Origin of the sequence: Mesosutterella multiformis (assembly GCF_003402575.1) — a bacterium.
In the GTDB taxonomy this organism is placed as follows: domain Bacteria; phylum Pseudomonadota; class Gammaproteobacteria; order Burkholderiales; family Burkholderiaceae_F; genus Mesosutterella; species Mesosutterella multiformis.
Genome location: NZ_BGZJ01000001.1, coordinates 1,167,144 through 1,224,687, shown reverse-complemented (window position 1 = coordinate 1,224,687; position 57,544 = coordinate 1,167,144). Strand labels below are relative to the sequence as shown.

The 57,544-nt window shown below is 56.4% G+C and carries 47 protein-coding genes, 1 tRNA gene and 1 pseudogene (2 of these 49 only partly in view); 25 read left to right on the top strand and 24 right to left on the bottom strand.

The features are described from left to right. From M4NBBH2_RS05695 to M4NBBH2_RS05680, 4 genes are all read left to right on the top strand, one after another. Nucleotides 1-59, top strand: partial view of a nucleoside recognition domain-containing protein gene (locus M4NBBH2_RS05695; protein WP_116270057.1) — the 3' portion only. The gene continues 643 nt to the left of window position 1, outside the view; only the last 59 of its 702 coding nucleotides appear in the window; its start codon lies off the left edge, out of view; the stop codon is at nt 57-59. A gap of 17 nt (nt 60-76) precedes the next feature. Continuing rightward, nucleotides 77-574 carry a YjiG family protein gene (locus tag M4NBBH2_RS05690; RefSeq protein WP_235005553.1) on the top strand — a complete coding sequence of 166 codons (498 nt, stop codon included), beginning with the start codon at nt 77-79 and terminating at the stop codon, nt 572-574. 96 nt (nt 575-670) lie between these two features. Next, complete coding sequence (locus tag M4NBBH2_RS05685; RefSeq protein ID WP_116270056.1) at nt 671-1,786, top strand: M20 family metallopeptidase; 1,116 nt, start codon at nt 671-673, stop codon at nt 1,784-1,786. Nucleotides 1,787-1,889: 103 nt separating this feature from the next. After that, nucleotides 1,890-1,983 (top strand) — tRNA-Ser (locus M4NBBH2_RS05680). A 196-nt stretch (nt 1,984-2,179) separates the two neighbouring features. Here M4NBBH2_RS05680 and M4NBBH2_RS05675 read toward each other — a convergent pair. The 3 genes from M4NBBH2_RS05675 to M4NBBH2_RS05665 all read right to left on the bottom strand — a co-directional run bounded on the left by M4NBBH2_RS05675 (nt 2,180) and on the right by M4NBBH2_RS05665 (nt 5,070). Continuing rightward, complete coding sequence (locus tag M4NBBH2_RS05675) at nt 2,180-2,437, bottom strand: hypothetical protein (RefSeq protein ID WP_116270055.1); 258 nt, start codon at nt 2,435-2,437, stop codon at nt 2,180-2,182. A 186-nt stretch (nt 2,438-2,623) separates the two neighbouring features. Next, nucleotides 2,624-3,244 carry a response regulator transcription factor gene (locus M4NBBH2_RS05670; RefSeq protein WP_116270054.1) on the bottom strand — a complete coding sequence of 207 codons (621 nt, stop codon included), beginning with the start codon at nt 3,242-3,244 and terminating at the stop codon, nt 2,624-2,626. Beyond that, nucleotides 3,241-5,070: a sensor histidine kinase gene (locus M4NBBH2_RS05665; RefSeq protein WP_116270053.1), complete on the bottom strand. Its 1,830-nt coding sequence runs from the start codon at nt 5,068-5,070 to the stop codon at nt 3,241-3,243. Before M4NBBH2_RS05665 ends, M4NBBH2_RS05670 begins: the two co-directional genes overlap by 4 nt. A 224-nt stretch (nt 5,071-5,294) precedes the next feature. Between M4NBBH2_RS05665 and M4NBBH2_RS05660 the strand changes: the two genes are divergently transcribed. Further along, entirely contained in the window at nt 5,295-5,639 is a 345-nt protein-coding gene (locus M4NBBH2_RS05660) for a cytochrome c3 family protein (protein ID WP_116270052.1), read from the top strand. A gap of 206 nt (nt 5,640-5,845) precedes the next feature. Here M4NBBH2_RS05660 and M4NBBH2_RS05655 read toward each other — a convergent pair whose 3' ends face one another. Further along, entirely contained in the window at nt 5,846-7,381 is a 1,536-nt protein-coding gene (locus M4NBBH2_RS05655) for a flavocytochrome c (protein WP_116270051.1), read from the bottom strand. A gap of 303 nt (nt 7,382-7,684) precedes the next feature. Between M4NBBH2_RS05655 and M4NBBH2_RS11880 the strand changes: the two genes are divergently transcribed. Further along, nucleotides 7,685-8,551, top strand: a complete 867-nt coding sequence (locus M4NBBH2_RS11880) for a Crp/Fnr family transcriptional regulator (protein WP_174703615.1) — start codon at nt 7,685-7,687, stop codon at nt 8,549-8,551. Nucleotides 8,552-8,665: 114 nt separating this feature from the next. Then, entirely contained in the window at nt 8,666-9,193 is a 528-nt protein-coding gene (locus tag M4NBBH2_RS05645; RefSeq protein ID WP_116270050.1) for a hypothetical protein, read from the top strand. A 198-nt stretch (nt 9,194-9,391) separates the two neighbouring features. Here M4NBBH2_RS05645 and M4NBBH2_RS05640 read toward each other — a convergent pair whose 3' ends face one another. The 3 genes from M4NBBH2_RS05640 to M4NBBH2_RS05630 all read right to left on the bottom strand — a co-directional run bounded on the left by M4NBBH2_RS05640 (nt 9,392) and on the right by M4NBBH2_RS05630 (nt 12,395). Then, a complete protein-coding gene (locus M4NBBH2_RS05640; RefSeq protein WP_116270049.1) occupies nt 9,392-10,357 on the bottom strand; it encodes a metallophosphoesterase in 966 nt (321 codons plus the stop codon). A gap of 202 nt (nt 10,358-10,559) precedes the next feature. Next, the gene (gene mmuM, locus M4NBBH2_RS05635; protein WP_022443346.1) at nt 10,560-11,516 is read right to left on the bottom strand and encodes a homocysteine S-methyltransferase; all 957 of its coding nucleotides are present in this window, start codon (nt 11,514-11,516) and stop codon (nt 10,560-10,562) included. 96 nt (nt 11,517-11,612) lie between these two features. Next, nucleotides 11,613-12,395, bottom strand: coding sequence for a basic amino acid ABC transporter substrate-binding protein (locus M4NBBH2_RS05630; protein ID WP_049686409.1), 783 nt, complete (start codon nt 12,393-12,395; stop codon nt 11,613-11,615). Nucleotides 12,396-12,661: 266 nt separating this feature from the next. On the opposite strand from M4NBBH2_RS05630, the gene M4NBBH2_RS05625 reads away from it, so the two are divergent. Continuing rightward, a complete protein-coding gene (locus tag M4NBBH2_RS05625; protein ID WP_116270048.1) occupies nt 12,662-14,245 on the top strand; it encodes an FAD-dependent oxidoreductase in 1,584 nt (527 codons plus the stop codon). A gap of 68 nt (nt 14,246-14,313) precedes the next feature. On the opposite strand, the gene M4NBBH2_RS05620 is transcribed toward M4NBBH2_RS05625, so the two are convergent. After that, complete coding sequence (locus tag M4NBBH2_RS05620; RefSeq protein WP_370685643.1) at nt 14,314-15,021, bottom strand: alpha/beta fold hydrolase; 708 nt, start codon at nt 15,019-15,021, stop codon at nt 14,314-14,316. A gap of 68 nt (nt 15,022-15,089) precedes the next feature. Here M4NBBH2_RS05620 and M4NBBH2_RS05615 point away from each other — a divergent pair, with 68 nt between their 5' ends. After that, on the top strand, nt 15,090-16,337 hold the full coding sequence (locus tag M4NBBH2_RS05615) for an IS256 family transposase (protein ID WP_116269216.1): 1,248 nt from the start codon (nt 15,090-15,092) through the stop codon (nt 16,335-16,337). Between the two features lie 38 nt (nt 16,338-16,375). On the opposite strand, the pseudogene M4NBBH2_RS12025 reads toward M4NBBH2_RS05615, so the two are convergent. Further along, nucleotides 16,376-16,531 (bottom strand): annotated as a pseudogene (locus M4NBBH2_RS12025) (alpha/beta fold hydrolase); the annotation flags it as partial. A 137-nt stretch (nt 16,532-16,668) separates the two neighbouring features. On the opposite strand from M4NBBH2_RS12025, the gene M4NBBH2_RS05605 reads away from it, so the two are divergent. The 5 genes from M4NBBH2_RS05605 (at nt 16,669) to M4NBBH2_RS05585 (ending at nt 20,942) form a co-directional block, all read left to right on the top strand. Next, the gene (locus M4NBBH2_RS05605) at nt 16,669-17,358 is read left to right on the top strand and encodes a Crp/Fnr family transcriptional regulator (RefSeq protein WP_116270046.1); all 690 of its coding nucleotides are present in this window, start codon (nt 16,669-16,671) and stop codon (nt 17,356-17,358) included. A gap of 459 nt (nt 17,359-17,817) precedes the next feature. After that, a complete protein-coding gene (locus M4NBBH2_RS05600; RefSeq protein ID WP_116270045.1) occupies nt 17,818-18,483 on the top strand; it encodes a hypothetical protein in 666 nt (221 codons plus the stop codon). Between the two features lie 364 nt (nt 18,484-18,847). Beyond that, nucleotides 18,848-19,186, top strand: coding sequence for an integration host factor subunit beta (locus M4NBBH2_RS05595; RefSeq protein WP_049686486.1), 339 nt, complete (start codon nt 18,848-18,850; stop codon nt 19,184-19,186). Nucleotides 19,187-19,354: 168 nt separating this feature from the next. After that, nucleotides 19,355-20,527, top strand: coding sequence for an MFS transporter (locus tag M4NBBH2_RS05590; protein ID WP_116270044.1), 1,173 nt, complete (start codon nt 19,355-19,357; stop codon nt 20,525-20,527). A gap of 112 nt (nt 20,528-20,639) precedes the next feature. Beyond that, nucleotides 20,640-20,942 carry an integration host factor subunit beta gene (locus M4NBBH2_RS05585; protein ID WP_116270602.1) on the top strand — a complete coding sequence of 101 codons (303 nt, stop codon included), beginning with the start codon at nt 20,640-20,642 and terminating at the stop codon, nt 20,940-20,942. A 464-nt stretch (nt 20,943-21,406) separates the two neighbouring features. On the opposite strand, the gene M4NBBH2_RS05580 is transcribed toward M4NBBH2_RS05585, so the two are convergent. The 5 genes from M4NBBH2_RS05580 to M4NBBH2_RS05560 all read right to left on the bottom strand — a co-directional run bounded on the left by M4NBBH2_RS05580 (nt 21,407) and on the right by M4NBBH2_RS05560 (nt 27,002). Then, nucleotides 21,407-22,261 carry an adenine nucleotide alpha-hydrolase family protein gene (locus tag M4NBBH2_RS05580; RefSeq protein ID WP_116270043.1) on the bottom strand — a complete coding sequence of 285 codons (855 nt, stop codon included), beginning with the start codon at nt 22,259-22,261 and terminating at the stop codon, nt 21,407-21,409. A 232-nt stretch (nt 22,262-22,493) separates the two neighbouring features. Beyond that, nucleotides 22,494-23,468, bottom strand: coding sequence for a LysR family transcriptional regulator (locus tag M4NBBH2_RS05575; protein WP_116270042.1), 975 nt, complete (start codon nt 23,466-23,468; stop codon nt 22,494-22,496). 613 nt (nt 23,469-24,081) lie between these two features. Next, nucleotides 24,082-24,873, bottom strand: a complete 792-nt coding sequence (locus M4NBBH2_RS05570) for a MetQ/NlpA family ABC transporter substrate-binding protein (protein ID WP_116270041.1) — start codon at nt 24,871-24,873, stop codon at nt 24,082-24,084. Nucleotides 24,874-25,176: 303 nt separating this feature from the next. Continuing rightward, on the bottom strand, nt 25,177-25,971 hold the full coding sequence (locus tag M4NBBH2_RS05565) for a MetQ/NlpA family ABC transporter substrate-binding protein (protein WP_116270040.1): 795 nt from the start codon (nt 25,969-25,971) through the stop codon (nt 25,177-25,179). Nucleotides 25,972-26,204: 233 nt separating this feature from the next. Further along, entirely contained in the window at nt 26,205-27,002 is a 798-nt protein-coding gene (locus M4NBBH2_RS05560; protein WP_116270039.1) for a MetQ/NlpA family ABC transporter substrate-binding protein, read from the bottom strand. Nucleotides 27,003-27,448: 446 nt separating this feature from the next. Between M4NBBH2_RS05560 and M4NBBH2_RS05555 the strand changes: the two genes are divergently transcribed. Continuing rightward, nucleotides 27,449-27,697, top strand: coding sequence for a hypothetical protein (locus tag M4NBBH2_RS05555; RefSeq protein WP_116270601.1), 249 nt, complete (start codon nt 27,449-27,451; stop codon nt 27,695-27,697). A gap of 60 nt (nt 27,698-27,757) precedes the next feature. Here the strand turns inward: M4NBBH2_RS05555 and M4NBBH2_RS05550 are convergent, their stop codons facing one another. Then, nucleotides 27,758-28,708, bottom strand: coding sequence for a LysR family transcriptional regulator (locus M4NBBH2_RS05550; protein ID WP_124944096.1), 951 nt, complete (start codon nt 28,706-28,708; stop codon nt 27,758-27,760). 113 nt (nt 28,709-28,821) lie between these two features. Between M4NBBH2_RS05550 and M4NBBH2_RS05545 the strand changes: the two genes are divergently transcribed. Continuing rightward, a complete protein-coding gene (locus M4NBBH2_RS05545; protein ID WP_116270037.1) occupies nt 28,822-29,460 on the top strand; it encodes a LysE family translocator in 639 nt (212 codons plus the stop codon). Nucleotides 29,461-29,469: 9 nt separating this feature from the next. Here the strand turns inward: M4NBBH2_RS05545 and M4NBBH2_RS05540 are convergent, their stop codons facing one another. Continuing rightward, nucleotides 29,470-31,077, bottom strand: a complete 1,608-nt coding sequence (locus M4NBBH2_RS05540; RefSeq protein ID WP_116270036.1) for an amidohydrolase — start codon at nt 31,075-31,077, stop codon at nt 29,470-29,472. Nucleotides 31,078-31,436: 359 nt separating this feature from the next. Here M4NBBH2_RS05540 and M4NBBH2_RS05535 point away from each other — a divergent pair, with 359 nt between their 5' ends. Beyond that, on the top strand, nt 31,437-33,422 hold the full coding sequence (locus M4NBBH2_RS05535; protein WP_124944097.1) for a sensor histidine kinase: 1,986 nt from the start codon (nt 31,437-31,439) through the stop codon (nt 33,420-33,422). After that, on the top strand, nt 33,419-34,078 hold the full coding sequence (locus M4NBBH2_RS05530) for a response regulator transcription factor (protein WP_116270034.1): 660 nt from the start codon (nt 33,419-33,421) through the stop codon (nt 34,076-34,078). The genes M4NBBH2_RS05535 and M4NBBH2_RS05530 overlap by 4 nt, the downstream gene beginning before the upstream one ends. 60 nt (nt 34,079-34,138) lie before the next feature. Here M4NBBH2_RS05530 and M4NBBH2_RS05525 read toward each other — a convergent pair whose 3' ends face one another. From M4NBBH2_RS05525 to M4NBBH2_RS05515, 3 genes are all read right to left on the bottom strand, one after another. After that, nucleotides 34,139-34,690, bottom strand: a complete 552-nt coding sequence (locus M4NBBH2_RS05525; RefSeq protein WP_200832678.1) for a prolyl-tRNA synthetase associated domain-containing protein — start codon at nt 34,688-34,690, stop codon at nt 34,139-34,141. Continuing rightward, nucleotides 34,687-37,020, bottom strand: a complete 2,334-nt coding sequence (locus M4NBBH2_RS05520) for an inorganic phosphate transporter (protein ID WP_116270033.1) — start codon at nt 37,018-37,020, stop codon at nt 34,687-34,689. The genes M4NBBH2_RS05525 and M4NBBH2_RS05520 overlap by 4 nt, the downstream gene beginning before the upstream one ends. A gap of 167 nt (nt 37,021-37,187) precedes the next feature. Beyond that, a complete protein-coding gene (locus M4NBBH2_RS05515; protein WP_116270032.1) occupies nt 37,188-39,584 on the bottom strand; it encodes an ATP-dependent helicase in 2,397 nt (798 codons plus the stop codon). Between the two features lie 284 nt (nt 39,585-39,868). On the opposite strand from M4NBBH2_RS05515, the gene leuS reads away from it, so the two are divergent. The 5 genes from leuS (at nt 39,869) to M4NBBH2_RS05490 (ending at nt 46,896) form a co-directional block, all read left to right on the top strand. Further along, nucleotides 39,869-42,520 carry a leucine--tRNA ligase gene (gene leuS / locus M4NBBH2_RS05510; protein WP_116270031.1) on the top strand — a complete coding sequence of 884 codons (2,652 nt, stop codon included), beginning with the start codon at nt 39,869-39,871 and terminating at the stop codon, nt 42,518-42,520. Nucleotides 42,521-42,688: 168 nt separating this feature from the next. Next, a complete protein-coding gene (locus M4NBBH2_RS05505; protein ID WP_116270030.1) occupies nt 42,689-43,213 on the top strand; it encodes an LPS-assembly lipoprotein LptE in 525 nt (174 codons plus the stop codon). Continuing rightward, complete coding sequence (gene holA, locus M4NBBH2_RS05500; RefSeq protein ID WP_116270029.1) at nt 43,197-44,252, top strand: DNA polymerase III subunit delta; 1,056 nt, start codon at nt 43,197-43,199, stop codon at nt 44,250-44,252. The genes M4NBBH2_RS05505 and holA overlap by 17 nt, the downstream gene beginning before the upstream one ends. 80 nt (nt 44,253-44,332) lie before the next feature. Further along, nucleotides 44,333-45,631 carry a glutamate-5-semialdehyde dehydrogenase gene (locus tag M4NBBH2_RS05495; protein WP_116270028.1) on the top strand — a complete coding sequence of 433 codons (1,299 nt, stop codon included), beginning with the start codon at nt 44,333-44,335 and terminating at the stop codon, nt 45,629-45,631. Nucleotides 45,632-45,669: 38 nt separating this feature from the next. After that, nucleotides 45,670-46,896: a THUMP domain-containing class I SAM-dependent RNA methyltransferase gene (locus M4NBBH2_RS05490; protein ID WP_116270027.1), complete on the top strand. Its 1,227-nt coding sequence runs from the start codon at nt 45,670-45,672 to the stop codon at nt 46,894-46,896. Between the two features lie 106 nt (nt 46,897-47,002). On the opposite strand, the gene M4NBBH2_RS05485 is transcribed toward M4NBBH2_RS05490, so the two are convergent. The 4 genes from M4NBBH2_RS05485 to M4NBBH2_RS05470 form a co-directional block, all read right to left on the bottom strand. Continuing rightward, entirely contained in the window at nt 47,003-48,340 is a 1,338-nt protein-coding gene (locus M4NBBH2_RS05485) for an anaerobic C4-dicarboxylate transporter (RefSeq protein WP_116270026.1), read from the bottom strand. 206 nt (nt 48,341-48,546) lie between these two features. After that, nucleotides 48,547-49,947, bottom strand: a complete 1,401-nt coding sequence (locus M4NBBH2_RS05480; protein ID WP_116270025.1) for an aspartate ammonia-lyase — start codon at nt 49,945-49,947, stop codon at nt 48,547-48,549. Nucleotides 49,948-50,243: 296 nt separating this feature from the next. Further along, a complete protein-coding gene (locus tag M4NBBH2_RS05475) occupies nt 50,244-51,047 on the bottom strand; it encodes a fumarate reductase iron-sulfur subunit (RefSeq protein ID WP_022444640.1) in 804 nt (267 codons plus the stop codon). Between the two features lie 19 nt (nt 51,048-51,066). Beyond that, the gene (locus tag M4NBBH2_RS05470) at nt 51,067-53,055 is read right to left on the bottom strand and encodes a fumarate reductase flavoprotein subunit (RefSeq protein ID WP_116270024.1); all 1,989 of its coding nucleotides are present in this window, start codon (nt 53,053-53,055) and stop codon (nt 51,067-51,069) included. A 673-nt stretch (nt 53,056-53,728) separates the two neighbouring features. Here M4NBBH2_RS05470 and recG point away from each other — a divergent pair. Continuing rightward, nucleotides 53,729-55,789 carry an ATP-dependent DNA helicase RecG gene (gene recG / locus M4NBBH2_RS05465; RefSeq protein WP_116270023.1) on the top strand — a complete coding sequence of 687 codons (2,061 nt, stop codon included), beginning with the start codon at nt 53,729-53,731 and terminating at the stop codon, nt 55,787-55,789. Between the two features lie 9 nt (nt 55,790-55,798). Here recG and M4NBBH2_RS05460 read toward each other — a convergent pair whose 3' ends face one another. Beyond that, complete coding sequence (locus tag M4NBBH2_RS05460; protein WP_116270022.1) at nt 55,799-56,521, bottom strand: YggS family pyridoxal phosphate-dependent enzyme; 723 nt, start codon at nt 56,519-56,521, stop codon at nt 55,799-55,801. A gap of 342 nt (nt 56,522-56,863) precedes the next feature. Between M4NBBH2_RS05460 and M4NBBH2_RS05455 the strand changes: the two genes are divergently transcribed. Then, nucleotides 56,864-57,544: the beginning of an OmpP1/FadL family transporter gene (locus M4NBBH2_RS05455; RefSeq protein ID WP_116270021.1), read on the top strand. 681 nt of this gene lie beyond the right edge of the window; the window shows 681 of its 1,362 coding nt (coding positions 1-681); it begins with the start codon at nt 56,864-56,866; the stop codon falls past the right edge of the window.

The window sequence follows — 57,544 nt, the reverse complement described above, 5'->3', positions numbered from 1 at the left end:
TTGCCGCCTGGATTATGAGGCTCTACCTCTTCCTCTCCGGCAAAAAATCCGCCTCTTGATCAGACAGGAAAAAAAAATGACAGAAGAAAAAATGGCGGCCGCGGTGCAGCCTGAAAGAAAGGAAATTGTGACGGACGTGTTTGTCCGCGGCGCTAAAAAGGGCTGGGGTATCGCTATCGGCTCGATGCTTCCGAATGTTGTGATGGCTTTTGTCATCATCAAGGCACTCGATATCACCGGAATCCTCACGCTCGTCGGTAATACCTGCGGCCCCGTGATGGAGATCTTCGGTCTGCCCGGAAAAGCCATCGTAGTGCTCCTCGGCGCCTGGCTTTCCGCGGGCGGCGGTGTCGGTACTGCGATTGCACTTCATTCATCCGGAGCGCTGAATGGCACGGATCTCGCCATCCTGACTCCTGCGATCTTCCTGATGGGATCTCAGGTCCAGTATCTCGGTCGCGTTCTCGGCGTGATCGGTGTGTCCGGCAAAATGGTCCCGATCATCATGACGGTCCCGGTCATCGTCGCAATTCTTTCCCTTTGGGTCATGCGGCTTATCGTGCTCGCATCCTGAGGTTCAGGTATCTCTACAATAAGCCGAACGGCGGAGTTCTCTCCCCGTTCGGTTTTTTCTTATTGACAGCAAGAAGGCATAGCTGAAGGAGCAGAAATGACAATCCTACAGGATTTCCTGAAAGACCTCGCTGAACTCGTCAACATCGACGCGGGAACGAGAAACGCGGCTGGCGTTACAAAAGCCGCTGAAATCATGAAACGGCACTATGAATCAATCGGATTCCATGCAGAGCTTGTTGATCTGTCGCCGGACTGCGGGAAGGCTCTCCTCGCGACCAACCGCCCCGGAGCCGATCACTATGACATCATGCTGAACGCTCATCTCGACACGGTCTTCCCGGACGGAACGGCTGCCGCGAGACCTTTCCGGTTTGATGATGTCAAGGCCTACGGTCCAGGATGTCTCGACTGCAAGGCTGGGGTTCTCTCTATCTTCTACGGCATCAAAACCGCCCGTAAGGAAGATATTGACCGACTTTCGATCCTCGTCTGCTGCAACCCGGATGAGGAGCTGATTTCACCCTGGTCTTCTGAATGGCTTCTCGCTCAGGGCAAAAAAGCGGATCGCGTTCTGATCTGTGAACCGGCCCGCGCAAACGGCGCCCTGGTCCGTTCCAGAAAAGGCTCTGCCTTCTACACCGTCACTTTCCACGGGCTTTCAGCTCACGCAGGCAACAATCCTCAGGAAGGCCATAACGCCAACATCGCTCTGGTGAGATTTATCAGTGAGATCTATCAGTACAACGATTTCGAGCGCGGGACGACCGTGAACCCTGGCATCATCGAAGGCGGAAAAATCGTGAACGCGATCCCGGATCTCGCCCGCGTTGAAATTGATACCCGATTCTGGAAGGACGAAGACGGCAGGTGGCTCGATCAGAAGATCCAGGAAGCCGCGAAGAAGGTTTGGGTTGAAGGGGTGACCTGCGAGCTGAAGCGCAACTCATTCCTTCCCGCCATGCCTCTTTCCGACGCCACAAAGGAACTAGTCGGCATTGTGAATCAGGCGGCCGAAAAGGCCGGCTTCACTGCTGAGTGGGTCGATGCGGGCGGCGGCTCGGACGGAAACCACATCGCGGAAAGCGGAGTTCCCGTGGTGGATGGCTGCGGTCCTGCCGGATCGGGACTCCACACTGAGCGTGAATATCTGCAGCTTGATACGGTGGAAGAACGTATCCGAATGCAGGCGAATGTTTACTCGCTGATCTGACAGAAATGACTTATGCGTCACAGGATTTAATTTTTTATTTGAAATAATGCGCAACTTCTTGTAGAATGCATAGTCTCTAGCGACGATTAATTTCCTCGCTTTCGGAGAAGTGGCCGAGTGGCTGAAGGCACACCCCTGCTAAGGGTGCAGATCAAATATAACTGGTCTCGAGGGTTCGAATCCCTCCTTCTCCGCCAGGAATCGCAAACCCCGAAGGTTAATCCTTCGGGGTTTTTCTTTGTCTGAATATCTGATTTCAAACGCGATTTCTGTTTATTCCGTCTCGCATAGATGGAAGCACATCACGCTCTCTCTGAGAAAAAAAGGCAAAACATTGCCCCCGTTTCTGGAAAGGAATACGGGGGCTGCGGGACTTTCAGAAGAAACAGCGGTTCAGCTCTTATCCGTCCTGAATATTGTGCCGTCCGGTCTGACACCTTCAGCCTGCATCAGTTTGAAGAGACGGGTCTCGACACGGATCAGGCGGCTGATGATGTACTCCTGATTCTTCAATACCCGCTCCAGCATGGCTCTTGTTTCCTGATCACCATAGCTGCTGTCCCGGGACAGATAGCCGCCGAAATTGGAAAGCGTCTCTCGGTAGGAAGCGCCGTCTTCCGCTTCGGCGTCAACAATCTTGCTGTTTTCCATATTCCATCCTTTCTGACTCAGGTCTCAGGGCAGGCGCTGCAAACGCACTCAAAGTTGTCAAAATTGATTATATCATCTGCTCATGATATGACATCATTTTTGATTCTATATTTAGTTACTGAAAATATCGATTAAATTCTGTTCTGACGCCGATATTATCGGATTTAATATGAATTTATGAGAAACTTATTTTTTTAATATTTGACTGAGTGATGAAGCTGTAATCTGCATCCGGAGTTTCTGGTGAAGAGACGAGCGATGCACTTCCACCGTCCGCTCACTGATTCCAAGACGCTCAGCGATCTGACGGCTTGTCAGTCCTGCCGCCACCAGTTCCGCGATTTCGAGCTCTCTCCTTGTGAGAAGAGAGAGTCTCTGACGGAGCACCGCGGGGGATGAAGTCCCTTCCGCATTCTTCAGCGACTGCGAGACACAGGTCTCAATTGCGGCGAGCAGCTTCCCGCTTTCCGGCGGCTTCTGAATAAAGTTCGCGGCACCATCAATCATGGCGGTGACCGCCATATCGATATCACCGTGACCGGTCAGAAAAATAATGGGGAGAGTGTTCCCGCGGCGGTTCATTTCATGCTGAAGCTCAATCCCAGTCATACCGGCCATCTGTACATCAAGGATGAGACAGCCGGGAATGGAGGGAGAATCCTGTGTCAGGAAGTCACGGGCGGAGGGATAGGCCGCGCTCTTCCATCCCGCGCATTCCAGCATGAAGGTAAGCCCCTTCCGGAGATCCGCGTCATCATCCACGATGCGGATGAGAGCCTCATTCTGCATTTCCTCAAGATTCTTCATTTCCGTTCTCCTTCACCCGGATTTTCCTTCACACACTCCAGCTCAAACGAGGCCCTGAGACCTCCCCCTGGGATTCTTTCATAGAGCAAATGGCTTCCGTATGAACTGAGAAGCTCCCGGACGATTGAAATACCAAGACCGAGACCGCCTTCCTTCGTGCTGTTAAGCGGTGAAGAGAGACGCGCGAACGCCTCATCGTCAAGAGTGGGGCCGTTATCGATCACTTCCACACGGATTTTTCCGTTTCCGGGTATGGCGTTCAGCATCACGGCGGGAGAGTCTGCTCCTTCCGCCGCCTCCCCCGCGTTTTTGAGGAGATTAAATACCACACACTCAAGTTCCAGAGGATCTATCCTCACCCAGACGTCCGCGTCCGCGTGTGACACGTCCAGCCGAAGAGGCGTCTTTCTCGATACCCGATAGTTTTCCGCCGCTTCTTTCAGCGCGTCACCAAGCCGGATCCAGACACGGCGCCCTTCAAGTCTCGAGGAACGGGCGTAAGAACGGGCGTGATCGACAATGTCAGACGCCTTTTTTGCCTGACGCTCAATCTGAGAGAGGGGTTCCGAGAGTTTCTCCGCGGGGCCGATTACCCCTCGCTTCAGCAGCATCCGAAGTCCATCCAGATAGAAACTCATGGTGGAAAGCGGCTGCCTCATCTCGTGCGCCAGCATTCCGGACACCTGTCCGAGGGCACCCATTTTCTGCAGCGCGTCCAGATGCTTTGTGGCGTCAAGCGCTTTTTTCTGCAGCTTCTGCTGCTCATCCATCAGGGCCTTCAGCTGCTCTGTGCGGCGGCGCACAAGCACATCAGACCGCCAGGCGTGAAGGATCAGACCGATCGCGGCAAGCACCGCGATGATAAAAAGCGGCCAGTACTCGCGAAGCAGCATCTGCACCGTGGTTTCGCGGAGGTAACGGTATTTCCCGATCCGAAGCGTCCGGTAAAGATGATCGACCGGAAGAAAATCTGTCGCGATGCCCCAGTAGTTGCCGTGTGAATCCGGAGGCATATTGAGGATCGCGAGTTCCGCCGACCGGGCTTCCCCCGGCGTCAGACGGTTAGTTCCCGTAATGATCCAGCTGGGGTACAGAGGCGTGCTCCGCCGGCAGGGTTCCCCGGGCTCGGTTTTCTCTCCTACTACAGCGAGCTTTGAGGCGAGATCCGGATGATCCTTGGCCCAGGACTCAAAGAAGCAGAGTCTGGCAAACGCAACCCCGGCCTTCCCTTCCGCGACATCCGTAAGCGCTTCAGCGAGATGGCTCCCTCCCCCGACAAACTTCACAGAAGAGAAGAAGGTCTCCCAGTTGGGGTCAACCTTCGCCACTTCCCCCATCGGAACATAAAACCCGGTAAAAGCGATTGATGTGTTGGCGAGCAGCGTCCTTCCCCGCAGCGCACTGATATCCGTTATTCCGTCAGATTTCCGCACCAGTATGGCGGCTCCGTCCCCATGATTGGGATCCGGGTAGCCAGGCTGCACCAGCGTCCCGAATACACGAACGCCGTGATCCTGCTGCAGCCGATAGGACTGCCCGGCGCTCGTGATAAAGAAATCCAGTTTTCCCGCCGTCAGTTCTTTCCCAAACTCTGAAGCAGGGACTGGTGCCACCTCGACTGATCGCCCTGGGAAATGCTTGCGAAGGCTTTCCGCCGTCTTCTCAATCACGGTCCCCTTGTCGCTCGGCTTCACATAATCCATCGAGGCGATAACAAGCGGCCGGGATGATTCATCAGACGCTTTCCCGCTTCCGGACGCAGGAAGCGCGGCCAGCGCACAGAAGATCAAAGCAGCTATTTGGGACGGGATCAGTTTCTGCATCATCTGAATCAGGGAAATGAGATCAGCCCGGGTCGATCTCCGGATCTGCCATTATCCTCTAAATACTTCAGCAATCACAAGGATTTCCCGATAAATCAAACGCTTTTGCATCTCATAACCTTACCAGGAGTACTATAGACCTAAGTGCAAACCATTAAACCGTTAGTAGAACCGACGGATTTAAGGAATAATTAAGAAAACACCTAAAAAAACGGAGACTCAGCACCATGAAACTACTCAAGTTATGCGCTCTGGGACTGATGCTTGGCGTGTTCTCGCTTTCGAGCGCCTACGCCGCCGACTTCACCGCTGACAAGCATATTGCTGCTGGCATGAAGTGCGAATCCTGCCATGGCCCCGATAAGAAGATCGAGACCCCTGACATGAATCAGTGCGTCAAGTGCCACGACCCCAAGAAGCTTGCCGAGAAGACGAAGAACGTCAAGCCGACGAACCCGCACGACTCCCCGCACTATCATCAGAACCTTGAATGCACGCTTTGCCACGTGGGTCACGAGAAGTCTGAGATCTACTGCAACCAGTGCCACAAGTTCAACTTCAAGATGCCCTGATCGCTGAATGGTGCAGAAAAAACGGTTCCTTCGGGAACCGTTTTTTTATGCCTGAAAGATAAATATTGCGAGCGCCTGTCGGCGCGGCAGCCAGCACTTCCCGCCCTTCTCCCACAAAAAAGAGATCCGGCAATGGGGAATCACCGGATCTCTCGCGCCTCTCTCCAGGAGAGTAGGGATAGAGGCGCGTGTACTACGGGAGAAAGTTACATCGGCTGCTTATAGGCCTTGGCAGAACGGGCTGCCGTACGGCCGAAGATCATGCAGTCAGCAACAGCGACCGTGCCGAGGCGGACCATGCCGTGGACACCGCCCGTCACTTCGCCAGCGGCGAAGAGACCGGGGATCACGTTGTGGCGGGCATCCAGCACCTGAGCCTTGTTGTTGATCTCGAGACCGCCCATGCAGTGATGGACACGCGGCCAGAGTCTCCAGGCATAGAACGGGCCGTTCGCTTCCGTGTTCGGCACGCCGTCCTTGAAGAACTTGGTGTGGAACTGCGGGTCATTCATGGCCTTCATGTAGCCGTTGAACTTATCGTTCTCAGCAACCAGGGCGTCATACGGGATCTTGTAGAAAGCCGCGAGATCCTTCAGCGTCTTGAACTCATGGACAACGCCGGACTTCAGGAGGGAGTCGAACATTTCCTTGGACATGTTCTTGCCCACAGCCTGACCAAACACGTTCTTCGCGCAGGCATACATCACAACCGGGTGACCGATAGCGACGATAGCGTCAGCACGAACCTTGCGGTTGCCGGTTTCCTGAACGAAGCGCTTCGCGTTCGCCGGATCCACCATCGGACCGTAGCCGACGAGCGGTTCAGTCAGAAGCGGAGTCTTGCCGAAGCCCTGTTCATCCGGGCTGGTCCACGGTCCGAGCTGAATCCAGTCCATATGGACCGTGTTGGCGCCGAGGAACTGAGCGTCCTGGAGCGCTTCACCGGTCGCACCCGGCTGGTTCGTGGAACCGAAGGCCGCGGTCAGACGCGGGTCGTGGCTCATACGCATCGTAACATTCTGGGCGAAACCGCCGGCAGCGAGCAGCACGCCATTGCGGGCGCGGATGTACTTCACCTTGCCGGAATTGGCGCGCGGGAAGCGATAGCCGGTACGGACCTTGGCGCCCAGCACCACGCCCTTATCGTCCTCGATGATGTCTTCGAGGTAGGTGCGGAGCTGAATCGGAATGTTGTATTCCTTGCACTTCGCGAGCATCGGGTTGATGAAGCCGGAACCCATATGGGCCGTAACGGAGTGGCTGCGCTTCACGGAGTGGCCGCCATGATACGTAACGGCTTCAAACTGAACGCCGATCTTGTCACGGAGCCAGTAGAAGTTCTCAACGGATTCATCAGCAATGTGACGGGCGAGTTCCGGATGAGCGAGACCGCCGCCAGCGCGCAGAATGTCGCTGTAGAGCAGATCAGGATTATCGGAAATGCCAGCCTTCTTCTGCATATCCGTGCCGGCAGCAGCCACAGCACCGCCGTTGATGATGGAGTTGCCGCCCGGGGTCGGCATCTTGTCGATCACGAGGACGTTCTTGATGCCGATCTGATGCGCTTCAAGAGCGGCTGCAAGACCAGCAAAACCGGTACCGACGATCAGGAAATCGACGGTTTCATCCCACTTAGCGGGGACCTTCGCGGTCTGGGCAGAAGCCTGACCGGCGGCGGACATAAGACCAGCCGCGGCAAGAGCGCTTCCGGCACCAAGGAAATGACGACGCGAAAATTCCATATTTTTCTCCTCTCTCTTTGAATGGCTTTGTGCAGGCCGTTTTCACTCGCGGCCTTAAGCCAACAATTCAGTTGTACTACTTTCGACTGATATATAAGCCCTAACAATATAGGCTATCGATATAGGGGTTAGTTCCTATATAACAACAATTGTTATAGGGGTTAGCACGGAATATTGGAGGCAGTAGGTAGGTCTTTAGTCATGCGGATAAAGGAAAAAAGCTACTATTAGCTGAAAAAAAGAACACAGAAAAAAAAACGGAACAGAGAAAGCGGCGGACAAACTGTTTTATGGAGAGAGAAAATGGCACGTCGTCCCTTCGCCTGGTACGCCGCGGTTGAATTGCCGCGGCCGACCGCATGGTTTGAATCAGGGATTCCCAGAACACCAGTCATACCTTTTATTACTCACGCGCTGCATCCTTCGCTTCTCCGGCTGATTGAGAGAATCGGCACGGTACGGAAACTGAGCGCCGGAGAAGAAATCTTCAGACCCTGCGATCCGGTGGACCAGGTCACTGTTGTTAGAAAGGGCATCACAGGCCGCGCGCTGGGGCACGACGGAAACGCGATCGGTCTCTCGATTCCAGGGCGGTTCGCAAGCGGCAACCTGAATTTTTTCACCGGTTTCCCGTGTTTCGGGCGTTACTTCGCGCTGATTCCAAGTGAAATCATCACAGCCCCCAAGGATCTCCTCATCCCGGTGCTGCGGGGGAGCCCCGAGGCGGCGCTTCTTTTCGCGCGTCAGTTTGAAATGGCAAAGCTCTCTGACCGTCTCGGTTTCGCGATTCTTTCCAGCTGCAGTGTGGAGCTGAGGCTTGCGGCTTTCTACTATGCCTGGGCCGCGAGCTACGGTCATACCGTTCAGGATGAGGCGGGGGACACCTGGATCCGCATGCCGCCCCCGATTCAGCGTCACTACATCGCGAATGTCGTGAACACTTCGCGGCTTTCCATCGACCGTTTTCTGAAGCAGTGGAAGGATAAGAATCTTTCGAAAATGGTCAGTGAGGAGCTCTGGGTCCAGCCGTCTCTCCTCGAACCGATTCACGCCTGGATCTGTGATAAAGAAGAGATTTCAACCCGGGTTCGTCCGGCATCCCTCCTCGACTCTATCTGGGGAGACAAGATGCGGGACCCGGATTCGGAATCGCAGGCTGTTTCCTATTGACGAAATATCCAATTACGGTTTCGATGGAAATTTTGCGGTTTGCTCACGCTTCTTCGACAGTGATCGAAGTATCCTTTAAGTAACGAAACGTACCCACGAGGAAAGGAGGGGCTCATGAAGCTTAAGAATGCCGCTGTTGCCTTTGCAGCTGCCGCTCTCATGACTGCGACCGCAGCAAACGCCGCGACGAATATCAATATTTCAATCGGCGACCCCGGCTACTGGGGCGTTATCCCTGCGCTCACCGGCCACGCGCCGAGAGTCTGGAACAGCGCGCCTGTGGTTGCGATCGGCGCTGCCGCTGCCGGTGTTGCCGCAATCTACCTCAACGTGCCGGATCGCGAGCGTCTCGACTGGCCCCGCTACTGCGGCAAGTACAACGCCTGCCGCCGTCCGGTGCATTTTGTCCGCAACGACTGGTACCGCAATAACTATGCCCCGGCCTACCGCAAGGCCCATCCCCACGGAATGCCGCCGGGACAGGCTAAAAAGATGAACGGTCCCGGTCACCCCATGCCGCCCGGACAGGCAAAGAAAATGGGAGGCCCCGGTCCCGGTCCGCAGGATCATGGACCTCAGGGTCCCGGACCTCAGGGTCCCGGACCTCAGGGCCCCGGCCCCCATGGCCCCGGCCCCCGCTGATCTGCGGTTCTAGATAACTGAAAGAGGATGACGCAGCCGCGTCATCCTCTTTTTTATTGCTCTTCAGAATAAAAAAAGCGGTTCCCGACACGTTGCCCCAGGGGAGAGAATCCCGGGGACGGAACGGAAACCGAAGCCTCAAGCAAAGTAAAAAGGAGAACCCGCACGGCCCTGGCCCGTGCGGGGGTACTGCGGAAATCAGGCCTTGGCGGGCTTGCAGACGTGGGAGCGTTCGTTATAGAAGCCCTCCACATAAACCGTGTGATCACGGCCGACGTGCACAATGCCGAAGACATTGCGCGGCAGAGCGCGTTCGACCAGACCCTGATTCACAACATAGTGAATGCCGTTGCGGACAGAGTACCAGCCGCGGTGATAGTGACCGGAAAGAGCGGCGAGCACACGGCCGCTCTGCTCCATGGCGCTCACAACATCAGCCGCGTTCTTGATGAACCAGTTGTTCATCGGTCCCTTGTCCCAGTAGTTGAGATTCTGGTGGGTGAAGACAATGATCGGTTCGGAGCCGGTCGCAAGTTCCTTCTTGAACCAGGCGAGTTCCTCATCCGGCACATAGGTCTGAACCCAATTGAAGTTGCCTTCAGAGTAATGGTTGCCCTTCGTGTCCTTGTAGCAGGCGTCGAGCACAATGTACTTCACACCGCCTCGCACGAAGCTGTAGTAGCTCTTGCCATTCGCGTCACCCGGGTTCGTCACGTTCGTCACGAAGTCTTCGTAGGTGATCTTGTCAAAGTCATGATTGCCGGCCACGTGGTAGCGGGGACCGTTGTAGCGGCTGAACTCACGCTCAACCGTACGCAGGAATTCAAGCGTTCCCTCACGGTCGCCGTCATCCTTGCAGTCCTTGAAGTCACCCAGTTCAATCACGAAATCGAGCTTACGGGTATTGAAGAGATCCGTTGCCTGGCGGAGCTTCGCGAGGGAATGCGCGTAAACACGGGTCGAATCCTCGTTATCAATGCGGCGGACAGGCTGCACGCTGTAGTGAACATCCGTCACCCAGCCGAAAGAGGAAATCAGATCCTTTTCAGGCGGAATTGTGATGTCGGTGGCGGGGCAGACCGAAACAGCCTTGGCGGCACCGGCGGCAGGAAGAACAATGAGGGTCGCAGCAGTCTTGAGAAGCGTACGGCGATTGCAGTTCATTTGGTATCTCTATCCTTGAATAAATAATGATGCTCGCGGGAGATGCTGATCGATCTCCCCTGAACGCTATGCAGAATAGGGACGTTTTTTGACGGCTCCGTTTCGTTTTAATGACATTCCCGTGACACCGGCATAAAAAAACGGGAGCCACCGACTTTAAAACCGGGGCTCCCGTCATGATTTCAATAATTCACGTAGATCATTAAAGCGCCGGAGGCACTCCTTCGCGGATCAGCTCAGCACGGAATTCCGCGATATCGTGAGTGTCTGCTGGAGTCGCGCGGCAACAGCCGCCGATCACGCGGGCACCCGCCTCGTACCAGGTCCGCACATACGCGCGGAACGGGAGTGGGGAACCAAACCAGGTCTTCGTTGCCGGGTTATAGGATTCACCGGTATTCGGGTAGCAGATAATCGGTTTCGAGGTACCGCGCCGGACTTCCTGAATGAGGCTCGCTACATACTGGGGCGCGGTGCAGTTGATGCCGATCGCGGCGAGCTGCGGGTTCGAGTCGAGTGCCTTGGCGGCTTCATAGACACTGTCACCGCCGCAGGTTTCCTTTCCGTTTTTACAGGAGAAAGCCACCCAGGCGCTTGCTTCAGGCGTGTCTTTCAGCACATCGAGAACCGCCTGGGCTTCGCGAAGCAGCGGGATCGTTTCAATTGCCACAATCTCCGGCCGCTCCTCAAGGAGCAGCGCAAGGCGTTCAGCATGGAAGTCCGCCAGCTCCTTACGCGTAAGCGAGTAGTCGCCCGTGTACTCACTGCCGTTTGCCAGATAGGCGCCATAGGGGCCGACAGAAGCCGCTACGATCGGCTTCGGACGGTTCTCTCCGGAGTGACGGCTCCATGAAGCGTCGCGCGCTTCGCGGGCAATCACTACCGACTTGCGGATCAGGTCCGCGGATTCATCATGCGAGAACCCCTTCGCCTCAAAACCAGGAATCGTCGCCTGATAGCTTGCCGTCGCGACAAGATCGGCACCCTGATCGTAATACTCTTCAAAAATTTCCCTGATCAGTTCCGGCCGCTCATAAAGCGCCTTCGCGCTCCAAAGCGAATCGTTTGTATCAAAACCACGCTTGGCGATTTCAGTGCCGAGCGCGCAGTCAAGAACCATCAGGGGATAGCGGCTGAGAATGGATTCAATCGGATTCATGGTGACCTGCTCTTGTTTTAATAAAAGCAGGGAAAGTGACATTTTCTGCACTTTCCCGCTCGGGGGTTAGGGTTAGGGTACCGGGGGCGATCAGGCTCAGTCGTGAAGCAGAGCCTTCGGGGGCTGCTTGCCAAACCACTTGTGATAGATCTTGGCGAATTCGCCATCCTTCTTGATCTTCGCAAGACCGTCATTGATCTGGGTGAGAAGCTTGGTGTTGCCCTTCTTCACGGCTATGCCAAGGTCTTCCTGAGTCAGCGCGACAGGCAGAGCCTTCACGGCGCCTCGTCCTGCGGTGGCCACATAGTAGTCATTCGTCGGGATGTCATTCACGACGGCATCCACACCGCCATTCCGAAGCTCAAGATAGGCTTCATTCAGCTGGTTATAGACGTGAACGTCAGCGTTTTTGATCTTACGGGCAGCCTCTTCACCGGTTGAGCCGATTGAAACACCGAGACGCTTCCCTTCAAGATCCTTGGCCGTACGGATCGTGCGGTTATTTTTCTGAACCACAACACCGAGACCGGCAATGTAATAACGATGAGAGAAATCCACGTTCTTCGCGCGATCCGGAGTAATCGTGATGTCGTTGATCGCGATATCAATGTTACCGGTGCGGAGAGCCGGGATCAGACCGTCAAACTGCAGATTGCGGATCTTGACCGCGAAGCCTTCCTTGGCGGCAATCGCCTTGATGATATCGACGTCGTAGCCGACATATTCCTTCGACTTCAGATCCTGAGATCCAAACGGAGGGTACGCCGCATCCATCGCTACCGTGTAAACGGGCTTGGCTTCAGCTTTGGTGCTGACACCAAATCCGGATACTACGGCAAGGGCACAGGCGAATGAGGCCAGGAGAAACTGCTTCAGCATAATTTCCTCTCTTTTGAATTTTTTCAACTGAATTGCGGGTGTTTAGCTGGTGAGATTCATTATCCGCCGGGAATCCTGAAAAAGCCTCATGCCCCGCAAGTAATACCGCAAGGATTCCGCGAATTTCGATCTCCGGGGCGGTCTGACAGCATGTTGCCAATGCTGCGGTGTCACCTAAGTTACAGCCAAAGAACTAATTCTTTCGAATAATAAGAACAGGATCCCGGGCACTCGTCCCGGAGTGGTTCACTAAGGAGAGAAAAGTTATGTTCACTATTTCGCGCAGGAATCTGATCACGGCTGCTGTTCTGACGGCTGTTACGAGCCCGGCCTGGGCCAAAACCCAGACCATCAATACTGACATTGTGATTATCGGCGGCGGTCTGGGGGGACTTTCCGCCGGGAGCACTGCCGTGAAGCATGGAGCCCGTGTCGTGGTGCTTGAGAAACTTGGCGTTCTCGGCGGCGCCGGTCACTTCCCTGAAGGGTCGCTTGGTGTTCAGACCACCTGGCAGAAGGCTCACGGCATCAACACCACGGTGGACCAGGTGCTTGACGCCTCGCTTGAATATCATCATTTCCGCGCCGACCCCGAAGTTCTCCGCGCGCTGATTGCCGGATCGACTGACACCATCAACGAAATCCTGAACGAAGCCCATATCGGTATGCGCGGCATCCGCACGATGTATCCGAAAAACGAATCCCTGATGACCTGGCACCTGTTCAAAGGCGGATGCGAGGCGGTTCTCGACTACTACGAAAAGAACATCCGCGCGGCGGGTGACCGCGCCCAGATTCTGACCTCTACCCCGGCGCAGAAGCTTCTCACGAATAACGGACAGATTGTCGGTGTTGAAGCGAAGAGTGCCAAGGGCGACACCATTTTCGTTATGGCGAAGAAGGTCATCATCGCCACCGGCGGTTTCGCCGCGAATAAGGAGATGATCGCGAAGTATGTGGCTGACTCTTCAACCCCCGGCATGGTGGAACCGATCTGGCTCCGCGGTCCGGAAAAGGACGGCCGCACGGGCGACGGTATCAACATGGCGCAGCTGGTCGGCGCGGGTCTGGCCGGCATGCAGACAGTTGCCGGCAACGCTCCGTACCTCCCCGATAATCCCCCGATCCGCCAGTTCAGCGGCCCGGATTATCTGAAGCAGGGTCGCTGCGCGCTCGCGCAGCCCTGGCTCTGGGTGAACCACGAAGGCAAACGCTTCTTTAATGAGTCCCGCGGTTCCGTGTTTGTTGATGTCTACAACGCCATGACCACCGCGGGCGGTGTGATGTACACGATCTTCGATCAGAAGAAGATGGACACCATGGTGAACAAAGGCGCCCTCCTGCCGTTCAACGCGATCGTTCTCGCCGGTGTTCCCCTGAAGGAACTCCCAAAAACCTGGGAAGAAGGCATGAAGCGCGGCTGGGCATTCAAGGCCGACACGATTGAGGATCTGGCAAACCAGATCGGCGTTCCCCCGAAGAACCTTCGCGCGACGATGGAACGTGTCAATAAATTTGCCGCTGAAAAGAAAGATCCGGACTTTGGCAGAAAGCCTGAGCACCTGGAGGCCTTCGATATGAATCACGGTCCGTATTACGCTCTGAAAGGCATCCGCGCGTACTTCCTCACGCTGGGCGGTGTCACAGTCACCCCGCGCTTCGAGGCGAAGAACCTGCAGGGCGATGTCATTCCTAACCTCTATGTCATTGGCCAGGATATTGGCGGTCTCTATGACTCAACGTACGACCTCCGCTGCGAAGGATCGGCTTCGAGTTTCGCTATGACTTCAGGACGCCTCGCCGCGATCCACGCGATAGACGCGATCAAGGGGAAAACCTCCTCTATGTAGCCCTGAGCGCGTGACATCAGTGATCTGAAAACGCCCGGTCCGGAGATTACGGATCGGGCGTTTGCCTGTCATTTCAGCGCGCCGCGCTCGACCCGATCCGCAAAGGCCCTGATGTAAGCCGCGATTTCACTGCAGCAAGACTCCAAAGCAAAGTGACCGCTATCCACAAAATGGATTTCGGCCTCAGGAAGATCCCGTCTGAAAGCTTCGGCTCCGGCAGGAATAAACGACGCATCGTTTTTCCCCCAGACCGCGAGAAGAGGCGGCTGATATTCGCGCAGATATGCCTGGAACGCCGGATAAAGCGCGACATTCGTCTGATAGTCAAAGATCAGATCTGACTGAATTTCGTCATATTCCGGGCGTTCCGTGTAGTGAATATCCAGCGTATAGCCATCCGGCGACACGCTTCCGGGTTCCGTGCCGAATGTGTACTGACCGATGATGGTCTGAGGCGCAAAGGCGCTTTTATATTGTTCGCGAAGTTCGGGAGTTGGATGGCGCCAGTATTCAGCTCTTGCCTCCCACTTTTTGCCAAGTCCTTCCTGATAGATATTGCCGTTCTGGCTGATGATGCCGAGAATCCTCGCCGGTTCCGACTTTGCCAGCCGGAAGCCGATCGGGGCTCCATAGTCAAACACATAAAGAAAGAACTTCCCAAGCCCCATCACATCGGCAAACTGCCGGACGATATCGGCGAGGTGATCAAACGTATAAGAGAAAGAGGATCTCGGCGGGATCCCGGACCGGCCAAACCCCGGGTAGTCAGGCGCAATCAGATGAAACGAGGGTGAGGAAAATTTTGTGGGTGACTCTGAGATAATTGCTCTTGGAGGAGCCTCAAATGAAACGAAAGACAGACCCCTTGGATAGTGTTGCAGGACAGATTTTAGAAAACGCCAAGAAATCCGGGCTTGAGATTAATACCGCAGAGGATGCGGAAAATCTTATGGCCCATATGCTCGGTCGGCTGCTGACTCAAATGCTTGACGGTGAAATGACCAATCATCTCGGTTACGAAAGAGGCGGTAAACGTGTCACCGAAAATGAGCGTAACGGGCATAGTTCGAAAACCCTCAAATCGTCCAGCCTTGGAAATATCCGTATTGACGTACCCAGAGACCGCAAGGGAGAGTTTGAGCCGAGGGTCGTTCCTAAGCATAAACGCCAGCTGGCGGGGTTTGAGGACAAGGTTCTGGCCTTGTACGCCAGAGGGCTCTCAACCCGGGAAATTCAAGGCTTTCTCTATGATGAATACGGTATGGAGACCAGTGCCGAATTTATCAGCGATGTTACGGACGCCATCCTTCCTGAGGTTGAAAAATGGCAGAACCGTCCTCTGGATCCGTTTTATACAACTGTTTTCTTTGACTCTATTCGAGTCAAAATCCGAGGTGATAATGGCATTGTTACCCCGAAAGCGGTCCATCTTGCCTTGGGCGTAAACGCCCAGGGCCGCAAGGAAGTTTTGGGGATGTGGGTCGCTGATAACGAAAGCGCAAAATATTGGCTTAAGGTCTTCACTGAACTCAAAAACAGGGGGGTGTCTGATATTCTGATTGCTGTCACAGACGGACTCAAGGGAATGAAGGAGGCGCTTGAAGCTGCCTTTCCCAACACTCTGCTGCAGACCTGCATTGTTCACCTGATCAGGAACAGTCTGAAATTCGTCGGATATAAGGATTACAAGGCCGTAGCCGGCGCGCTGAAGCCCATTTACCGGGCCGTAAACGCGGCTGATGCGCGGAAGGAACTGGACGCTTTTGCACAGTCGGAACTGGGGCTCAGATACCCTTACATCGCCAAACAGTGGATCGATTCCTGGGATAAGGTGATCCCCTTCTTTGATTTTTCCCCAAATATCCGCAGACTTATTTATACAACCAATGCCATAGAGAGCCTTAATCGGGATCTAAGAAAAGTAATTAAGACCCGAGCTGCTTTCCCTACTGAAACGGCTGCTTTGAAACTTCTCTTTCTGGCAATCCGGAAAGTAGAGAAAAGATGGGTGCGGCCTTCTCCATACTGGAGTGCCGCTATGAGAGAATTGGTTGTGCTATTTGGTGACCGAATCACCCCCTACATCGATTAACCTTGAACGAGCCGCCCACAAAAAATTACACACCCTCGATGAAACCGGTCTTCAAGCGCCGGGATCAGATCGCGGAACATATGACTGGAAGACGGGAAACCATGAAGAAGGAGAAGAGCCGGTTTTTCGGGGCTCCCTGCCTCACGATAGAAAATATCAACCCCCTCAATCTTTACTGATCCGTACCTTGTCATAAGTCCTCCTCCGAGATCTTCTGCTTCTGCGGCGCTTAAGCGAAAGAAAAATACGATTCCGGTCCGAAATATACCCCCAAGGCTGTGACATCGGCCCCCGCGCTGTGCTATAGATCGCTCGGAGGAGAGTCATCGCTATGGATTTCGTATATTCACAGAGCCCCTGGGTTCTGCCTAAGGATCCGGAAGGAACCGAAAAAATATTCTCGGATCACGGCTGGAAGGTCACATTTAATGATCACGAGGTGATTCCTTTCGGTCTCGAAAAACGGGTTTATTTCATCAGAAAAGGACTTTTCGCCACGCTGGCCGGCGGCGCCGGGGACTTCAGCCGTATGGTCGGGCTTTTTCCGGCGGGCACTACGCTCGGAGCCATCCGCGCTATCTCACAGCCCGGCAATGAGATGCCCCTGATGGCCAAAGCTCTGCTGCCTGTCGAGGCTCTGGCGCTCGACATTCCGTTATATCTCAGAGAGCTTGAAAAAGATCCTGCGTTTCTCTCTCTCACCAAAACGAATTTCATTCTGAAAGAAGAGGCTCAGGTAGAAGGACTGCTGATGAACGGTCTCCTCACTGTTCCAAAACGCCTCGCGCTGATAATTCTGTCTCTCTTCAAAGCGGGTAACGGCATTCCAGGCGATGCGGTAACACCGCTCCCCGGCTCCATTACTGTCACGGATCTGGCTGCCCTCATTCACAGCAACCGGGGGGTGGTCAGCCGGACACTTTCCGGATGGGCCAGGGAAGGGCTGATTTCTGAACTGAATGGCCGGTATGCCTTCACCCGGCAGCAGCTTCTGTTTCTGGCGCAGAAAGATCACGGCTGACCGATACACACACCGTCTTCAGATATCCAGCCGGACAGGGCTTGAAATGATTTTTCGTGCCACTTTTTATAAAACAGAACTCATAAAAAAAGATTTAGTTACATTTCCTCTACCAGTCTTACGTGATTTTGACGCTCTTTTGACAAAATCTCGCTTACTTTCCGTGACACAAAGATATCTTCCCTAGAGAAAACGCCCGACTCGTGATTGCATGAATAACAATCACCAGAGTTCACTTAAACATGACGTTAACCCGTAAGGGTTTATTTCTCTCACATTCATTATTTACAATTTCAAACGGATGAAATTAAATGCTTCTTTTCAAATATCCGGCTAAACTATTGCCAATTAGCACAATTAATGTAACAATACATTCTAAATAAAAAAGCTAAGATATATATAACTGCGGTACCAAGCATTAAATAAGTTTGGCTTTACACAGAGGAACACCTTTAAACTATGAAAATTATTACTGAAATTCGAAGGGAAAATCTTCTCCGGCTTGTCGATCAGTGCGGCAGCCTTGCCGCAATTTCCGAGGCTATTGGCAAAAAACGTACCGATCCGACCCTCCGCCAGATTAAGATCCGCGCGTGCTCCCCGAAGGGCACCGTCCGCAACATGGGACACTTCCTGGCCCGCCTGATTGAGGAGAAACTGAATCTCCCGTCCGGCTGGATGGATCAGGACCATTCTCTCGACGACGCTTCTCCGGAAGAACGTCTTGAGCTTCGTCAGCGCCGCACGAAGTCGCGTACTTTCTCCCGTGCCCCGACCTGCACTGTCTCTTTCACTGATGGGAAGCCTGATTTCCACCCCCTCGATGAAGTCCGTTATCCTTCCGTCGTCTACCCCCGTCTCTATCTCGCTGACCGCGGATTTGAGCCGAAGGATCTGAAGGGGCTGATCGCGGGTGAAGACATTCCCGAGTACAGCATCTGCTCAGGCGACATCGTTGTCATCAATACCGCTGCCGGCGATCCGAGACGCGGCACCATCGGCATCTATGCGTTCCTGATGCCGGGCGAAGACGGCAAGGATGCTGTCGTTTACGCAAAAGAAGACCGTGCGCCTACTGGCGGCGTGCCGATCGGAAAGGTGATTTCCGTTTCCCGCTTCTTTTAAGAGCAGCGGCAGAACTGACTGTCTTCTCTCAGAGCGGCGCCTCCCACTAAGGGACGCGCCGCTTTGATATGTCTGACCTCCGTGACTCTCTTAGGCTTAGCGGGAAGACCATCAGGTTCTGTCTCACAGATTGAATCAAAAACTGTCCTCCTGTCCGACTGCTGCCATGGCGCAGTTTTACCCCCGCTCTTCCGTTATGTTCGGACCACATTCCAAACCGAAAACAACTTCTTCAAAGAGTTGAGTAGCAGACGTATACAAAATCCTCTTCTGTCAAGGGGTGGAAATTTTTCCACAGGCGTCTTAAGATTCGTATCTCACTCTTTAATTTTTGAATTTTCAGGAAGTTTAATAAATGGCTGCAGTGACTCGTTCTGAACTTATGCTTCTTCTCAGCGAACGGATTCCCGGCATTTCGGCGAAAACCGCGGACGAGGCTGTGCGGCTTATCCTCGAAGAAATGACGCGTGCGGTGTCAAGCGGCCGTCGGATTGAAATCCGTGGCTTCGGCTCCTTCGCGCTCAACTATCGCCCGGCCCGCAAGGGCCGCAATCCCCGCTCCGGTGAGAGCGTTGAAGTCCCGGCGAAGTATGCCGTGCACTTCAAGGCCGGCAAGGAAATGCGCGAAGTCGTCGACCGTCAGGCGAAGGCCGGCGTCCCGATCGGTTCCCCGGAAGGGACTGAAGCCGAGGATGAAGACTGATACCGCCTTCTGATGGCCGCAAAGCCATCTGCAAAACCGAGTGAGCCTCCAGGAACACAGTTTTCCCGGAGGCTGTTTTTTTGACTTTTCCTCCCCGGAAAAACGATTCAAAACCTCATCCGAACGGCGTATATTGGATCAGACTGCCTGTCTTTTTTATGTGATCCCATGATTCTCCGCGTCATTCTCTTTACCGTTGCGTTTCACATGACCTTTTCGGTCGTGCGCGTTACTGCGAGCCTTGACGCGCTCTCCCACGGCTATGGATCTTTCACCGTTGGTTTGCTGATCAGTCTTCTTGCGCTTTTTCCGACCTTCCTCTCCATGCCCTGGGGCCGTGTTGTAGACCGGGTCGGCGCCCGTCTGCCTATCGCGGTCGGCGGGCTGTTTCTGCTCGCGGGCGTCATGATCCCGGCTGTATTTCCGACGTCTCATTTCGGTCTCACACCGCTCGCCTTTTCCTGCGCCCTCACCGGTATCGGCATGATGTCCACCTCCATGGTGTCACAGCAGCTGGTGGGCTTCTACTCCAACTCTCACAACCGAACCGCAAACTTTGCCTGGCTCGCAACCGGACAGGCAGCCTCGGGTCTTGTCACGCCGATCCTTTCCGGCATGATCATTGACGCGTTCGGTCACCGGTACGCTTTTTTCTACGGCACCGCGGCGGCTCTCCTGGGGCTAGCGGCCTTTTACTGGAGCCGCAATAAGCTCCCGGCCTCCTGGGAACGGGCGCGTCTCCGCGATAAAAAGACAGGGGCCTTTGAGCTGCTCTCGCACCCAAGAGTGCGGAACGTGCTCTTCGTTTCCGCCCTTGTTTCCATGGCCTGGGATCTGGAAATCTTTATGTTCCCGGTGTACGGACATGCGATCGGGCTCTCCGCGACTGAGATTGGCTGGCTGATCGGCATGTTCTTTGCGGCGACTTTCGCGGTCCGATTCCTTATGCCGCTGCTCTCAAAACGCATTTCTGAGTGGCAGTTTCTTGTCGCGGTTCTCGCGATCGGCAGCTTCGCCTACATTCTTTTTCCGTTCTTCACAGAGCTCGGGCCGCTGCTTGTTGTCGCGTTCATTCTCGGTCTCGGGCTTGGAGCAAGCCAGCCAAACGTCATGAGTCTCCTCCAGACTCAGAGCCCAAAGGGACGGGTCGGTGAGGCGCTTGGCATCCGCACGATGCTGACAAACCTCTGCCACACGGTGCTTCCGACCGGTTTTGGTCTTCTCGCCTCCGCTGTGGGCGTTTTCTGGATCTTCATCGCCATGGGGGTCATCATGGGCGGTTCCGCCGTGCTCGCGCAGTTCAGAGACCGGTCAGATGAGGTCACGGAAGAGGAAGCGTAATCAAAAACATCGTTTTATCGCATTTCGCCTTGCTAAAAAATCCCTGAAGTCCTATGATTCGTAGCCCTTTTTTGATTTTTAATGCTTCTAGGATTTTGAAATGCCGTCCCCCATCACCCGCTCCGAACTGATTTCCATGCTGAATGAACGCCTCCCCGTACTGTCGAACAAGTCAGCTGACGAAGCAGTGCGCATCCTCTTTGAAGAAATGGGAAAGGCAATCACGAGCGGCCGCCGGATTGAAATCCGCGGTTTTGGCTCCTTCTCGCTGAACTACCGCCCTGCCCGTATCGGCCGCAATCCGCGTACCGGCGAGAGTGTTCCGGTTCCGCCGAAGTACTCTATTCACTTCAAGCCGGGTAAAGAAATGCGCGAAGTGGTGGATTCCCACGCGAGAAAGCCTCTTGCCGAATAATTTCGGTCTGCGATATCCATAAAAGAACCTGCCCGCGGTCATTTCCGCTGGCAGGTTTTTTCATCTGATTCTGATGCTGATAAAAAGAGAGCCCGCTCAGATCCATTACGGATGGGCGGGCTTCATAAAAACATATATGAGGAGCGTCAGGCACAATTTGCGGCACCTAACGGGAGTAATTACAGCATTTTTTCTTTATAAACCGGACGGTATACCAGTCTTAATCCTGTTTCATTTGATGTCAGGAAAAGAAAACCGGCATCTTTACATTTCCGGGAAACCCTCCGGAAAGCCGGTTTCAGGCTCTCCGGTGCGTAAGTTTCCAAGTTATCCACAGAAGAGTGGAAAAATCACTGGATAAGTTGCTTAACCTGAAAACAGAGCAAGATTAAAAAAGACTGCCTAAAAAATAATCAGGCCCCTGTAAGAGGCCTGATTTCCTGGAAAGCCGCGCCCGGGAGACTTCAGACGATCCCTGTTACCCGATCAAAGTACCCGGACAGTTTTTCCAAACCCCTGAGGCTGATGTTCGCGAAAAACTCCGGATCCGTCTTCACCACGGCGTCCCGGATCACGGATTTCTCCCGATCCGTAAGATGAGTCCAGGTGGCAAGGTCAAAATGAATCTCAGGATGCCCTTCAGACACGATTCTGAGCCGATAGGTCATCGCTCCCATACCTTCCGCTTCCAGCGCCTTTCTGATCGCCTCCTCAGCCTTCTTAAGCCTCTGAAGCACAGGTTCAGTCGGAGTCATGCCATAAGGAAAGCGCGTAAGGAGACAGGGCTCAGGTAGCTGGTCCGGGCGTTCCATTCCGGTTTCGGCCGCGAGACGGTGAATCTCAGGCTTACCGAGGTTCGCTGCAGCGAGCGGCGAATGGATACCGAGTTCTTTAAGCGCAATCATACCGGGGCGCCAGACGCCGGCTTCACCATCGGTATGGTTTGTTCCGTCACAGAGCGGAAGGTCACCGGCTTCTTTAAGAAGTGCCGTGAAGACCGTTTTTTTGCAGCCGTAGCAACGGTATTTGGTGCCGTCATGCACTTCAGGCATGTTAAGAGGATCCAGCTCAAGAGTCCGGATTTCGAAGCCGTTCTCGCGCGCCCAGCGATACCCTTCCTCCTCATTTCCGCCAACGTGGGAGCCGGTGACATGCAGCAAAGTCGGCGTGAACCCAAAAAGTTTGGAGGCATGAGAGAGGAACCGGCTGTCGAGCCCGCCCGAATAAGCAATAGCAAAACGCCCCTGAGGCGCCACATCTTCCAGCGCTTTACGAAGCCGCTCCAGCAGCCCGTTCGCTTCGTTCGATAAACCTTCCATTACAAGGCTCTCCTTAAGCCGCGGTGATTGACAGAGGATGAAACCGTTTCGGATTCTTCCCTTCTATCTATCCACACTGATTACGTATGGTATAAGCATACCGATTCCGACCTACTCCGAGTGGGTCTTTTTTCGCTATTTCTTGTCCGATTTTCTCTTCTGAAGAAAAATTTCCTGAAAAAAAGAGGAGAACATTGATGTTCTCCTCTTTTTATGGCCTATCGGGCTGTTTTCAGAAAATACCGCCCGGGCTTTCTTCGTACCCCATGAAGCCGGGGATGTCCTTGATAATGCCGTGGACGTTCGTCAGCACCTCTTCAATGAACTGACTGATCAGGGGATCCCGCTCACGGGCCGGATTCACTTCCTGATAAATCGGAACCGCGGGGAGCTTCCAATCTGTGAGAATAAGCTTCAGATCACCGGTCTTCAGATAGTTATCAACCATGAAACTGTTAATGTTCGCGAGAACGCCTTCGCCTCCAAGAGCGGAAGGCACAAGCGGCAGATACGCGCTGGAGCGCAGCGACGGATCAATCCGGACATCGCGTGTTTCGCCGTTCTTGGTGAACGTCAGAGTCGTCCCTTCCCCGCCCGTGGGGCGGTAGAAGAAGAAAACGGGCGTTTTCAGAATATCCTCTGGTTCCTTCGGTTCCCCGTACTTCTCTATATAAGAGGGTGCTACGGCGAGCACGGGATGAAATGAGCAGATCGGCTGCAGACGGCTCTTATCACGGCAGGCCGGCGTTCCAAACCAGTAGCTGAGATCAGGTTCACCCTTGATTTCTTCCGGTGTGTCGTAGATCTCAAAATAGGTCTGCGGATAGCGCTTCTGGAAATCCGTGATAAGTCCGATCAGATCGCAGTCCGCAAGCACGGATGGGCAGGTAATGGAAATCTTCTGCGGGGGCTCTTTCTGGCTGCGCTGGAATGAGGCAAGAAATGCGTCGTATTCCGCCAGAATGTGGCTGATGTTCGCGAAGGCTACGCGTCCTTCGGGGGTGAGTTCAAGCCCTTGGTTGGAACGGAGAAGAAACTTCGTTCCCATGGTCGTTTCGAGCTTGTCGATACGGCGCGTGACGGTTGACGGGTCAACGCCGAGGTTCTGAGCGGCAATCTTCATCGACCTGGCTTTCACCACGTCGATAAGCATTCGCCAGTCGTTCAGCTGATCCAGTTGAAACTGTTCGTTTGCTGGAGTCCTCATAATTTTTATTCTCCAGATATTGAAATTCGCCGAAAACCAAAATCTGGCCGTTCTTTCCTTTATCCGCTGTCGGTTTCCGCGTGCGGTATATCGGTGAAGAAGCTCTGCCGGGAAAGCGTGAGACTGATCGCCCGAGCGCGTGCTGAAATGAACCAGATGATACGACCCCGGCTCTGTCCGGAGGTTTCCCGGACTCGCTGCATGCCGAGGGTTACGGCGGCCAGACGGCTGGCTCCGCCCTGTGTGAAACGGCTCCAGACGCCGTACCTGGAAGCTCGCGTTTGATGAATGCCCGACTGCTTTTATGGAATGGTGCCGAGAGTTTTCTCAGCTTCTTCCCGGGTCTTCTGCGGGGCGTAAGCCCTCTTGAATCAGACGCTCCCGACAGCCGCAGCCGCGGGGAAATGACCGACCTGCATCATTCTTCCGAAGTATCTGAGATCAAATCTTATCATATGGAATGCTACTGATAACCCTTCAAAAATAGGGGATTGCGGTCACTTTAAAGTCATGTGCATGAAACTTCACCCAAAAGAACACCCCCGCAATGTCCGGCACGGAGGAAGACCATACCGGACACTGCGGGGGCTGCGACCTCAGGAGTTCTTCAGAATCAGAAGTTGGCGATCACATTGCCCTTATAGGATTTATTGATGTACGCACGGACAGACGGATCCTGATAAGACTTGACGAGAGTCTTCACCCAGTCAGCGTTCTTATCCTTCTCGCGGACCACGATGTAGTTGATGTAGTTCGCCGTGGGCTTCTCAACGAGAATCCCCTTGCGGGTCTTCGAAAGACCGGAAATGTAGGCATAGTTGCCATTCACGGCAGCGGCATCGAGATCATCGATCGCACGCGGCGTCTGTGCCGGGTCCAGTTCCACAATCTTCAGCTTCTTCGGATTCGAGATGATATCAAGCGGCGTTCCGGTACGGCCCGCGGAAGGCTTCAGCTTGATAATGCCCGCCTCCTGCAGCACGTAGAGCGCGCGGCCTTCTGTCGACGGATCATTCGGGATCGCAATCCGGGCACCGGTCGGGATCTCGCTGAAGCTCTTCCACTTCTTCGAGTAGAAGGTGAGCGGCGCCGTAATCGTCTTGCCGACGGCAGCGAGACCATAGTTCCGCTGTTTATTCAGAAGCTCGAAGTAAGAAAGTGTCTGGAAGATATTGGCATCAAGATCGCCGTGGGAAAGCGCTTCGTTCGGGGACACATAGTCCTGGAACTCAATCACTTTGATATCGAGTCCGTTCTTCTTCGCGATCGGGAGGGCCTGGCGGAGGATTTCCGCGTGGAGGCCGGCCGTCACGCCGACCTTCAGGGTTTTGGTCGCCGCGTGGGCGGGCACCGCGAGAGCAAGGGTGGAAGCAAGAGCAGAGATGAGAAGAGTACGGCGAAGCATGACAGTTTCCTTTTTTCTCTCCAGCCGCTTGAAGTGCCGGCTGAAAAAGCAATGATGTCTTTGAATGATTTTCGAAGAGGGAGGGAGACTCGCTCCAGCCCGTCCTTGAGAATTAAATTACCGGAAGGATCTGCTGAACTCAAAAAAGTAATACCTGAAACGCTTGACGCGTCTCAGGTATTACCGCATCTGTCGGGAATAAATCTCTTACGAAGAACGCCCTCCGGCCTCTCCTGCCCGAGGGAAGTGCGGGCAGGGCAAAGCCAGAGGGCGTCAAAGGGATTCTGAAACCGGGCTTCTCTATCAGAAGTTCGCGATCACGCTGCCCTTATAGGACTTGTTCACGAAAGCGCGGACAGACGGATCCTGATAGGACTTCACGAGGGTCTTCACCCAGGCGGCGTTCTTATCCTTCTCGCGGACCACGATGTAGTTCACGTATTCAGGACCGGGCTTCTCAACGAGAATGCCCTTGCGGGTCTTCGTGAGACCGGAGATGTAGGCGTAGTTGCCGTTAACCGCAACCGCATCCAGGTCATCCAGGGAGCGCAGCGTCTGGGCCGGATCGAGTTCCACAAACTTCAGCTTCTTCGGGTTCGAGATCACGTCGAGCGGGGAACCCTCACGGCCGACACCGGCCTTCAGCTTGATGAGACCTGCCTGTTCAAGCACGAAAAGCGAGCGGCCTTCGGTGGACGGATCATTCGGGATACCGATCTTCGCGCCGGTCGGAAGCTGGGAGAGGTTCGTGTACTTCTTCGAGTAGAACGTAAGCGGCTCGGTGATCGACTTGCCAACCGGGGCAAGGCCATAGTTGTGCTGCTTGTTCATCAGCTTCAGATAGGAGAGCGTCTGGAAGATGTTCGCGTCCAGATCACCGTGAGCCAGAGCTTCGTTCGGAGACACATAGTCCTGGAACTCAATCACTTTGATGTCGAGACCGTTCTTCTTCGCGATCGGCAGAGCGGCACGGAGAATTTCAGCGTGAGTGCCGGCCGTGACACCGATCTTCAGCGTCTTAACGGGGGCTGCCTGAGCGGGAATCGCGAAGGCCAGGGATGCAGCGAATGCAGAGATAAGAAGTGAGCGGCGAAGCATGATGTTTGTCCTTTATATAGCTTTTCAGCTGCCGTCACCTGAGAGAGTGAGTGCCGGCTGCCGGGAATTTTGTTTTGCGGGGAATCCCCATCGCACGGAGGAGAAACGCATCAGGGGATCCCGTTGAGTCAAAAGTTACCTGAAGGGAGAGCCGCGTTCAAAAAAGTATTACCAGCAACATTTGATGAAGCTCAGGTATTACCGCTGAAGTCCCGCCCCCCGGGTTATGTCCGTCAGAAATTTGCGACGACACCGCCGTGATAAGTCTTCCTGATGTAATCACGGACCGAGGCGTCCTGATAGGACTTCACGAGAGGCTTTACCCAGGCAGCATTTCTGTCCTTTTCGCGCACAACGATGTGATTGATATAAAGCGAAGCGGGCTTTTCATAAAGAATCGCCTTTCCGCTTCCCATGATCCCAGCGAGGAACGCGTAGTTGCCGTTCACCGCGGAAACATCCAGATCCGGCAGCGACCGGGCGGTCTGCGCGGGATCGAGCTCCACAAATTTCAGTTTCTTCGGGTTAGATATCACATCAAGCGGGGAGCCTTCGCGGCCTGCGGATGGCCGCAGCTTGATGATTCCCGCGTCCTGAAGCGCGTAAAGCGCCCGGCCTTCTGAAGACGGATCATTTGGGATTCCGACCCGGGCCCCCTGAGGGACCTGATTGAAACTCTTATAACGGTTGGAATAAAAGGCGAGCGGCAGCGTAATCGTCCGGCCGACAGGCACGAGCCCATAGCGGCGCTGCTTATTCATGAGACCAAGGTAAGACTCCGTCTGGAAAATATTGGCATCCAGATCACCGGCGGCGAGCGCTTCATTCGGCGACACATAATCCTGGAACTCAACGATTTTTATGTCCAGCCCGTTCTTCTTCGCGACGGGAAGAGCGGCGCGGAGAATATCCGCATGAGGGCCGGACGTCACCCCGATCCTGAGGCGTTTCGCGGAGGCAAATGCCGGATTCGATGCAATCAGTGTCAGAGGCAGCAGAATGGATGTCTGGAGCAGTGCGCGGCGTTTCATATTCGGTTTTCCTTTGATTCTGTCCGGCTGTTCTTTGCCAGCCGTAGGATTTTTCTGAGAAGAGGCTTTGGATCGGTATAGATCCGCGCTCCCTTTACCGAACAGTACCGATTGGCGCTTTATTACACCAAATAGGTATTACTTTCCGAATTGACACCGCACAGGTATTACCGAAATCACTTTTCCTCCGTTCTTCAGGGCACATAATTCAGTCATAATTTTTTTGTTTTTAAATCAGTTCTTACCCCAAAAGGAAATCCCTAGTGGCGAAAACACTAACTCTTGTGGATAAGCCCAAATGGTTTATCTAGAATCGGAACTGTTCTCGGGAAACAGGAGATCGCAGACTTAAGTGCCTCTCCGCGTTCCAGGTCGGGAACAGAACTCTGTTTTGTTTTCTCCCTGCCTATACGGCCGGGAAGTCACTTTTAAGGATGTTTTTCAACATGCATACCGCTCTGAAGATTGTTGCCGCCGCCTCTATCGCCATGATGGCTGTTGCTTGCTCCAAGCAGGCTTCTGCTCCGGCCTCCGCCCCGGCTTCTTCTGCTGCCGCTTCTGTGGAAGCTACTTCGCCTGCCGCTTCCGCTCCGGCTTCCGCCGCTGCTTCTGCTCCGGCTGCTTCCGCTGCCGCCAGCTCCGCCGCTGCTTCTGCCGCTGCTTCCGCTCCGGCCAGCTCCGCTGCCGCGAAGTAATTCCATCAGACTTTTTGCCTGATGCAGTCTCCCCGGCTTTCTTCCGAAAGCCGGGGATTTTTATTGCCGGAAAGAAATTTTTTCACTGGCGAACCGGATAGCCTTCTGAAGAATCTGATCCCTGAGCGGATCAGTCCTGAGACGGCTGACAGCGGCTGACATGCGGATAGAAGGGAGAGGTCCCTCGAAGGGCACTGCGCGAACCGCAGCTGGAATTGAGCTCAGATAAGACTCAGGAATCAGCGCTATCCCTTCCCGGCAGGCGACATAGGCGATCTGATGCTGAATCGTTTCCGGTCTGTGACGCACACGGGGCTCAAAGCCCTCCGTCCGACAGGCTCTGACAAACGCTGCCGCGTAACCCGGATTCACCCGGGGGAGTGTCATGATCCATTCCTCATCGCGGACGTCTTCCCACGTCACAGCCTTTCTCTTACTGAGAGGATGATCCCGCGGCACGATGAGAACCGATGGCTCCTCACTCAGCAGCTGAAGTGAAATACCTCGTACGGAAAGTTCCGCGAACCGCCCGAAAGCGATTGAGATTTCACCGGCGAGAAGCGCCGCCACCAGATCCGCGGTGTCGTAGAGCGTGACCCGGAGCCTGACACCGGGAAGCGCCTGATCAAGGTACCGCATGAAGTCCGGGAGAAATTGGAATAGGCAGGCTTCCACTGCCCCGATCGGCACCTCCCGAATGGCTTCACGGCCTGCTGAGACCGCATCCCGCTCAAACTCAGAGGCCAGCCTGACGACAGACCGGGCTTTGGGGAGCAGCGCCTCGCCTTCGGGAGTGAGCGACACGCCCCGCGCGGTGCGCCGCAGAAGCCTGACTCCGATATCGGATTCCAGACGCGTGATCATCGATGCCACGGTCGGGGTTGAGCGGCCGAGAATCCTTGCCGCCTTGCTGAGACTCCGCTCATCAGAAGCCGCCGCAAAAGCTTCAAGCGCTTCAAAAAGTTTTCCATCCGGCCGCTTTCCCATGATGACCTCACCTGTTTTATGCACAGCGATATCAGTATTAAAAAATTTTAACGCTTACCGTAAACCCATTTTCCGTAGTGAATTTCATAGAATGGATTGCAACGGAAAAGTTTTCCGGTTTCTGATTCTGAAGAAAAATGACTTCGCTGCTTCCGCTCTACCTTCTGCTTTGCTTCACTACGATCGTGACCCCCGGCGCCGGTGTGCTTTACACCGTGACCGGGTCGCTGAAATACGGTGTCCGGTACGCCTGGCCCTGTGTGGCCGGAAACGCGGTTGGTGTTCTTATCGTGTCATTTCTGACCGCGGGAGGGCTCGGTGCCGTGCTGGCCGCAAGCCCTGTCCTTTTCACAACACTTCAGGCAATCGGCGGTCTTTATCTGATCTACCTCGGAATCCAGGAACTCCGGGCGAAGCCCTTTGATCTGATGCGGCTCGCCTCAGCGAGCGACCAGGCGTCTGAATCCCAGTGGACGCTCTTCCGGAACGCGGTTCTGCTTCAGGGCACGAACCCGATGCTGTTTCTCTTTCTCTTCGCGCTCTTTCCTCAGTTTGTCATGAAGGAAAGCCCCTTCTGGCCACAGGCAACGATCCTGATCGCGCTTTTCAGCCTCCTTCTCATTCTGATTCACAGCGCGTACGCCGTGATCGCGACAGCAGCGCGGGGTGCCCTTCAGGGCACCCGCGCGTCTCTCATCATCAACCGGATAAGCGGCATTCTCTTTATCGCTCTCGGTCTCATGGTGTTTGCGAAGATTCTGTCCGGTTTCTTCTGACCCGCCAGGTCAGTCTTCCCTGCGGAAAACCTCGGCGCCGCGAAGGAAGCCGCGCTTCACCCGCATCTCATGAATCCGGTCTTCGGGCATCGTAAAGGGATCCGCTTCCAGAACGCTGAAATCCGCCTCGGCCCCCGGCGCGATGACACCGGCAGGCGACTCTTTCGCAAATAGCTTCGCGGCCCGTCCCGTGTAGAGCGTGAGCGCGGTACCCAGTGTCACCCCCTCCTCCCGGTTAATCGGATGACCGTTATAAGCCACACGCCGCACCGCGGCTTCAAGCGACACTGCCGGATCATCCGGATCCATCCAGGTGGTCGCAGGGCTGTCTGACGAGAGCGCCAGCGCTTCCACCGATTTCTCCAGAGTTTTTACCGGATACATGCGTTTAAAAGGCCCCGGGCAGAGTGACGCTTCATAGCTCTCAATCTCCGCGAAGGGGAAGATCACCTGAGTCGTCATGCCGAACGTCAGGCGGCTCCTCCGGATCCGCTCGAGCTGCTCAGGCGTAATCAGCGTCACGTGCTCAAGCCGCACGCTTGGAATCCCCTGAAGCCAGTCGGTTTCGCCCTCAAGCACCTCCAGAATCTGATCAATTGCGTGATCCCCCATCACATGAATCGCCAGCTGCACGCCATTTCGTTTCGCGAAGGAAACAGCTGCCCGGATCGCGGCCGGGGTCAGAGTCGAGAGTCCGGTCGTCCCATCCTGATACGGTTCATTCACCCACGCCGTACGGCCGGAAACCGAGCCGTCCGCGAAGAGCTTGACCCCCGCGATGCGGATGCGGCCCGTTTTTTCGTTCTCCGTGATGTCTGCCATGCCCCGATCATCCTCCCCGCCTTCCCATACGAGGTAAAGCGCGGCCTGCAGGTCAAACCCCAGCGGCTCCGCGGCCCGGAACGCTTCAAGCGTATTCAGAGGAGAACGGCGCGCCATCATTTCCGTGACAACGGAATATCCGCGTTCATGAAAGTGCCGGGCGGATCCCGCGATCACCTTCACGACACTCTCGAAATCCGGTTTCTCAGCGAGGCTCCTCACCCTGGCGTTCGCCTCAAGCTCAAAGAGAATGCCGTTCGGAGTCCCGTCCGCCTCCCGGCCGAAGGCTCCTACCGCAGGATCAGGCGTATCACGGGTGACACCCGCGAGTTCCAGGGCCTTCGTGTTGCAGATGCCTGAGTGACAGTCTGACCGGATGATATAGATTGGCTGCGTGGTGCTGACAAGATCCAGATCGTGACGGGTCGGAGTCCGATGCTCCGCGAGCTTCGTTTCGTCGTACCCCCATCCCGTGATCCACCGATCCGGTCCTTTCCCATAGGAGGGATTCTTCCGGAGTGCTTCAATCATCGACGGAATATCAGTTACCGCCGGAATCGTACAGGCTGTGGAATTCGCGATGCCGGCGACAATCAGCGCATGCTCATGAGCCTCAATAAGCCCCGGGATTACAGTGGCTCCCGAAAGATCCACATCTGAGTCGGCTTTGTAGGGGGCATCGCTCTCCTCCCCTACCCAGGAAAACACACCGTCAGTTACCTCAAACGCCGAGGTGAAGTGATCCGGGCCTGTCCCCGTAAAAACCTTTCCATTCCGGTAAAGCGTCGTCGTCATGCTGAAATTCTCCAAGGCGGTCCCCGTGCCAGACTTCGGGACCGATGTGAGCTCATTTATACACGTATCAGCAGGACTTTTTCGGGATGCGGGACCGGATTCCCGGAGCGAGGCCGCTCCGATCGGGACCGAAGAAACAAAAACGCTTTGGCTTGTTCTCCAACATGCTACCTAAGTAGCCCCTTCCCCTAGAATCTTTTTCAACAGAAACAGAGAGTTCAGCGCATCACAGCGAACCGCTGTTTCTGACCGGTTACCTAAGCCGGGGAAAGGATTTAAGGGAGAAGGTGTCTCCCATCTCCTTTCCTTTCCCCGCTTTTTTCTCAGAATCTCTCCTGCTCCCCGATTCCTTCCCCGCTATGATGGGTGAAGCTACCGGGGAGATCCTTCTGATGCGGCTTAGAGACAGACAATCAAGGTTTTGGCGCTGCGGATTTTCCGGTCTTTCGGGCCGCGTTCTGCTCACAGCCCTCTTCGGGCTTCTCACCGCCGCGTTTCTCTGGCAGCCGCTCCCGGCCGCAGCTGCCTCCGACACGGAAGCCTCGGCTCCCGTATCCAGCCTTTCCGCAAAATCCTCCCCTGTCGCGGCTGACGGCCGGAGGATCGTCCGCATCGGTTACGTGGAACGAAGCTTCATGCCGGAAGAGCGCCCCGATATTCTTGCCACCTTTGCGTGGCTGAAGAAAAAACTCCCGCAGTATCAGATTGAAATCCGGAACTACACAATTCCGGGGCTCGAATACGCGATCCGGCATGGCGAAGTCGATTTCTTTCTTGAGACCGCCGGTTTCTACCGGCGCGTGTATGTGCAGGGGCTGCGAGACATCGCGACGATGATCACCCGTGAGGCCCCAAACCCGAGTGAAGCCGTGGGGTCTCTCATTCTTGTACCCTACGATTCCCCTTATAAGAGCATTGAAGACCTGAAGGGAAAGCGGGCAGCCGTGAGCTGGATCGAGGCGTTTTCAGGCGTCTATATCCCGGAGGGGGAGCTCGCCGCCCGGGGACTCTCGCCCGATCACTATTTCCACTATGTCGAAGCCGGATCTCCGATGACCAACCTGCTGGCCGCTGTGCAGAGAGGTGACGCCGACTTCGCGCTCGCCCGGACCTGCACCTTTGAGCAGCTCGAGAGCACGACACCGGAATATGCGAAGCAGTTCCGGGCTGTCAGCCTGAAGAAGCCGGACGCCGTTTTCCACTGCCGCACATCAACGGATCTCTACCCGTACTGGACTTTTATTTCGACTCAGACCGCCACGGCTCCTGTAAGCCGCGCTGTCACAGTCGCGCTCCTCACGATGCCTGAGACAAGTCACGGCGTAGCCTGGGGCGTCGTATCGGACTTCGCCCGGGTGGACGGGCTCTTCAGAACACTCAAAGCCGGCCCTTACGCTTACCTTCGGGTCGAGTCGGTCGGCGACTTTGTCCGCAAGTACCGGACCCCGATTCTCTTCGGTGTTCTTCTCATTCTTCTCCTCATTTTCCACAGCTGGCGATCAGGGCGGCTCGTTGAAGAGCGGACCGCGGAACTCGAGAAATCAAGGCTCGCCGAGGAGGCTGCCACCCGGCGGAAACTCGAGGCTGAAAAGAAACTGGAGACCTTTGAGCGCGTAAGCGTGATCGGCGCGATCTCAAGCCTCATTACGCATGAACTGAATGGGCCTCTGTCCACGATTTCCAACTGCTGCGGCACGCTCGAACGTCTGTTTGAAAGAACGCCGCCCGCCCCGGTTGTCACGCGCATGGTGGCGCTGATTGAAAAACAGTGCTGGCGGTCTTCCGAAATCATTGAGCGGGTCAGAGGCTACGCGAAGAACCGGAACCGGGAACTTGTGCCGGTGAATTTTTCCGCGGCTCTGGAGCGTGTTGCCTCTATGCGGCGTCTCGCGCATCCCGATATCCATATCACGCTGTCACTCCCCGAAAAGCCGCTTTTTGCCGCATGGGACGAACTGGAAATGGAGCTCGTCGCCAATAATCTCATCAAAAACGCCGCAGAGGCCTGTGCGTCCAACCCCGCGCCCCGAGTCGCCGTGACTCTCAGTGAAAAGGCCGGTTCTGCCATCCTTTCAGTTGAGGATAACGGGTCCGGGGACCAGTCCGAGGCGAACACCCCGCTCTCCCCCACACCGCTGCACTCCACCAAAGGAAACGGTCTTGGGCTCGGGCTTCTCATCGTTAAGACACTCGTGGAAAAGATATCCGGGCGGCTTGAACTCTCACGCGCAGGCGGCATTACGCTGGCCCGCGTTACGATTCCGCTTGAAGAGGCAAAGGGAGCTTCGCCTGAACCGCGCGCCGCCGCTGTTCCCCAACCGAAAGACAAGGCATCCCCATCATGACGACTGAACACGAAACACCGCTTATCCGTGCGGTGGATGATGACGAAGACCAGCTGATTTCTCTTGAAGCGCTGCTAAGCGGCGAAGGCTGGGATGTCGCGGCCTATACCTCCGCCCGCGATTTCTTCGTGAATGACCGGCCGTCGCGCCCAGGCTGCCTGATCCTGGATCTTCGAATGCCGGACGTTTCCGGACTCGAAGTGCAGGCGGAAATGAAAAAAAGGGGAATCACGCTCCCGATCATCTTTCTCACCGGGCACGGGGATATCGACACCGCAGTTTTCGCGATCCGGGCGGGTGCTGAAGAATTCCTTCAGAAGCCCGTGCAGCCGGACAGGCTTCTCACGACAGTTGCCCGGTCGGTTCAGAAGGACTGTGACAGCCGCGAGCACCCTATTGATGAAGCTGAATGGAAATCCCGGTTCGGGCGTCTGACAACACGCGAGCGGGAAATTATCCGCCTTGCCGCCAAAGGGCTGCTGAACCGTCAGATCGCGGCAAAACTCGATATCAGCGAGCGGACTGTTCAGGTACACCGGCTCTCCGCATACCGGAAACTTGATGTTCATAACACCGCGGAACTCGCCCCGATCACCGTGCTTCTGGAGCGGGGGAAACTCGGCGATGTGAATGGCTGGGAGCCGCCTGCAGGCTGAAACACCGTTTTTCCTCCAGAAAAAAACCGTGAAGCTGATGCCTCACGGTTTTTATCGATATCAGGATTCCGGCTTTTCTTCCGGCTCCGGAATATCCACCCACTGCACCTGGTGTCCGGTCGCCGGCATGAACCGGTTCACAAGGTCATCCGGTGTCATGGTCAGCGTCTCATCATTCCGGCACGGATGGCAGTCAACCAACGCGTGCTTCATGATCTCGCGATCCAGGAGCACCTGCACAGCTCCCTCCCGATCAAAAATGAGTCCCATCGGGCTCACCGCACCGGGGTACAGGTGAAGAAGCCGTCTCAGGTCCTCCTCACCTGCGAAGGAGAGTCTCGCGCTTCCGATCTGACGCGCGAGTTCCTTGCTGTCAAGCCGCTTCCAGTGCGGAATCATGAGAAGGAAGAAACCGCCTTTCTTGTTTTTAAGAAAGAGGTTTTTGCAGCAGAGACCTCCTGTACGCTTGGCGATCTCAGCCCCTTCCGCGACTGTCATGATCGGCGGATGAATGAAACCCGTAAACGGAATCCCTTCCCGCGTTAGGAAGGCATTGACCTCCTCCCTCACGCCGGGAACCGGCCCAGCCGTCATTTCTTCCGACCCGCTCATGCTGCGGCACCTCCCGCAGGCTTCACAGCCTGTTCCGAAGGCTCACTGCCCTCCGTTCCGGAGGCCGGCGGTTCGGTTCCTTCTGCCGGTATGGAGAACGGTTTTTCGTTTTCACACATATCGTTCAGGTGATTCTGCAAAATAACTACCATGTCGTAGCGGTTCAGGAGGTCACGCGCGAACTGCAGGAAGATCATGTAGAGCTCACAGCCGCGGAGCGAGAGATCATAGTGATGAATATCGGAAAGCAGCAGCTCCTGATACTGATCCATCAGATCCGACACTTTCTTCGAGCGCTCACGGAGCTCTGTTGTATCGCTCCAGCCGCCGCTGAAATCCCGGATATCCTGCTCGAACACCTCAAGCACCTGCACAAGCTGCTCAAGGCTTCCGGCAATCTCACCCTTGAAAACGCGGTGACGGTTTGCCACATGCTCCTGCGCCTGAATCGCCGTGCGTTTCAGTGTGCGGCAGACTTCGCGCATATTGCTGTAGCTGCGGTAGTAGAAGAACTTCGCATCGTTATCGCTGTGAGACCCCTGACGCTGCGCCATCTGGTAGTACCGGGCGCGGCCTTCCGATACATTGTCGAAGAACTCACCCGCGCGGTTTGATACCTCGCGAAGTCCCCGTTCGTTATCGTCGAGGAAGCAGCGGATCATGTCGCGGAAGATGGTCACCGACGTTTCAAAGTTCTTCGCCACAGCCTTATTGAGAAGCTTGCGGACACCGAAGCGGTCGAGGCTCTGAAGGGTCTCGGTAGCGGCCTGCTTCTCATCGCTGGCGAAGAAGTTTTCCTTCACGATCACGGCAACAGCGATCAGCATCAGGATGATGCAGGCACCCTTGCTGCCCCAGAGCACGACAGTCGCTACGGCACCAGCCGCAACGAACGCGGTAAGAGCCGTGAGGAACCAGCCGACGATCACGATCAGCACGCCGGACACGCGGTAAACGGCCGTTTCACGGTCCCAGGCGCGGTCAGCGAAAGACGATCCCATACCGACCATGAAGGTCACGTAAGTCGTCGAAAGCGGCAGCTGGAGGGAGGTCGCGGACGAAATCAGAATAGCCGTGAGGATCAGGTTGATCGACGCACGGACATAGTCAAACGGCAGAGGCTCAGTCCCGGTCGGCGGAATGATGGGTTCAAACCGCGTGTCAATCCACTTTTTCACCGGGGACGGCGTCAGTTTCGAGATGACATTCTCCACCGACATCGCGGAGCGAACGATGATACGGCCCGGCATCGAGGCGCCGAACTGCTCTTTTTCACCCGTGGTGCTGGAAGAAAGATTGACCGACGTTTCGATCACGCGCTGGGCGCTCTTCGAGAAACGGATCGTGAGCACCATGATGATGCCGGAGAGAATCAGAAGAAGCGTCGGAGCCGGAATCGGGTCAGCGAGCCCCCCCATCGCGAAGGTGTTCGGATCGGCGCCCTGAGCCGCGGTGAAGATGTGATAGCTGTCGAGGGCGGCGATCGGCACACCGACGAAGTTCACAAGGTCATTTCCCGCGAAGGCAAAAGCGAGAGCGAAAGTGCCCGCGAGGATGACGATCTTGAAAATATTGAGATTGAAAAGAATCAGCCCGAGCTGCATCAGCACCGTGGAGCCGATAAAGAGCACTCCAAGGATCGGCCAGGTGTTCGTGTCAAGGAACTGCATCATTTCCGGCGTCATGAAGGAGGCGCCGCTCGCGCCCTTCATCACGAGGAAGTAGAAGATCATCGTGACTGCGAAGCCGCCGTAAATACCGCCGATCCTCCGGTACATCTTCTCGTAGTGGAAGGAGAAGATCACGCGGAGAATGTACTGAACGATGGCACCCGCGATGAAAGCGACCACAACTGAAACAAGAATCGCCGAAATCATCGTCAGCGCTTTCTCGTTATTGATATAGGCGCCGACTTCAACAAGCGACCCGCCACGCTCCAGTATCCGGTTCACTTCCACGCCGACCGCTGCGCCGAGAAGCTCAAACACGATTGACACCGTGGTCGATGTCGGAAGCCCCATGGAATTGAAGAAGTTGAGCAGAACGACGTCTGTCACCATGACGGAGAAGTAGATCGCCATCACGTCCGAGAACGAGAACATTCCCGGATTGAAGACGCCCTTCTTCGCGATCTCCATCATGCCGCCGGAGAACGTGGCGCCAAGCAGAATGCCAAGACCGGCAACCGCGACAAGGACTTTATAGGGAGCAATCCGGCAGCCAACCGCCGAATTGAGGAAGTTGCTGGCGTCGTTGCTGACACCGACAAAAAGGTCAATCGCCGCTAGAAGCGCGAGAAAACCCAGAATAACGAGAAAGAATGTATCCATTGCCCAATTGCGCGGAAGAATTCCCGTTTTAGACTGCGAAACACGGGAATTCCGTCAGCACGCACCTACCGCATTTTGATGTCTCTCATCATACCTGAGAGGAAAGCAATCCGGCGTATGTTTCGTCATACACCGGATGCACCGGAAGCGGCAGAGGGCGGGAAAGATCAGATTTTTTCGAGTTTGGCGATTTTTGCGAGAAGCTGCTTCACGCCGCCTCCGACAAAGGCCACCTGCAGCTTCGTCATATCGCCGCTATCGATTACGGAAACAATTACCCCCTTGCCGAATTTGGGGTGCTTCACGTGCTGACCGGCCTGCCATCCATCGGGCCCCGCCTTTCTCTTCTTGAGGAGAGGCTCATCCTTCGAGCCGTTGTAACTCGCGTCCTTCCCCTTCGGACTCCATGTGTAAGCGTTTCCGGTGAAGGTACCGCGGTCGCCGGAGCCGCGGCTCTCGGAATCGCTGCGCCGCTCGCCCCAATGACCATAGCTCGCGCGGCCGCGGTGCGGTTCATCGCCGCCCCGGCCCCAGGAACCGCTGCTCGATGCCCAGCTCTCGCGGGACGCCGCCTGCGGATCCGCAAGCCACTCAAGGTGCTCCTGCGGAATCTCATCGAGGAACGAACTCGGCATCTCATCCTGTCTCTGACCATTGATAAAGCGGACAGCAGCGTATGAGAGATAGAGACGGCGCTTCGCGCGGGTAATCGCGACGTACATCAGACGGCGTTCTTCCTCGAGTCCTGAGTCACCGTTCTCGCGCATCGCGCTTGCGTGCGGGAAAAGATTCTCCTCAAGACCCGTAATGAAGACCACCGGGAATTCGAGGCCCTTCGCGGCATGCACCGTCATCATCTGCACAGCATCTGCACCGGCTTCCGACTGATTGTCACCAGCTTCCAGCGTGGCGAGAGCAAGGAACGCGGAAAGCGGCGAAAGCTCATCCTCAGAAACCGGAAGAAGAGCCGGCGTCTTTTCATCAATCTCAGCGTTCTTCAGGAAAGCGGCCGCCGCGTTCGCGATTTCATCAAGGTCTTCAGCCTTCGCGGTGTGTTCCTTCTTATCGGCCGCTTCGACCGCCGCACGGAGGGTCGAGCTCTCAATCACAACCTTCACCGCTTCGACAAGCGGGAGGTCCGCGATTTTGTCGCGAATATTCAGAATAAGGTCAGAGAAAGCGGCGGCCTTGGTCGGGCTGTTTTTCGCGGCTGTCATCAGCGAGACGCCGGCTGTTTCCGCCGCGGCGGAAAGCCCTTCAAGCGTCTTCGCACCGATACCCCGGGTCGGAGTATTCACCGCACGGAGAAACGCCGTATTGTCATTCGGATTCTCCACGAGGCGCAGATAGGCCAGCGCGTCTTTCACGTGAGCACGCTCGAAGAACCGGTGTCCGCCGTAGATACGGTAAGGAATGCCGGCTGACATCAGAATGGATTCGAGCGCCCGGGACTGAGCGTTGGAGCGGTAGAGAATCGCGAAATCCTCGTACTTCCGGCCCCGGAGGTGCTCAGCCTCGATTTCGTTTGCCACAAACTGGGCTTCCGCCTCACCGCTCCCGGTCGGCATGACACGAAGCTTTTCGCCCTTCCCGGAGTCCGTCCAGAGATTCTTTCCGAGGCGCCCTGTGTTGTTGCCAATCAGGGCGTTCGCGGCATCCAGAATATGGCCGGTCGAGCGGTAGTTCTGCTCGAGTCTCACCACGTGATCCACACCGAGTTCACGCGTGAAGTCAGTCAGATTCTTGACATTCGCGCCTCGGAACGCATAAATCGACTGGTCATCATCACCCACCGCGAAGATTGAATTCGTGATGCCGGGTTCGCGCGCCATGCCGGGAATTCCGTAACCGGCCAGTGTTTTCAGCCAGCGGTACTGAAGCACGTTCGTGTCCTGGAACTCGTCGACGAGGATATGCGAAAACTTCCGCTCATAGTGGCGGCGGATCAGTTCGTTCCGCTGCAGAAGCTCGTAGGAACGGAGAAGGAGTTCAGCAAAATCGACAACGCCCTCAGCCATGCAGAGCTTTTCGTAAAGCCGGTAGAGTTCAAGCGACACGGCGCCGTTCGGCGTCCGGGCATCCAGCGACCGGATGTCAGAACTCCGTTCTCCGGCTTCCTTATGCTGATTGATGAAGTGCTGGACAATCTTCGGCTCAATCGTTTCCTTATCGATCCCGGCCGACTTCATCACCCGCTTCACAACCGAGAGCTGGTCCGCCTGATCGATGATCTGAAAACCGGACGGCAGCCCAGCGTCCGCCGCATGCACCCGAAGCATCCGGTTGCAGAGACCGTGGAACGTGCCGACCCACATGCCGCGCGTATTCACTTTCAACACAGACTCAATTCGGGACAGCATTTCGCGTGACGCCTTGTTCGTGAAGGTCACGGCGAGGATGCTGCCGGGCGTTGCCCGTCCTTCGCGGATAAGCCACCCGATACGGGACGTCAGAACCCGGGTCTTTCCGGATCCGGCGCCGGCAAGCACGAGTGCATTCTGATCAGGCAGCGTCACTGCTTCACGCTGTTCAGGGTTCAGGCCGTCGAGTAAGGGATCTGTCATAGGTCGTCTGTCCAAATTGAGTGTAAGAGGGGGCGAAGCGTTGCTCGGGTGTCCATTCTCTGACGGAATGAGACCGGAGCCGCACGGAAACCGCTCGGACGCGGATCCTTCGCTGAAAGGGGGTTGAAATTCTACCCGCATGGAAAGAGCGGGGAAAGGCAGAAATGAGACGCGGACCATCTGCCTGTCAGGTGTCCCGGGCGTGCTGACTGACGTTACAGCCCGTTCCGCGGGATATACTAACTAATCTAACTCTTTATTTCCTTAAGACTGGGAATCCTCCAATGCGTGAGACCTACTCTCCGGAACTCGTCGAAGCGGAAGTTCAGGCCAAGTGGAAGGCACAGGATGTCTACCGCGCGGTCGAGCATGCGCTTGATGCCTCCGGCCATGAAAAACCGAAATACTATGTTTGCTCGATGCTTCCCTATCCTTCCGGGAAGCTTCACATGGGCCACGTACGCAACTACACCCTGAATGACGTGCTGTACCGTTACCGCCGTATGTGCGGCGACAACGTCATGACTCCGATGGGATGGGATTCCTTCGGCCTGCCGGCTGAAAACGCCGCGCTTGCCAAGAAGGTGCCGCCCGCGCAGTGGACGTACGCGAACATCGCTGACATGAAGTCGCAGATGGCGCCGCTGGGGCTCGCCTTTGACTGGTCGCGCGAAGTGACGACCTGCAAGCCGGAGTACTACCGCTGGAATCAGTGGATCTTCCTGCAGATGCTGAAGCGCGGCATCGCCTACCGCAAGACTCAGGTGGTGAACTGGGACCCGGTGGACCAGACCGTGCTCGCCAACGAGCAGGTGATTGATGGCCGCGGCTGGCGTTCCGGCGCCGTGGTTGAGCGTAAGGAGATTCCGGGCTACTACCTCGGTATCACGCAGTACGCTCAGGAGCTGCTGGACGACATCGATAAGCTCGACGGCTGGCCGGATCAGGTCCGCGCGATGCAGCGCCATTGGATCGGCCGCAGCGAAGGCGTGGACTTTGCCTTCCCCTATACGCTTGAAGGCGAAGAGCATCAGCTCCGCGTTTACACGACGCGCGCTGACACGATCATGGGCGTGACGTTCGTCGCCGTGGCGGCCGAGCACCCGCTCGCAAAATACGCCGCGAAGAGCGATCCCGCGGTTGCCGCTTTCGTTGCTGAGTGCGCGAAGGGCAGCGTTTCCGAAGCCGATATGGCGACGAAGGAAAAGAAGGGCATCAAGACGAACCTCACGGTCCGTCACCCGATCACGGGTGCTGATGTTCCGGTCTGGGTCGGCAACTACGTGCTGATGACGTACGGCGAAGGCGCCGTCATGGGCGTCCCGGCGCACGATGAACGCGACTTTTCGTTTGCGAAACGCTACGGTATCGAAATCCGCCAGGCAGTGAACCTCGACGGCGTTCCCGAATTCACGACGGATCACTGGCAGGAATGGTATGGCGACAAGACGCTGAACCCCTACTGCGTGAATTCCGGCAAGTATGACGGACTTCACTTCCATGAGGCGATCGACGCCATTGCGGCTGACCTGAAGGCGAAGGGCCTTGGTGAAAAGCACGTGCAGTTCCGTCTGCGCGACTGGTCCATTTCCCGTCAGCGCTACTGGGGCACCCCGATCCCGATGATCAACTGCCCGAAGTGCGGCGCGGTTCCGGTTCCTGAAGAAGATCTGCCGGTTGTGCTGCCTGAGAACGAAATTCCGGACGGTTCCGGCAATCCGCTCGCCAAGGATCCGGCGTTCCTGAACGTGACCTGCCCGAAGTGCGGCGGCCCCGCCCAGCGGGAAACCGACACGATGGATACGTTCGTTGACTCGAGCTGGTACTTCATGCGCTACTGCTCGCCGGACTGCGACACCGCGATGGTGGACAGCCGCAACGACTACTGGAATCCGATGGACCAGTACATCGGCGGTATCGAGCACGCCGTGCTCCACCTCCTCTACGCCCGTTTCTGGACGAAGGTGATGCGTGACCTTGGGCTCGTGAAGTTTGATGAGCCGTTCAAGCGTCTCTTCACGCAGGGCATGCTCTGCGCCGAAGCCTTCTACCGCGAGCTTCCGGATGGGCACATCCGCTGGTACTACCCCGATGAAATCGAGGTGAAGACGGACGAAAAGGGCCGCCCGACCGGCGCGATTTCCAAGGAAGACGGCCAGCCTGTGAAGTCGGCCGGCATCCAGAAGATGTCAAAGTCGAAGTGCAACGTGGTTGAGCCGCGTGACATCATCAAGAAGTACGGCGCGGATACCGCCCGTACGTTCGTGATGTTCGCCGGACCCCCGGATCAGTCCGCGGCCTGGAGCAATGCCGGCGCCGAAGGCACCTTCCGCTTCCTGCGCCGCCTCTGGAGCTGGACCTATTCGAAGCGCGATGAGCTCGCCAGCGCCGGTGCCTTTGACCCGAAGACTGCCACCTCCGATCAGAAGAGCCTGCGCCGTTCGCTCTATCAGAACGTCGCTCAGGCGACGGCTGACCTTGACCGTATGCAGTACAACACGGTTGTGTCGGCCGCGATGAAGATGATGAACGAGATCGACAGCTTCAAGGACGATGGTTCGGCCGGCAGCGCAGCGCTGCTCCGCGAATCGCTCTCGCTCCTGCTGCGCGTGCTCTATCCGCTCGCTCCTCACATCACGACTTCCCTCTGGGATGAGCTCGGGTATGTGAAGGAACTCGGCGAAATCATCGACTCCCCGTGGCCGAAGGTGGATCCGGAAGCGCTCGCCGCTGATGAGATCCAGCTCGTGGTCCAGGTGAACGGCAAGCTCCGCGGCCGCATCATGGTCGCTCCGGACGCCAGCCGGGAAGAGATCGAAAAGACGGCTCTCGCTGACGCCGATGTGTCCCGCTTCCTCGGCGACACCCCGGTGAAGAAGGTGATCATCGTTCCGAAGCGGCTCGTGAATATCGTCGCTCCGGCTCCGAAGGCCTGATCTGACCCACGGGTCTGAAAGAGGAGTCCGCCAAAGGTCTCCTCTTTCCTCTATTGCCCCAGCCGGGATTCCCCGTCTGGGGCATTTCTTTCGCATTTCACCCTCTCCCCCTCTCCGTATAATGTAGGGATGTTCTTACACCGCCGCGAAAAGAAGGAATTTCCGCTTATGCATACCACCGGTCTCAATCGCCGCGCGCTTCTTGCCGCGGCCGCCGCATCGCTCGCTCTTACCGGGTGCGGTTTCAGGCCCCGCGGCCGGTTCACTGTTCCGTTTGAGACCGTGTACCTGCAGATGAGCGATCAGTCGACTCTGAAGTGGGAGCTGCGCCGCCACATCAATGCGGAAACCAATGCCCGTGTCGTGGATCAGATGGCAGACGCTGACGCGATCCTTTCGATCGTGTCTCAGTCCCGGTCCCGCGTGGTGCAGACTTATAACGATATCGGCGACGCCCGTGAATACCGTCTCGGCTGGGATGTGACCTTCAAACTCGCCGCCCCTGACGGCTACGAATATCTCCCGCCCACGACACTTTCCGCCCGCCGCGACCTTCCGTACACGATCCGCAACTATCTGTCGCGCGAAACCGAAGAAGCCACGCTTTACCGCGATATCGAGCGGGACATTGTGGTGCAGCTGATGCGCCGCATCGAGGCCGCGAAGGCGAAGGCCCATGCAGCAGCTAAGTAGCGCGTCACTCGGTCCGAGACTCGCCTCTGACGCCAAACGGGGCGGAATCGCTCCGCTCTGGGTGATCGCGGATGAAGAGCCTCTGCTCGCTCTCGAGTCCGCGGACGCGATCCGAGCTGCGGCCCGCGGCCTCGGCTACGAAGAGCGCGAAGTTCTCACGCTGTCCGCGAACAGTGACTGGAATCAGATCAGCGTCGCGGTTGCCGCGATCTCGCTTTTTGCCGCAAAGAAAATCGTGGAAGTCCGTCTTGCAAGTCCCTCCCCCGGCACCCGTGGGAGCGCGGCGCTTGCGGCTCTCGGCTCCACGCCGATTGATCCGGGCGCGGTCATCGTGATCGTGACGGTTCCCGAGGCCGACTGGCGGGTACGGAAGAGCAAGTGGTTCAAGGAACTCACTTCAGGCGCGGTTCTCGTCAGCTGTGACCCGGTGCCGATCGCATCCTTCCCCTCCTGGCTCCGCGCCAGGCTGAAGAGTGAAGGCCTGTCGGCTGACGATGAAACGATGAGGTTCCTCGCGGAACAGACCGAAGGGAACCTTCTCGCCGCGAGCCAGGAAGTCCGGAAGCTGTCGCTCCTTCATGAGGGAAGCACGCCTCTCACACTCGAAGAGGTTCAGAGCTCGGTGCTCGACAATTCGCGCTTCGACTTCGCTTCGGTCGGGATCGCCGCCATGAAGGGAGATGCCGCCCGCGCGTGCCGCGCGATTGAAGGCATCCGCGCCGAATTTGATCAGAGCGCAGCGCTGCCCCTTCTGATGTATCTTTTCTCTGAGAATATCCGCAAGATGATCGCGGTCCGGCACCATATGGACGCGACCGGACAGACCGCACAGAGCGCCGCCCGGGAACTCCGGATCTGGCCCCGTGACATCGCGGACGCAGTCGCCTCGGGCGCCGCGAGGCTCAGCTCGAGGAAACTCGAGAACGCGCTGACCGTCTGCGCGGATATCGACAGAATCTATAAGGGGATCCCGGTTCCTTCCCGGGACACGGATCCCTGGGTTGAACTGAAGTCCGTTGCGGCCTTCATCGCCCGGTAACCGGAGCCTCTCCTGCCCCGCACATCCGGCCTGACAGTCACGCCGCCGCCTGGATATTTCCGGGCAAAAGTGAGGAAAACATGTCTGAAGTGACAGAAAACGAATCGGGCCGCGCCGCGCTCGACTATATGCGGGACCTTGGGACCCGTGCCCGCGCCGCGTCGAAACCGATGGCGGCAGCCCGCCGGGCGCCGAAGGACAAGGCGCTTGCCGTGCTTTCGCGCCTTCTCCTCGAGCGGTCTGAAGAAATCCAGGCCGTCAACCGTGAAGACCTTGAGGCAGCGAAGCTGAAGGGTTACCCGGACGCTTTTATCGACCGCCTCACGGTGACTGAAGACACGGTGAAGAAGATGGCGGAAGGCTGCGCTCAGGTCGCGAAGCTTCCGGATCCCATCGGCGCTATTCAGTCGCTCGAACCCCAGCCCTCCGGCATTCTGGTTGGCCGCATGCGCGTGCCGCTTGGCGTGATCGCGATCATTTATGAAAGCCGCCCGAATGTCACAGTGGATGCCGCGGCGCTCACGCTGAAGAGCGGCAACGCCGCCATTCTCCGCGGCGGCAGCGAAGCGATCCGGACGAACCGGATTCTCGCGAAAATTGTCTCTGAAGCGCTTGAAGAAGCCGGACTGCCGGCTGACGCGGTGCAGTTTGTGGCAACCCCTGACCGCGATATGGTGGATCAGCTGGTCACTCACCCTGAGTGGGTTGATATCGTGATTCCCCGTGGCGGCAAAGGGCTGGTCTCGCGTCTCATGGAAAAGTCCCGCATTCCGATGATCAAGCACCTCAACGGAATCTGCCACACGTATATCGACTCCTACGCCGATATCGACATGGCGGTTGAAGTGACGGATAACGCGAAGACGCAGCGCTTCTCGCCCTGCAACACGACTGAGACGCTCCTCGTCCATGAGCGGGTCGCCGCTGACTTCCTTCCCCGCATCGCCCGGATCTTCCACGATAAGAAAGTTGAAATGCGGGCCGACGATCCGAGCCTTGATATTATTCAGAACTCAGGGTTTGCCGCGATCAGCGCGTCCCCCGAAGACTGGGATACCGAATACAATGGGCCGGTCATTTCAATCAAGGTGATGGAGAGCCTGGATGAAGCGATCGACTTCATCAACGAACACGGCTCCCACCACACCGACGCCATCGTGACGGACAGCTATACGCGCGGCGAGCGCTTCCTGCGGGAAGTGGACTCCGCCTCCGTCCTGATCAATGCCTCCACCCGCTTTGCTGACGGGTTCGAATACGGGCTTGGCGCGGAAATCGGCATCTCCACCGATAAGCTGCATGCCCGGGGTCCGGTCGGACTTGAAGGGCTCACCAGCCAGAAATTCGTTGTCCTCGGACATGGCGAAGGCCGCCGCTAGAGCGGCCTCCGCCCGGAACCCCTTTTGTTAGGAAAAAAATGCAAGATAAGAAGAACCACCGCTTTTACGCCGCCTGTCCCTGGGGACTTGAGGCCGTGCTCGAGGAAGAGCTCGCGGCATGCGGCGCTAAGCGCTCCCGCAAGACACCTTCCGGCGTGATGTTTGAGGGCACGATCGAGACTGCCTACCTCGCGTGCCTCCGCTCCCGGATCGCGTCCCGCGTGATGATGGAGGTGTCTTTCCATGACTACTGGGACAGCCGAGACATTTATGAGCAGGCCCGCCGTACGCCCTGGGAGCTCTATTTCACGCCGGATCAGACGTTCCGCATTTCAATTTCCGCTCACCGCGCGCCGCTGAAGTCTCTCGAATTCACGACGCTGCGCATCAAGGACGCTGTCTGCGACCGGTTCCGCGAGCTCGCCGGCACCCGCCCGGACATCAGCCGCGAGTCGCCTGATGTGCAGATTGCGGCGTTCCTCGATGAAAAGTACTGCACGCTTTACATCGATCTCTCCGGCGAATCGCTCTTCAAGCGCGGCTGGCGAACCGATAAGGGTGAGGCTCCTCTGAAGGAAAACATGGCGGCCGGCCTCCTGAAGCTTTCGGGATGGACGCCCGATATGCCGCTTCTGGATCCCTTCTGCGGTTCCGGCACGATCGCGATTGAAGCGGCCTCCATCGCCTGCGGCCTGGTTCCGGGAATCAGCCGTTCGTTCGGCTTCGAGAAGCTCCTCAACTTTGACCGTGAACTCTGGACGGAACTCCGCGAAGACGCGAAGAGTGAAGTGAACCTGCACCGTGAGGTCTCAATCACGGCAAGTGACATTTCCTCGATCGTTGTCCGCAAGGCTGAGGCGAACGCGCTCCGCGCCGGTCTCGGCGGACTGCTTGAATCCGGAAATCTCAAGTTCTCGGTGTGTGACGCCCGAAATGTCCTCCCGCCGACAGAGACTCCGGGCATCATTGTCGCTAACCCGCCGTACGGCGAACAGTCCACGCCCCGAAGCGCGACGGTCGGCTCGATGATGCGTCACGTTGCTGACAACCTGAAGCATAACTTTGCCGGGTGGACCGCCTGGATGCTCACCTCCGACCGTCATCTGCCGGGCGAAATGCATCTGAAGGAAGGCCGGAAGACGGTACTCTTCAATGGTCCTCTCGAATGCCGTTTCTTCAAGTTTGATCTCGTCGCGGGGTCGAACCGCCGCGTGAAGAACCGGGACGCCGCATCTGACAGCACTCCGTCTGACGCCGAATCCTGATCGGCACCGGGAACTTCCAGACATGAAAAAGCCAGCTTTAGAAAGCTGGCTTTTTTCTTTCTTCACTCTCAGACCGGAGAGTATCCGGTCTGAATGATCGCGAAGCTTAGAAGAACTTCGTCACAAGGAAGCCCAGCGCGACGCTGAACACAATCGCGAGGACGCCCGGGAGGAAGAAGGCGTGGTTGAAGACCCACTTGCCGATACGGGTGGTGCCGGTGTCGTCCATCTGGACCGCGCCGAGGAGGGTCGGGTAGGTCGGGAGAACGAACAGAGCGCTCACAGCGGCGAAGCAGGCAACCAGCATGTAGGAATCACCCGGGTTGGCAGCGGTGATGCCGAGAGCAGCCACGATAGCCGGGGTAATGGCCTTCGCGGTAGCAGCCTGCGAGTAGAGGAACATAGCAGCCACGAAGAACACGACAGCAAGCAGAGCCGGATACTGAGCAACCGTAGCGGCAGCGAAGGTCTTGATCTCAGCGCTGTGGCCGGACACGAAGGTGTCACCGAGCCAGGCAACGCCCAGCACGCAGATGCAGGCCACCATGCCACTCTTGAAGACGCTGGTATCAGCGACCTTGCCGAGCTCAATCTTGCAGAGGACGGTGATGAGGCAGCCAACGAGGAGCATCAGGCTCATAATGGCAGCGTCACGGCCGACAACCACATGCTTGATAAGGCCGACAGCCGGAGAAATAGCGGAGGCATAGAACACAACCGCGAGCACGCCGATCAGGAAGATCGCGACAGAGCGCTTGGCAAACGGCTTGAGAGCCTTGTTCATGCTGGAAGCATCCGGAGCCTTGACGAGGCCCTTGGCCAGACGTTCCTTGTAGACCGGGTCAGAGTCGAGATCCATATTCTGGATGTGGCTCATCACGAAGGAGGTGAGCATGCAGCCAACGAACGTCGTCAGAAGCCAGATGCAGAGCAGCGTGGGGTAGCTCCAGCCGAAGGGTTCCAGAACGCCGCTCATGTAAATCACGGCAGCGGACACCGGGGAAGCGGTAATAGCGATCTGGGAAGCGACCACAGCGATGGACAGCGGGCAGACCGGACGGATGTGCTGTTCCTTGGCGACTTCGACGATAACCGGGATCATGGAGAAAGCGGTGTGGCCGGTGCCAGCGAAGATCGTGAGGACATACGTCACGATAGGAGCGAGATAGTTGATGTGCTTAGGATTGTTTCTCAGAATCCTTTCAGCAATCTGAACGAGGTAATCAAGGCCGCCCGCGAGCTGCATTGCGGAAATAGCCGAGATCACGGACGCAATAATCAGAATCACGTCCCAGGGGATGTTGCCCGGCTTCATGCCGAGAAGCAGGCCGAGCACGAGAACGCCGGCGCCGCCAGCATAGCCGATACCAATACCGCCCAGACGGACGCCGATGAAAATTGCGCCGAGCAGGACGATGATTTGCAGAATCACCACGATACTCATCTGTTTTCTCTGTTCATCCGGAGCAGCTCCGGAATCCCAGTTCCTTTGAAGTTATTTTTGCTGCGGCCTGACTGCTGCCGTGCAAAGTATTTTTCGGGCTTTTTAAAACGAATCCCCTGGAGCGGAAAAACCGGGTGACCTCCCGGGGATATCAGAAGACCGCCTCCCCGGGTGAGTGCTTCCCGGAGGGGCGGTTTTCTAATTCTTTACATCTCGAACTTCGGAGCGATCAGATTCTGGAAGGAGAACACTTCGTTCCACTTCTCTTCCGTCATCAGCTTGCGTTCTTCAACGACGATCTGATGGAGAGACTTGCCTTCGGTGTAGCCTTCCTTCGCCATTTCAGCGCAGAGCATGTAGCCGAAGTGGGGCTTGAGCAGCGTGACAATGCCGAGGGAGTTCATCACGAGGTCCTTCGTGTGTTCGGCGTTCGCGGTGATGCCGTCAACGCACTTCTCACGGAGGGCGATCATGGCGTTCGTCAGAACCTTCATCTGGGTGAAGACAGCGAACGAAATCACCGGTTCCATCACGTTCAGTTCAAGCTGGCCAGCGGAGGCAGCGAGCATCACGGTGGTGTCGAGACCGATCGCGAGGAAGGAAGCCTGGTTCGTCACTTCCGGGATCACCGGATTCACCTTGCCCGGCATGATGGAAGAGCCCGGCTGGCGCATCGGCAGGTTGATTTCGGAAAGACCCGTACGGGGACCGGAGGCGAGCAGACGCATATCGTTGCAGACCTTCGTGAGCTTAACGGCGAGGCTCTTCGCGGCGGACGAGATCGCGACATAGGCGCCGCAGTCGCTCGTCGCGGCGATCAGGTCGTCGCTGTTATGGAAGTCGATGCCGGTCTGTTCAGCGAGGTACTTCACAGCCTTCGCCGGATAATCCGGGTGGCAGGTCACGGTCGTGCCGATGGCGGTGCCGCCGAGGTTGATCACGCGGAGGTGCTTCTGCGCGTCCTTGATCACTTCGATTTCGTCTTCAATCGTGCGGCCCCAGCCGTGGAATTCCTGGCCCATGGTCATCGGGACAGCGTCCTGGAGGTGGGTGCGGCCCATCTTCAGAACATTCTTGAATTCGTCAGCCTTCTTGTAGTAGGCCTGAACGAGCTGCTGCAGGGCCTTGAGGAGGTCCTCAGAGCGGTAGTACATCGCGAGGTGCAGAGCGGTCGGGTACGTATCGTTCGTGGACTGACCGAAGTTCGCGTGATCGTTCGGCGACACCTGCTTCTGGGAGCCCTTCGGGAGACCGAGCTTTTCGCAGGCAATGCTGCAGATCACTTCGTTCGTATTCATGTTGGTCGAAGTGCCGGCACCGCCCTGGAGCCAGTCGGTAACGAACTGGTCGCGGTACTTGCCTTCGAGCAGCTGATCGCAGGCGTAGATCAGGGCATCAGCGACGTTCGCCGGAATCGTGCCGAGTTCCTTGTTCGTCCGGGCAGCAGCCTTCTTCACCTGAGCGAAAGCCTTGATGAAGTACTCGTCTTCGTTCATCGAATGCTCAGTGATGTGGAAGTTTTCCTTGCCGCGCAGGGACTGAACACCGTAGTACACGTCATCAGGAATCTCGAGATCGCCAAGGAAATCATGCTCAATACGGGACATCTTCTACTCCTATAAAAACAGGGCCGAAGCTCTGTGTTAACCAGACTGGCTTCCGGGAACCGGACCGCCAGCGCCGGGCCTCTCACCGGAGTAATCCTTCCACTTCCGGCGGGTGGTTACTTTTATCTAAGATAAACTACTTATGCGGCATACTATAGTACTAATTTCCTATCTAGGGTGTATTGCCTATTAGGTATGTGACATAGATCAAATGCGTACCACCCCGAATAACGAAGACACAAAAAACCCCAGACCTTGCGGTCTGGGGTTTTTCTTAAAGCTAAGGCTTCAGCCGATTAGATCGACTTGATCGGGATCAGCTTCTTCGGGGTCGGCAGAACCTTATCGTAGTTCTTGATACCCTGTTCAGCCATCTTGCGACGGATGAAGGCGATCTGCGTGCGCAGCGGGAGCTGCTTCGGGCAGAAGTCATCGCAGCCGAGGAGCGACATGCAGCCGAAGACGCCGGAGTCATCGCCCATCACTTCATAGAAGTCAGCATCATTGCGGTCGTCGCGGGGATCGAGACGGAAGCGGGCGATCTTGTTGATCGCGACAGCGCCGACGAAGTCCGGACGCATACGGAACGTGCCGCAGGCAGCAACGCAGCAGCCGCATTCGATGCAGTGGTCGAGGTTGTAGAGGTCTTCAGCAAGCTGCGGATCCATCGGAACCTCAGTCTTGCGCATATCGATATCGATTTCTTTCGTGTGAACCCAGGACTCGATACGCTCAGACATATTGCGCATCCACTTGCCGGTGTTCACGGAAAGGTCACCAATCAGCTCAAAGCCCGGGAGCGGGGCGAGCGTGAATTCGCTCGGCAGATCGCGGGTCAGCGTACGGCAGGCGAGGCCCGGCTTGCCGTTGATCAGCATCGCGCAGGAACCGCAGATGCCAGCGCGGCAGACGAAGTCGAACTGCAGCGTCGGATCCTGTTCATCACGCAGATCGTTCAGCGCGATGAAGAGGGTCATACGGTCGCCTTCTTCGAGCTCATAAGTCTGCATGTGCGGAACACTGTCCGGATCCTGCGGGTTGTAACGCAGGATGCTGATCTTAAGCAGACGGTGCTTGGTTTCAGTTTGGGTTTTGCTCATTTTTTCTGTCTGCTCCTAATTAGTCAGCAAGAGGTTCGTAGGTACGTTCATTGCGTCCACGAAGACGCTTCGGGAGCTTGTCCTCATAAGGCATAAGGGCATTCTGAATTGCAAAGCGATCCTTGCCTTCGGCTTCCATCTTGGCCCGGATGTCGTCCACTTCCTTCTGACGACGGACAGATTCGGGGTTCTCGATGTAGTTCTTGGCACCGTAACCGCGGAAGCCCGGCGGGAGTTCCATCGTCGAAATGTCGAGATCCTCGTAGGAGATATCCGGCACCGTGGACTTCGGATCCTTCCAGGTCGTGATGGTACGCTTCAGCCAGTTCACGTCATCGCGGCGCGGATAGTCCTCACGGGAGTGAGCACCGCGGGATTCCTTACGGGCGAGAGCGCCGCAGGCAACCGTCAGAGCAACCTTCAGCATCTTGCGGGTACGGTAGGCGTACACGAGCTGCGGATTGTTGCCGATGTCGTTCTTCACGCTGATGTTGTAGGAGCGTTCGAGCAGCTGCTGGAGTTCATCAACAGCTTCGCTCATCTGCTTCTCATTACGGAAGATGCCGATCTTGCTCGTCATGATTTCCTGCATGCGGGTGCGGATCTTGACGGCGTCTTCGTTACCAGTGTTGTGCAGGAAGCCGTTCAGCTCATCCTGGACCTTACGGGCGAAGTCGTAAACGATGGAGGTCGGGAGGTCGATCTCGTTCTCAGGCTTTTCGCAGAAGTCAGCGATGAATTCACCGACGATCATGCCGGCAACCACGGTTTCAGCAACAGAGTTGCCGCCCAGACGGTTGAAGCCGTGCATATCCCAGCAGGCGCACTCGCCGGCAGCGAAGAGGCCCTTCAGCTGACGGGATTCACCGCGGTAGTCGGTACGGATGCCGCCCATCGTGTAGTGCTGGGCCGGACGGACCGGAATCCACTCTTTGATCGGGTCAACGCCGAGGAAGTAGTGGCAGATGTCATAGACTTCACGCAGGTTGTGCTTGATGTGATGTTCGCCAAGCAGCGTGATATCGAGCCAGAGGTGATCGCCATACTTGGAGTGAACACCCTTGCCCTGAGCAATACGCTCTTCCATACGGCGGGAGACCACGTCGCGGGAGGCGAGTTCCTTCTTTTCCGGTTCGACATCGGGCATGAAGCGATAGCCATCGACGTCACGCAGCAGACCGCCGTCACCGCGGCAGCCTTCCGTCACCAGAATACCAGCCGGGAAAATACCGGTCGGGTGGAACTGAATGGCTTCCATGTTGCCCAGGCCGGCAACACCGGTCTCGAGGGCGAGAGCAGCGCCGATGCCTTCGCAGATCACAGCGTTCGTGGTCACGCGGTAGATACGGCCGGCACCGCCGGTAGCCATGGCGGTAGCCTTGGCCACATAGGCCATCAGCTCACCGGTCACGAGGTCACGGACGATAGCGCCGTAGCAGCGCTTGCCGTCATGAATCAGGGCGAGAGCCTCAACACGCTCCATCACCGGGATGTGCTCGGCGATCACGCGGTCGGACACAGCATTCAGCATGGCGTGGCCGGTACCGTCGGAAGCGAAAACGCAGCGCCACTTCTTCGTGCCGCCGAAGTCACGCTGGCGGAGAAGGCCCTGGCACTCTTTGCGTTCCGTAATCGTCACGCGCTCGCCATTGATAATCACCTGATGGTCGCCGGCGGTAATACGGGACCACGTCACGCCCCAGGCAGCCAGTTCACGGGCGGCCTTCGGAGCCGTATTCACGAACATACGGCAGACGTCCTGGTCCGCACCCCAGTCAGAACCGCGGACGGTATCGACGAAGTGAAGATCTTCGTTATCGCCAAGGCCCTTGATCATGTTGCCGAGGGAGGCCTGCATGCCGCCCTGAGCCGCTTTAGAGTGAGAGCGCTTCGGGGGGCAGAGGGACAGGACAATGGCGTCCTGGCCGCGACGCTGCACAGCAACTGCCATGCGAAGGCCTGCCAGACCGGCACCGATCACCAGTACGTCGGTGTAGATGATTTTCATGTTTGCTTGGTCTCCTAAGATGCCCTGCAGCGATGACCTTTCAGTCATCCCGCGGGTCATATTTTTTTAGTGGCAGTCTCTAAGCAACCCGAGACTGCCTCTTTCAGCCAAACGGCTGAAAGGTACTTCCTGTTAATAAAAGAACAGAAACCTGTGTTTGCCGGACGTATCCGGCTTTCCGGCCTCATCCCTACTTAGGGAGAGAAAGACAACGGGATCCTTCACCCTAAAGTAGCTACCACCGGACTTTCACAATTCGGTAGGTATTCTACCCACCTCTCTGCGATTTTCGGCTGAAGTCTAGTGATTACCTAGCCATTGGGACTACTAGGAATAACCCGTATTATAGCCTCAGCTGTGTCTCAAAGTCCTCGTATTTTCCCATTTAAAACGCTTAATATCAAGTGAAAAGGCAAGATTTACGAAAAAAACCGTATCCTCTGCGCCTCTATTCTGCAACTAGTTATCATCCACTACATCCGGATTATTCATACCTCTTCAGGTTTATAGGGTATCCACTTAATACTTACGGCGTTGTTTTACCGTCAGGAAATGATGTTTTCCGCGTTTTCTGCCTTACAGAAACGCATCCGGAAGCTCAGGGCATAATTAGAAGACTGAAGGAAAACCGGCCTTGTCAGGCCGGCAGCGTCTTAACCTAGGATCCCGCAGCATGCCCATTTCCACATTCAGACCGAGAAAAAAAGGAGAAAAGCTTCCCCCGCTTAAGGAGAGGCTCGCCCGGATCGGCCTTGTGAACGACTGGGACTATGTGCTTCATCTTCCGCTGAGGTATGAGGATGAGACCGCGATCACGCCGATCGCTGACCTGGTGTCGGGGTCCCCTGCCCAGATTGAAGGCGTTGTGATTGACGAGCGGGTGTCACCCCGGTCGCTTACCGCTGTCGTTGAAGATAATACTGGCGTGCTTCAGGTGCGCCTCATCCACTTTTTCCCCTCTCAGGCTCAGCAGCTGAGGGTCGGAGCCCGGGTAAGGCTTTACGGTGAACCGCGCTCCGGATGGAATCAGACGCTTGAGATGGTGCACCCAAGAATCAAGCGCGCGGTTGAACGGACTGACGATCTCCCGACAACGCTCACCCCGGTTTATCCCGCCGGGGAAGGTATCACGCAGCCCTGGCTCCGGAAACGGATCGCGCGGGCACTCTTGGACGTTGACCTAACGGATCTTCTTCCGGAATCTATCCGCACGAAGCTCAGGCTGCCGCCGCTTCGCGACGCGCTTCAGTATCTGCATCATCCGCCGCGCGGCGCGACGCTGGCCGATCTGGACACTCATTCCTGCCCGGCCTGGCAGCGTCTGAAGCTTGATGAGCTCCTCGCGCAGCAGATCACACTCCGGCATTCGCGCGTTCTCCGCGGGAAATCGGTTGCCCCTGTTCTTGCGGAGCCCAAGTCCGGCCGGATTACGCCAGATCTGATCCGCGGTCTCCCCTTCCGTCTGACCGGAGCTCAGGCTCGGGTCTGGAAGGAGGTTGGAGCTGATCTCGCCCTCCCCCATCCGATGAACCGCCTGGTCCAAGGCGATGTCGGCTCAGGAAAGACTGTGATTGCGGCGCTCGCCGCCTGCCGCGCGATTGAGTGCGGCTATCAGGCGGCGATCATGGCGCCTACCGAGATTCTCGCGGAACAGCACTTCCGGGGCATTTCCCAGTGGCTTGAACCGCTTGGAATCCGGATCGCCTTCCTCACAGGACACCAGAAAGCCTCCGAGCGGCGCGCCATGCTGGAAGATATCGCGAGCGGCCGCGCGCAGCTGGCTGTTGGAACGCATGCTCTTATTCAGGATGCCGTGAGCTTTCATAAGCTCGGTCTCGCAATTATTGATGAGCAGCACCGGTTTGGCGTTTCGCAGCGCCTGGCGCTCCGTACCGCGGCGGCCGACGGCCTTACGCCTCACCTTCTGATGCTCTCCGCCACCCCGATCCCGCGGACACTCGCCATGAGTTACCTCGCAGACTTCGATGTCTCGGTTATCGATGAGTTACCGCCTGGGCGTCAACCGGTATCAACACGCATCATGCCGATATCGAGAAAGCCCGCACTGATTGAAGGTATCGGGCGCGAAGTTTCCCGCGGCCACCAGGCTTATTGGGTGTGCCCTCTGATTGAAGAGAATGAGGAGCTGGATCTCACAGCCGCCAAGGAAACGTTTGAGGAAATCAAGTCAGCCCTGCCCGGCGTGACGGTAGGCCTTGTGCATGGGGAACTGCCACAGCAGGAGAAAGACGCCGTCATGCAGGCCTTCAAGGCTGGAGAGATTTCTCTCCTCGTCGCGACGACGGTGATTGAGGTTGGGGTCGATGTACCGAACGCCTCCACGATGGTGATCGAGCACGCCGAGCGGTTCGGGCTCGCGCAGCTTCATCAGCTTCGGGGGCGTATCGGCCGTGGTTCGCTTAAAAGCTGGTGCATTCTTCTATATGGAGAGCCGCTTTCCGAAAACGGAAAGGCGAGGCTTCAGGTCATCCGCAATACAACAGACGGTTTTGAAATCGCGCGTAAGGATCTTGAGCTTCGGGGACCCGGTGAATTCCTCGGAGCCCGCCAGAGCGGTGTACCGATGCTCCGGTTCGCAAGCCTCGAAGAGGATGGTGAGCTGCTCGATATGGCGCGCGAACTCGGAGACGAATGGCTGAAGAACGACCCCGATACCGCGCTTCGTCACGCAAAACGCTGGTTCGCGGGCCGCGAAGGGTTCCTCGAAGCCTGAGCGTCGGAATCAGTGGCCGTGACCGTAGTCACGCGGCCCGAAAATCGCGCTTCCGACTCTGACCATCGTGCTTCCGCACTGGATAGCGCTTTCAATATCGCTGCTCATTCCCATGGAAAGCGTGTCAAGACCGAGACCGGCCGCATTGGCTTCATCAAAGAGCTTCTTCATGGCGCGGAACGGCACCTTCTGCTTCTCGGGATCCTCTTCCGGAGTCGGAATCACCATAAAACCGCGAAGCTTCAGGTTAGGCAGCGCCGCGACATCGCGCGCGAACTGCAGTGCCTCTTCCGGCTTCACACCGCTCTTCGTTTCCTCTCCATCCACGTTCACTTCGATCAGAACGTTAAGCGGAGGCATTCCCTCGGGACGCTGGGATGAGAGTCTCTCCGCGATCTTCATCCGGTTCACGCTCTGCACCCAGCTGAAGTGTTCTGCCACTGGGCGAGTTTTATTGGACTGAAGGGGGCCGATAAAGTGCCACTCAAGCGACAGTTCCGGATGATTCGCTCGGAACCAGTCCACCTTGTCGCAGCCTTCCTGGGCATAGTTTTCGCCAAGAGAAAGGAGTCCTAGCTGAGCCGCCGCGAGCGCCGCCTCAGCGGGAAACGTCTTGCTCACCGCCAGAAGCTTCACCTCTTCGGGCTTCCTTCCCGCCTCGAGGCATGCTTTTTCGATCCGGCTTCGAACTTCCGCCACTCTTTCTTCAATCCCAGGCTTCAGCACTGACATAGCGACTTTCCTGTCCTCCATTCAGTCACGGAAAACTCAGTCTACATGGGTCTTCCGCGGGGATTAGCCTGAAGGGGCGACAATCCGCCTCATCTGAAATCCATTTGCGGAAGAAAAATTTTCCGTAAGATTTAATCGTTTAAATTCAATCAGCTGCTGTCATAAAAAAGCTTTGCGGCTGATTATATAAAGATACCGCAAGGGTTATTACCTAAAATAGATCCACTTTTGCAGCTATTTCAGGTTCATAGAATAACCTTCGCTCCAGGTCTTACCATCATTCAACCTGGTGTCCCGGTATTTTAGCGGACGCCCCAACGCATTACTCGTTCAAAACAGAAAATGACCATCAGAAAAAAAATCGTATTGACAGCCGCGGCTGCTGCCGTTCTTTCTCTCTCGGGTCCCGCTTTCGCAGGCGGCTTCCAGCTTAACGAGCAGTCGATTACGGGTCTGGGCCGCGCTTTCGCTGGCGAAGGCATCATGGGGGATGACCTCTCGGCTACCTGGTATAACCCCGCCGGCATGACACTGCTCTCCGGCACTCAGGTCCAGCTCGGCGGTGTGGAAAATGCCATGGACATGTCCTATAAGGGCACTGATGGTTCTACGGAAAACGGCCGTAAGCGCATTTCCCCGATTCTTCACCAGATGGTGACCCACCAGTTCAATGACAAGATCTGGGGCGGACTTGCCATCGTGATGCCGTTCGGCCTCGCTGACTCCTATAACCAGAACTGGGAAGGCGCTGAACGCGGCTACGACGCCAAGCTTCTTACGATCAACATCAACCCGTCAGTTGCCTGGAAGATCAACGACAAGTTCTCCGTTGGCGCAGGATTCTCAGCTCAGTACATTGACGCCACGGTGTCCATGAAGCGTAACCTCCTCGGCCAGAACGTGTACTCGCGTCTTGACGCGGATGACTGGGGCTACGGCTGGAATATCGGCGGTATGTGGTCTGCCACCGATAACTTCCGCATGGGTTTCGGCTACCGCTCCGCCATCACGCATAAGGCTCAC

Coding starts and splice junctions, on each gene's coding strand:
- M4NBBH2_RS05690 (WP_235005553.1), top strand. CDS start 77: ATGACAGAAGAAAAAATGGCGGCCGCGGTGCAGCCTGAAAGAAAGGAA.
- M4NBBH2_RS05685 (WP_116270056.1), top strand. CDS start 671: ATGACAATCCTACAGGATTTCCTGAAAGACCTCGCTGAACTCGTCAAC.
- M4NBBH2_RS05675 (WP_116270055.1), bottom strand. CDS start 2,437: ATGGAAAACAGCAAGATTGTTGACGCCGAAGCGGAAGACGGCGCTTCC.
- M4NBBH2_RS05670 (WP_116270054.1), bottom strand. CDS start 3,244: ATGAAGAATCTTGAGGAAATGCAGAATGAGGCTCTCATCCGCATCGTG.
- M4NBBH2_RS05665 (WP_116270053.1), bottom strand. CDS start 5,070: ATGATGCAGAAACTGATCCCGTCCCAAATAGCTGCTTTGATCTTCTGT.
- M4NBBH2_RS05660 (WP_116270052.1), top strand. CDS start 5,295: ATGAAACTACTCAAGTTATGCGCTCTGGGACTGATGCTTGGCGTGTTC.
- M4NBBH2_RS05655 (WP_116270051.1), bottom strand. CDS start 7,381: ATGGAATTTTCGCGTCGTCATTTCCTTGGTGCCGGAAGCGCTCTTGCC.
- M4NBBH2_RS11880 (WP_174703615.1), top strand. CDS start 7,685: ATGGCACGTCGTCCCTTCGCCTGGTACGCCGCGGTTGAATTGCCGCGG.
- M4NBBH2_RS05645 (WP_116270050.1), top strand. CDS start 8,666: ATGAAGCTTAAGAATGCCGCTGTTGCCTTTGCAGCTGCCGCTCTCATG.
- M4NBBH2_RS05640 (WP_116270049.1), bottom strand. CDS start 10,357: ATGAACTGCAATCGCCGTACGCTTCTCAAGACTGCTGCGACCCTCATT.
- mmuM (WP_022443346.1), bottom strand. CDS start 11,516: ATGAATCCGATTGAATCCATTCTCAGCCGCTATCCCCTGATGGTTCTT.
- M4NBBH2_RS05630 (WP_049686409.1), bottom strand. CDS start 12,395: ATGCTGAAGCAGTTTCTCCTGGCCTCATTCGCCTGTGCCCTTGCCGTA.
- M4NBBH2_RS05625 (WP_116270048.1), top strand. CDS start 12,662: ATGTTCACTATTTCGCGCAGGAATCTGATCACGGCTGCTGTTCTGACG.
- M4NBBH2_RS05615 (WP_116269216.1), top strand. CDS start 15,090: ATGAAACGAAAGACAGACCCCTTGGATAGTGTTGCAGGACAGATTTTA.
- M4NBBH2_RS05605 (WP_116270046.1), top strand. CDS start 16,669: ATGGATTTCGTATATTCACAGAGCCCCTGGGTTCTGCCTAAGGATCCG.
- M4NBBH2_RS05600 (WP_116270045.1), top strand. CDS start 17,818: ATGAAAATTATTACTGAAATTCGAAGGGAAAATCTTCTCCGGCTTGTC.
- M4NBBH2_RS05590 (WP_116270044.1), top strand. CDS start 19,355: ATGATTCTCCGCGTCATTCTCTTTACCGTTGCGTTTCACATGACCTTT.
- M4NBBH2_RS05580 (WP_116270043.1), bottom strand. CDS start 22,261: ATGGAAGGTTTATCGAACGAAGCGAACGGGCTGCTGGAGCGGCTTCGT.
- M4NBBH2_RS05575 (WP_116270042.1), bottom strand. CDS start 23,468: ATGAGGACTCCAGCAAACGAACAGTTTCAACTGGATCAGCTGAACGAC.
- M4NBBH2_RS05570 (WP_116270041.1), bottom strand. CDS start 24,873: ATGCTTCGCCGTACTCTTCTCATCTCTGCTCTTGCTTCCACCCTTGCT.
- M4NBBH2_RS05565 (WP_116270040.1), bottom strand. CDS start 25,971: ATGCTTCGCCGCTCACTTCTTATCTCTGCATTCGCTGCATCCCTGGCC.
- M4NBBH2_RS05560 (WP_116270039.1), bottom strand. CDS start 27,002: ATGAAACGCCGCGCACTGCTCCAGACATCCATTCTGCTGCCTCTGACA.
- M4NBBH2_RS05555 (WP_116270601.1), top strand. CDS start 27,449: ATGCATACCGCTCTGAAGATTGTTGCCGCCGCCTCTATCGCCATGATG.
- M4NBBH2_RS05545 (WP_116270037.1), top strand. CDS start 28,822: ATGACTTCGCTGCTTCCGCTCTACCTTCTGCTTTGCTTCACTACGATC.
- M4NBBH2_RS05540 (WP_116270036.1), bottom strand. CDS start 31,077: ATGACGACGACGCTTTACCGGAATGGAAAGGTTTTTACGGGGACAGGC.
- M4NBBH2_RS05535 (WP_124944097.1), top strand. CDS start 31,437: ATGATGGGTGAAGCTACCGGGGAGATCCTTCTGATGCGGCTTAGAGAC.
- M4NBBH2_RS05530 (WP_116270034.1), top strand. CDS start 33,419: ATGACGACTGAACACGAAACACCGCTTATCCGTGCGGTGGATGATGAC.
- M4NBBH2_RS05525 (WP_200832678.1), bottom strand. CDS start 34,690: ATGAGCGGGTCGGAAGAAATGACGGCTGGGCCGGTTCCCGGCGTGAGG.
- M4NBBH2_RS05520 (WP_116270033.1), bottom strand. CDS start 37,020: ATGGATACATTCTTTCTCGTTATTCTGGGTTTTCTCGCGCTTCTAGCG.
- M4NBBH2_RS05515 (WP_116270032.1), bottom strand. CDS start 39,584: ATGACAGATCCCTTACTCGACGGCCTGAACCCTGAACAGCGTGAAGCA.
- leuS (WP_116270031.1), top strand. CDS start 39,869: ATGCGTGAGACCTACTCTCCGGAACTCGTCGAAGCGGAAGTTCAGGCC.
- M4NBBH2_RS05505 (WP_116270030.1), top strand. CDS start 42,689: ATGCATACCACCGGTCTCAATCGCCGCGCGCTTCTTGCCGCGGCCGCC.
- holA (WP_116270029.1), top strand. CDS start 43,197: ATGCAGCAGCTAAGTAGCGCGTCACTCGGTCCGAGACTCGCCTCTGAC.
- M4NBBH2_RS05495 (WP_116270028.1), top strand. CDS start 44,333: ATGTCTGAAGTGACAGAAAACGAATCGGGCCGCGCCGCGCTCGACTAT.
- M4NBBH2_RS05490 (WP_116270027.1), top strand. CDS start 45,670: ATGCAAGATAAGAAGAACCACCGCTTTTACGCCGCCTGTCCCTGGGGA.
- M4NBBH2_RS05485 (WP_116270026.1), bottom strand. CDS start 48,340: ATGAGTATCGTGGTGATTCTGCAAATCATCGTCCTGCTCGGCGCAATT.
- M4NBBH2_RS05480 (WP_116270025.1), bottom strand. CDS start 49,947: ATGTCCCGTATTGAGCATGATTTCCTTGGCGATCTCGAGATTCCTGAT.
- M4NBBH2_RS05475 (WP_022444640.1), bottom strand. CDS start 51,047: ATGAGCAAAACCCAAACTGAAACCAAGCACCGTCTGCTTAAGATCAGC.
- M4NBBH2_RS05470 (WP_116270024.1), bottom strand. CDS start 53,055: ATGAAAATCATCTACACCGACGTACTGGTGATCGGTGCCGGTCTGGCA.
- recG (WP_116270023.1), top strand. CDS start 53,729: ATGCCCATTTCCACATTCAGACCGAGAAAAAAAGGAGAAAAGCTTCCC.
- M4NBBH2_RS05460 (WP_116270022.1), bottom strand. CDS start 56,521: ATGTCAGTGCTGAAGCCTGGGATTGAAGAAAGAGTGGCGGAAGTTCGA.